The following is a 57,671-nucleotide window of genomic DNA, read 5'->3' on the forward strand; positions in this document are numbered from 1 at the left end:
GGCTTCTCAGGAGCCTTGGCTTCTACACCTAAGGACAACATTTTGTTAATCCCTGCCTGCATAAATGGATCCGCAAAAAAGTTCACAATGCTGTCGGCCACAATGCCTCCGATATCAGGCAGAGCGGTCAATTCCTCCGCCGTTGCGGACATAATAGCCTGAAGGCTGCCAAAATGCTCGGCAATCACCTTGGTTGTCGACTTGCCCGTATTGGGGATGCCAAGCGCGAAGAGAAACGCAGCGAGGTCTCGCCCTTTACTCTGCTCGATTGCCTCGAGCAGATTGGTCGCCTTTTTGGCTCCGAAACGCTCCAGCTTCACCAGATCCTCATAGGTAAGTGTATACAGATCCGCTGATTCACGTACCTCTAGCTCATCGTAAAGCTGTTCCGCAGTCTTATCGCTAAAGGTCTCAATGTCCATAGCGTCCCGTGAGGCGAAATGCGTAATCCGCGCGACAATCTGCGGCTTGCAGCCAAATCGATTATTGCAGAACAGATGGGCACCACGCTGCTCCAGCGGGAATCCGCAAGCCGGGCAGTTCTCCGGATAAATGATTTCCTCGCCGTCACTCTCCTCGGTGACTTTGCCCAGAATTTCCGGGATTACGTCATTGGAGCGGCGGATGAATACACGTGTGCCGATCGCGAACTTCAAGTTCTTGCGCTCAATGTCCCCAACATTGTTAAGCGTACAGTTCTGCACCGTAACTCCAGCCAGCTCGACAGGCTCTACCTTGGCTAACGGTGTTATTTTACCAGTCCGGCCTACATTCCAGACTACGGACTCAAGAACTGTGGTTGTCTCTTCCGCTTCAAACTTGAAAGCCACCGCCCAGCGCGGGAATTTGTCGGTATAACCAAGCACTTCCCGTGTGCGCATATCGGTGATTTTGATGACGGCCCCATCAATAAGATAATCCAGGGAGCTGCGGCGCTCCTGAATGAGATGAAGCTCATGCATAACTTGATCGAAGCTGTCGAAGTAGGAAACGAACGGATTGACTTTAAAAAAGTTATCTTTGAGGAAAGTCATCATTTCCTTATGGTTGCCGAATTTGATTCCCTCTGCATAGCCAACGTTATAGAAGAAAGCGCTCAGCTTACGCTCGGCCGTAACCTTGGGATTAAGATTCCGCAGAGCTCCGGCTGCGGCATTCCGCGCATTTTTCAGCGGATCAGCCCCGGATTCGTTATGCGCCGCCAGCACAGAAAGATTCATAATTCCCTCGCCTTGGACTTCTATCGTTCCGCCTGTGTAGGGGATTCTCAGAGGTACAGACTTGATCGTCTTCACCTGGGCAAGAATGCCTTCCCCTACAACCCCATTCCCCCGGGTAGACGCCTGAACCAGCTGTCCATCTGTATAGGTCAGATTCAGGGTAAGTCCGTCAAACTTCAACTCAACTACATAGGAAGGTGCAGGCAGAGGCGTATCCGGATTTTTCGCGTTATAGTCTCCAACCAGCTTAAGTACCCGGTTATTCCAATTCTGCAAATGCTCCTCATTCTGAGCTTTATCCAGACTCCAGAGGGGGGTTAAGTGACGATGAGGCTTAAAGCCCTTCAGCAATTCGCCTCCCACCCGCTGAGTTGGGGAATCGGGCAGTGTTATTCCGGTCTCCGCCTCAAGCGCTACCAGCTTGTCATAGAGGACGTCATACTCTTTGTCACTTACAAGTGGATTATCCAGCGTGTAGTAATGATAGTTATACTTATTAAGCTCCTCCACAAGCTGCTCCATCGAATGCATTGGATCCATGCAGGGCAACCCTCCCATAATGAATGATAAATATGTATACAACGGCTATTGGGCCTTAGTCATCAGAATCACTCGCCCAATAGCACGTCTTCCTTCCATGTTGAATCTCCAACTAAAACTTGTTGTAATGCCGTCTATTCGGCTTCTACTTTCGTAATTGGAGCAAAGCCTGCAAGCAGACGCTTCACACCAACCGGAGCTGGAAAAGCGATCTGCAGCTCCATATCATTGCCCGAGCCTTTGACAGCCACAATGGTTCCGGTGCCCCACTTGCCGTGAGCCACTTTGTCACCTGCCTTGAAATCTCCGGAGCCCGTTGCTCCAGCAGGCTTAGCTTGTACTGCACCCGGCACACCGGTTGTCACCGTTACGCGGGAAGCGTTTGGCGCTGCCTTCGCCGTGCTGCCTTCAGTCCGGCGGCCAAAGTTGCCGCCCCCACCGCTGCCGCCAAATCCACGGCCCCCGTAAGCACCGCCCACGTTGGCCCCGCGGCGATAGCGGTCGCGCGCGATATCTGTATCCTCCTTGTACTCATCCGGAATTTCATTCAGAAAGCGCGACGGCGCATTGGCCGTGGTCCGTCCGAACAAAGTCCGCATCTGGGCACAGCTGAGGAAGAGCTGCTCTTCCGCACGTGTAATCCCTACATAAGCCAGACGGCGCTCCTCCTCAAGCTCTTCCTCATCCAGGAATGCACGGCTGTGCGGGAATACGCCTTCTTCCATCCCGATAATGAACACAACAGGGAACTCAAGGCCCTTGGCGCTGTGCATGGTCATCAAGACAACGGCATCGCTCTGCTCTTCTTCCGAGTCATTCATGCTGTCGATATCTGCAATTAATGCCAGATCCGTAAGGAAGGAGACGAGGGACTTATCCTCGTTATTCTTCTCAAACTCCATCGTTACGGACAGGAACTCATCAATATTCTCCAGACGAGAGCGCGATTCGATTGTATTCTCGTTCTGCAGCTCAATCCGGTAGTGAGTCATCTCCAGCAGCTTCTCGGTAAGCTCAGTCACGGATAGATACTCCACCATCCGGTGAAGTCCAGCGATCATGTCGAAGAAGTCCACTAGGTTATTACGCGTCCGTCCCGCAAATCCCAGGTCGTCCACATACTCCAGCACACGGTAAATGGAAGTCCCCCGCTCTGCAGCAGCCGCGGCCAGCTTCGCCACGGTGGTATCCCCAAGTCCCCGCTTCGGCACATTAATAACCCGGGTCAAGCTGATATCATCGTCCGGATTGGACAGAAGACGCAGATAGGCCAAAATGTCCTTGATCTCTTTACGATCATAGAACTTGATGCCGCCCACGATTTGATATGGAATGTCCGATTTGATCAGAATTTCCTCGATCACCCGGGACTGGGCATTCGTCCGGTATAGAATCGCATGGTGTCCGTAGCTTTTGTTCTGCTTAATGTTCTTGTGAATCTCCGAAGCTACGAAATACCCTTCGTCATGCTCGGAATCCCCGCGGTATACCTTGATCTTGGCCCCGCCTTCTTTGTCTGTCCACAGTCTCTTCGGCTTCCGGCCGGTATTCAGGCCGATCACCTCATTGGCTGCATTCAGGATGTTCGAAGTTGAGCGGTAATTCTGCTCGAGCAGAATGGTTCTGGCTTCCGGATAGTCCTCTTCAAAGTTGAGGATATTGCTGATATCCGCTCCGCGCCAGCGGTAAATGGACTGGTCGCTATCCCCTACCACGCAGATGCGGTGGTGGCTGTCGGCCAGCATTTTACAGAGCATATACTGAGCCCGGTTCGTATCCTGATACTCATCCACATGAATATATTGAAATTTGCGCTGATAGAAGTCCAGCACCTCAGGTACCTCTTTGAAGAGATCAATTGTCTTCATAATCAGGTCATCGAAGTCAAGAGAGTTATTGCTTCTGAGACGCTTTTGGTACATGGTATACACTTTAGCCACAATACCCTCGAAATAATCTCCGATCTTCTGCTCATACATCTGAGGACTTACCAGCTCATTCTTAGCGTTGCTGATCATAGCCTGAACGGCTTTCGGTTCAAATTTCTTGGGATCGACGTTAAGCTCCTTCATGCAATTCCGGATGACTGACAATTGGTCGGTAGAATCCAGGATCGAGAAGTTCGATGTAAATCCGATGCGTTCAATATCCTTGCGCAAAATACGCACACACATGGAGTGGAAGGTGGATACCCAAATGTCACGGCCCTGCGGCCCGACGAGCTTGGACACCCGCTCCTGCATCTCCCTTGCGGCTTTGTTGGTAAATGTAATGGCCAAAATACTCCACGGCGCAGCCTTGCGCGTCGCAATCAAGTGGGCAATACGGTGCGTCAGCACCCGGGTCTTGCCGCTTCCCGCGCCGGCCATAATGAGAAGCGGGCCGTCTGTGGCTAGTGCGGCTTCTTTTTGCTGGGGATTAAGCTTGTTAATTGCTTGTTCTATGTCAATCATTGTGAACATCCTTTCGGTGCAAATCTACCCTCCCAAACCCTCCCTGACAGGGAGGGCCCCAAGGGCTACGCCCTCTGGACACCCGGAATGGGCGAATGAGAACGGGCACAGGGACTTGGTTAGGCTTGGATTCGGGATCGCTTGCCGTCCCTTGCGGGACCCGCTTGAATTGTGGCGGTTCTTAGTTACTGAAAGTTCTTGGGCTGTGTGAGCTGCTATATATGAAATGAGGTTATTGTGATTAGGGAGCCGCTTGTCGTCCCTGCGGGACACGCTCTACGTTAGTGCGGGGCTCGAGGGTGCTGCTTCGGCGGCGCTGGGTGCTACTGCCTGCGGGGAGCGCTCTCCCTGCGGGAATCGCTTTAGGCTTGCGCGGAGCCCGTACGCCGCTTTGGTGGTGCCGGTGCTCCTACGCGCTAGGAGCGCTCTCCCTGCGGGATTCGCTTCAGGCTTGCGCGGAGCCCGTGCGCCGCTTTGGTGGTGCCGGTGCTCCTACTTATCTTTTACAGCAGGTACGGTGGTTAGGGCTTGAAGCAGATTCATATAAATGATGTTACCCACGATGATCGTGTCGGCTGCATCAGCGGCCAGCCGCGCTGTCTCAGCGTCCGTGATTCCACCGCCGTAAAACAAACGGGACTTTGATAAAGATCTGCGGACGGTGGAGACCAGCTCCATATCCCCAAAGGTTCCACTATACTCCATATAGATAACTGGGAGGGACATCAGCTTGTCCGCCGTCTGCGCGTATGCCGCGCTTTCGGAGATAGACAGACCCCCTATGGCGTCAGTCAGCTTGGCTGCGGTAGACTCCGGATTTAGTATGATATAACCTTCTGGAACAACAAGTTCCCAAGGGATAATATACCCATAACGTTCAATGGCCTGCTGATGCCGGCCGAGGATCCACTCCGCGCGGCTAGTGTTGAGTACCATCGGGATCATATACAGATCAAACCCTGGAACTACGGCATCCAGTTCCGATATTTCCAGTACACAAGGAACCGCGTACTGACGGACACGGGACAGGAGGTCCACGGTATTGTCATAGGTAACTCCGCTGGAGCCGCCGATCATGATAGCATCGGTACCTGACATACACACGGCCTCCAGATCCTCATCAGAGATGGCCTTGTCCGGATCCAGCTTAAATACGTGTCTCCATTCATCTATCATTTGCTTCAAAAAAATTCCTCCAAAACACAGCGATGTACATCATCCACCTCAAAAAACGGAGCATCTGGTTCTGACCGCTCCGCCAACTGAGATTATGAGAGAATAGAGCCAACTGCTCCAATTTGAATCATTTTAAACAGCTTAATTCCAGTCTATGATACCCACGTGTTAGTGTCAATGTTCGTATTTTAGGGGAACACAAAAAGATACAGATTCCGGCAAATCGGCATCCGGTATCCCTTATTGATAAGCTTCTAAGCTATTGCCATTCTGCCAGCATATGCTGAATCTATCCAGCGGATTTGCTTTACGGGTTATCCAAGAAAAGAGAACCACTGCTGTGCGAGCTCCCAAGAGCTCCCATTCCATTTGAGCAGATTGGTAATATACCCGAAACGGTCGGCGTGATACAGCCCGCTGACCCCCTGTAGCGCCATGAGCTCATAGGTTCCGTCGCGCTCCAGATCAATCGGGTACAGGCCGCTAAGCGGGTCCACAAAGCCTTGAACAGGCTTTTTCAAAGTGCCATCCGGATTGTAGATCTGATTCAAATATTCTTTGCCCCGGGATGAAATATCCACCGTAAAGGTATTACCGGAATGCGGGCTGTTGACTTGTAGTCTGTAGAAGTCCAAGTAATTAACTGTGTAATTCCATTGTTGATTGTATTGGTCGGAGTCGAACAGCAGCCGCGGTTGTCCCTCTGTGAACGTGTAGACATAGTCATACGTCATAGCACCCGAACCACCAGAATCTATGCGTACCAGTACATCGTCAATGTTGTCCCCAGTAAAATCGCCCAGAAACAATGTAGGCTGATAACCTGCATTGTTACGAAGCGGGACCCGGTACGTACGCCGGTCTCCCCAGCTATGAACGACCAAGGTGATCCCTGTGATAAAAGGGCTCCCCGCCGCCCCGGCATGCCCCGTAAGGGTAACTGTATCCGGCACTTTATCCCCCGTCACGTCTCCGATCTTACGGTCAAGGACCTGCTCCGTTCCAGCAGGCCGTATGGCATATCGCGGTTGATATTTATTCATCGTCATATCTCCTTATGAACGTATTTCTAGCAGTATATGACTAGGCGCTTGCCGGGGTGAGCGAGTGGATCCGGGGTAGGGACGTAATTAGGTACGTTGAGGCGGGACGTGACGCTGGTATTTTAACAATCAGCTGCAATGGAAATAGAATAGGTGAACAGTAGTATTATCCAAGTAAAATGAAATTGGTATGGCGCATAATAATGGCAAGGGCCGTATGATATATTTCAAATAAAAGAAGGCCGCCCATTCGGGCGACCTTTCCTTCTTCCTTCTTCCTTCTTCCTTCTTCCTTCTTCTTGGATACTCGAGAATAGCTCTCTATCCGCTCAATTATAATTATTTCACCAGCTGTCCGCGGGTAACCCCGAGCTGGTTCGTCGCTTTAAGCTGCTTCCATACCTGCGTTCCGCTGATCTCTCCGCGCAGCGCCCGGGTATACAGATCAATGACTTCAAGCACCTGCTCCGGTGTCTCTTCCAGGAATTCCACTCGGTAGCTTGGCACCCCGAACTCTAGAAAATGGTTCAAATATTCCGCACCGGACTGCTCGATCGCATTGTACACGGTATTACGGCAGCCCTCGTCCACCCGTACCGGGTGAGACATGCCGATTCGGTCCTGAAGGGAAGCTCGGTGATCTTCACAAGGCCGTCCACAGTTCGTATAGTCCGTTCCCTCACTCAGGAAGGTACAGTACACACAGTGCTCCGTATGGAACATTGGCAGATGCTGATGAATAACAATCTCCATGTCCGCTGTCCGGCTCTTACCGAGCAGATCAACCATCTGCTGAATGTTCAGGTCATAAGAAGGTGTTACGGTGTCGAGTCCGGCTTCCAGGAACAATTCAACCGCTTTGTGGTTCGCGATGTTGAGCGAGAAGTCGCCGATCAGCTTTGGCTGCGGCGCCAAAGGATTCTCCAACCGGTGGCGCAGGTAGAAATACAGCGCGCCGGTGTTACGTACCAGCACCGCGTCGGGCTGAAGACGCAGGATGTTGTTATGATAGCCGTTCTCGCCAGGCATATGAATGCGCGGCGTTGCCAGCGCAATCTGCTTGCCGGCGCTCCGAGCGGCGTCTACTGCTGCCGGGAACTGCTTGATAAATTCAAAGTCGGCATAGATCATGTCGACGCCGGTCTTCAGCGCAGCCTGAACCTGCTCCAGGCTGCGGCACAGCGCGGTCAGCTTCGCCTGACCGCGGGGGATCGGCTGCGCGGACCTCGCCGCGTCGCCGTAGATCTCTACCGCCCGCTTCACATAGACGGGCGGCTTGGGACGCTCGCCCGCAAGCTGTTCCACCGCACGGCGGCGGATGCTGTTCAGCTCGCGCATAGGCACGATCACGTCGCCATGAAGCTCCGTGTCCAGCTCTTCGAGCTGGAACACCGTGCCGCCAAGGCGGCCGAACTGCTCTTCCAGCAGTTCATGGTCCATTGGACGCTTTTGTGCAACTTCAAGCTCCATCTCGGAATCCACCCGCACTGTAGTTCCCTTCTGAACATCGGTCCAGAAGGTCACAAGCGGCTGGCCGGGATGACCAATTGCCCGTACACGTACCGGGAATATACGGTATGGCTTCTCCGTCTCATAGGTCTGACGCATCCGCTTATCCAACGCCGGGTCACTCGTCTTCCAGATCCGGTCGCCCACATGGAGCTTGCGCAGATCTACGTCATTACGGCCTGGAATGATATCGATAATCCAGCCTTCGCCTGCTTCCCCTTCGATCTTAACGCCTTTGCGGCGCAAATCGTAGACGCGTCCGCCTTCTTCCTTCTTCGTAGGGTCTCCAGCATCAAATACAATCCCGTCACCACGTTTGACCGGAGCATCCAGACGGCAGACAACGCCATCCCTTAGAATCTGTTCCACACGGCCGAGATATACGCCGCGGCTCTTGGGAAAAGTCCCCTCTACAAGCTTCTTATTATTCGTACCCTCCAGGAAGCCATGAGTAAATCCACGCGAAAAGCTCTGCTGCAGCTCACGAATTTCTTCCTTGGATATACGCTCTTCATTTCCATCAAAATAAAGGTCAATCGCCTTGCGGTACTTGCTGACCACATTGGCCACATACTCAGGACTCTTCATGCGTCCTTCAATCTTGAAGGACGTTACGCCGGCCTCGATCAGCTCCGGCATGATGTCAACCGCAGCCAGATCTTTTGGAGACAGGAGATAGGCTACATCGCCCATCGGTTTCATCTCGCCATCGACCATCAGGTCATAAGGCAGACGGCAGGCCTGGGCACACTCACCGCGGTTCGCAGAGCGTCCGCCCCACATTTCCGAGGTCAGGCATTGGCCTGAATACGATACGCACAGTGCCCCGTGAACAAATACCTCCATCGGCAGCTTGGCCTGTTCGCCAATCTTCTGAATCTGCTTCAGATTGTTCTCCCGCCCAAGCACCACACGCTCCATGTTGAAGGGTTTGGTGAACTCGACGGCCTCCGGAGAGGTGATCGTCATTTGCGTAGAACCATGAATCGGGAAGTCCGGGGAGATCTCGCGGATCATTTTGACCAGACCCAAATCTTGAACGATAACCGCATCTACGCCCGCATCGATACAGGCTTCAATCAGTTCTTTGGCATCGGCTAGCTCATTCTCGAACACGAGGATATTGAAGGTAAGGAAGCCTTTCACCCCGTAGCTGTGAAGATACGCCATGATCTCCGGCAGCTCGGCCATCCGGAAATTATTTGCCCGCGCCCGCGCATTGAACTTCTCCACGCCGAAAAAGATCGCATCTGCCCCGTTCGCCACTGCGGCACGCATGCAATCCCAATCCCCTGCGGGTGCCAGCAGCTCCACGTCTTGTCTTGTTAATGCTGTACTGCTCATTTATGTCCTCCTGGATCGGCTAACCGATCAGATATATTTTAAAGGTGATCATGAATTCTAAATCAACGTCAGTGTAACTAATATAGTTTATCAGAATTTCGAGGAATGCTCTAGTGAAAAGAAATTAGCAAAAAGCAGACCCTAAAAGGTCCTCTTCAAGTTTAAAGTGAAGCCTCTCACTCTTTATGCAGATTTTCACCTCTATCTCTTTCCATAAAAAACTCCCCCTACAGCCACAGGTTCATTGATAATCACCTGTCCACCAATAGGGGGAGCATATCGCATGCAATAGTTCTATCTAATTTAGTTTAGTTTTGTGAAAACTCTGTAGGCACATTAACAGCTGTAAACGTTACGTCAATAGAATTTCCCTTTTCATCCACAACTTTAAGGACTGCATTTCTAATCGATGAGCTCTGTTCTGCTGCAACTGCAGATACTAGAGTATTCCCCTGTGCGTCTCTCCAGTTACTACCTTTTGCCAATTTACCTTCACTATCCGCTTTCCAGGTATACTCTTCATTATTGAATACTACCTTCTTTATTAGGCTAGTAGTATCGTGTCCGAATGCCCCTACGTATCTTGCGAACGTGTTCATTACATAGGAGTCAATCGCATAGGCTACGGCATCCTTTTTCTGGCCGTCTGCTCCTGTAACTTTTCCATTTTCATCTACTACCAGTTTATCATAGATACCTTTGATTCCAGCTGTAACACCGTCTTTACTGAAATCAGCAGTTACATTAGTTCCTGCTACGGTCAACTCTTTGATATCCAACCAGTTTGTTGCAGTACCACTATAACTATACTGTGTTGCTGTTGTTAAATACTCTGTAAGAGCTGCTATTGCTGCTTGATCTACTGGATTTAAGATAGCATCCATATCTGCTTTTGTAGGAAGAGCATTTGCCGTGAATGTTACGTCGATAGAATTCCCCTTCTCATCCACAACCTTAAGGTCTACTTTACTAATCGATGTATTTTGCTGAGCTACAACAGCGGATACTAACGTATTCCCCTGTGCATCTTTCCAGTTACTACCCGCAAGGTAGCCACTGCCTAATCCAGCCTTTTCTTGCCAAGTATACTCTACATTATTGAATACTACCTTCTTTACTGGGCTAGTAGTATCGTGTCCAAACGCTCCTACATATCTTGCGAACGTGTTCATTACATAGGAGTCAATCGCATAGGCTATGGCATCTTTCTTCTGACCGTCTGCCCCTGTAACTTTTCCATCTGCATCAATCCTTTGATCTACTACCAGCTTATCATAGATACCTTTGATTCCAGCTGTAACACCGTCTTTACTGAAATCAGCAGTTACATTAGTTCCTGCTACAGTCAACTCTTTGATATCCAACCAGTTTGTTGCAGTACCACTATAACTATACTGTGTTGCTGTTGTTAAATACTCTGTAAGAGCTGCTATTGCTGCTTGATCTACTGGATTTAAGATAGCATCCATATCTGCTTTTGTAGGAAGAGCATTTGCCGTGAATGTTACGTCGATAGAATTCCCCTTCTCATCCACAACCTTAAGGTCTACTTTACTAATCGATGTATTTTGCTGAGCTACAACAGCGGATACTAACGTATTCCCCTGTGCATCTTTCCAGTTACTACCCGCAAGGTAGCCACTGCCTAATCCAGCCTTTTCTTGCCAAGTATACTCTACATTATTGAATACTACCTTCTTTACTGGGCTAGTAGTATCGTGTCCAAACGCTCCTACATATCTTGCGAACGTGTTCATTACATAAGAGTCAATCGCATAGGCTACGGCATCTTTCTTCTGACCGTCTGCCCCTGTAACTTTTCCATCTGCATCAATCTTTTGATCTACTATCAGCTTATCATAGATACCTTTGATTCCAGCTGTAACACCATGTTTACTGAAATCAGCAGTTACATTAGTTCCTGCTACGGTTAACTCTTTGATATCCAACCAGTTTGTTGCGGTACCACTATAACTATACTGTGTTGCTGTTGTTAAATACTTTGTTAGAGCTGCTATTGCTGCTGCATCATCGATTGCTTTTTGCACCTTTACGAGACGTTCTTGGAGAGCACTCTTTGCTGTTCCAGCTGGCAATGCATCAACCAATTTTTTGGCTGCATCTACATCTGCTTGAACTTTGCTACCTTCAGCTTTTTCTACAGCTGTAGTTGCTAATGTTAATTGCGTAGAAGTCTCGCCACTTCCCCCACCCGTCGAAGGAGATCCGCCACCTCCTGTAGATGGGGTTGAAGGAGCAGGTGTAGAAGGTGTGGTAACAGTAACACTTCCGCTTTGTGTTCCTTCTACATTTGCTGGCTTCTTGTCAAAGGAAGCGCCTTTGGCTCCATCATTTACTACAGCAGTCTGAACTTGTCCACCGCCGAGTACTTTGACTATAGCGTCCAGAACCAGCTTAACGACTTTCGCTTCGCTGCTTAATTCAATGGACGTATTCCCCGCAGCTTTGTCTACGTTAAGGTTAGCAATAGAACCTCTTGCTACCTGTACAGACAGGGAAGCTGCAAATACTTCAACATCGTCGAACGTTCCGTTCAGAACTACCTTTGCATTTGCAGGAAGCGCTTTGGATAGTTCAACATCGGTGAAACCTTTACCTGTTGCTCCGCTTTCCTCCAATTTCACTGAAGTCTGGACGACTACGGACTCAACTTGTGTAGAACCTTCTGCTACAATACGAACAGTTCCGTCTTTCTTATCTACAACCACTTTCACGAGAACAGAGTCGACGAAGTGAATGGAGTTTTCTCCACCGCCTTGAACATTCGTAGTTCCATGGACAGTTACATTCTTAAGAGTTACATCCCCACTGCCGATACCTTGCCCGAGCGTAAGATCACCTTTGATCTCCACATTCTGCAAAATAACGCCCGGTGTAGAAATCACTACGTTGCCTTCAATGATTTGTTTCTGATCTGGCGTGCCATATGTACCTGCTTTATCATAAGTGGTTGTGGCCACTTGTCTGTTACTTAACGCGGAGTCTATCAGGGTAATCGCTTCAGCTCGTGTAAGTGAACGAGTAGGTCCGAAGGTTCCATCCGGATAGCCCTTAAGAATTTTCTTCTGAACGGCTGCAGCTACACTACCTTTGCTCCAAGCTGCGATTTGGCTAACGTCAGAGAATTGTTTCAATGCTTCAGTATCGCCTTCACTAAGCCCAAGTACTTTAAATACTACAGTCGCTGCTTCTTGGCGGGTAATTGGAGCATTTGGATGAATCGTATTGTCTGTATATCCTGTGATATAACCAGCCTTCACTGCTTTCGCCACATCTGTATACGCCCAATTGGATGCGGATAGGTCAGTAAAATTCACATCTGCTGTATCAGAAAATGCAAAAGCACGATTGATCAAAGCAATAAATTCAGCTCTTGTGATTGTTTGGTTGGGCTTAACTGAACCATCCTGAAATCCATGAAGGTTTCCATTATCAACCCATGATTGAATTTGTTTCTCTGCCCAATGTCCTGCGTAATCTTTCCCCGTTGCCGTCCCCGCAGAAGCAACTCCCAAGGAACTTAGTGCCAAGCTTAAACCTAACACACCAGTGACTGTACTACGAGTCTTCTTTCCCATTCTTCATCCTCCTGATTTAAAATCATTCTCACTAGATTAGTTCTTTAGAACTGTATACAGCGTTTCCATTGTATTCCATCCCATGTTAGTTTTACAGGTATTAAATCCCAATTTATAAACATTTCTGGTCACAAATACTCTATAGAGATACAAAGGAACCATGAATATCCAAGGATATCATGGTCCATATGGTATGATTTGGTTACTCTTTAAATTCAGCCATCCCTATCTCTCGTTAGCCAAAAGACCTAATTTATCCAAGCAAAAGACTTCACAGCTATCTCAAGCGCAGCATCTGCTCAGATGTGCAATTCGTATCATTTAAAGTGGTTGTGATTTGGTAGACTTGACCGCCACGTCACTAAATAAAATCACTTGTTTGAACTGCCCCGCGCCATTCACGGTCTGGCGGATGCAGAATACCGTAGCCGGAGCACCAGCCAGTGTCACATTATCTATTCCTTGCAGCGTAAAGTCTTTAGTAATCTTCGCAGCTGCCAGACCGTTAGATCCAGATCGCAACTGGTATTAGCTTCAAGCTTCAAGCTTGAAGCTTAGAAAATGGTTCAAATATTCCGCACCGGACTGCTCGATCGAATTGTACACAGTATTGCGGCAGGCTTCATCCACCCTTACCTGTAACCATGGATGACAATTCAAAGTCACTTGAACTAATATGGTTTATCAGAAATTAGAGGAATGCTCTAGTGAAAAGAAATTAACAAAAAAGCAGATCCTGAAAGGGATCTGCTCTTTGCACATCAATAGGCTTGCAATCTAGTTGAAGAACTGATTCTTATCAGCTCCTGTGAGGGATAAGGTTACATCCACCGTGTTCGCGACAATTTTGAAGTGAGATTCGTCCACTTTGACTGCTGTAGCGGACACCTGAGCATTAGTCAGTTGCGAGTTAAGATTAGTAACCAAACTATCCATGCTAGGAAAATTACCCTTTAGCACAATAACAGCTGACTTCACCCCATCACTCACGGTAAAAGTACGGTTCTTGCTGTTATCTAGATCCGTACCAGTATAATGAGCATTTTGGAAGAAATAGGACCAGTCATTCCCACCCAGGGTAATCGAAGCCGATGACCCTGTTGCGAAGGTGGAGATAAAGAATGTATCACTAAACCCGTAACCACTCACTGTCCGTGTCATAAGATTAATTCCGTGTGCATTACAGTAATCCTGTATGAAGCTGTCTACCGCGGAGCCAACCACCTGCCCCATGGTAAATCCATTCAATGGTATATTCCAGGTCAGATCAACAGGGATAGTAATTGTCCCATCACTTATGGTGAAATGCTTAGGGTTTGTTGCGAAATCTGTTGAGGTGATTTGTTTGCTCTCTTGTCTGGCTTGTGTTGCAGAGACGGTGGAGTAGTCAAAATTGGTTACTGCCTTACTAGAGACCGTCTCAAGTACTTTAGCCTTAACCTGAATTGTAATTTCCTTTGTATCCGATACACCGCCCGATGTAATAGTGGCAATCAGCACGACGTTCGAATTCACTGACAGACCATCTCTTACCACATCCCCAGTTGCTACATTTACAATCGAGGATTGCGATGGATCTTGTAAAGCCCAGGCTACCGTAGCGCCATCCTGAGTTCCTGGCAATGTCACCTTATTGTCGATGCCGTTATACACGACATTTAAATTAACTTTAGCTGCTGCCACTAGTTCTAAATTAGCAATTACTGCTTCGGCTTCCGTTAGCTTGGTGATATCCCCTACCAGCACCTTTTGAGCTGAAGTTAGAGTGTTATAGTGCGTACGCGCTGTAATTACAGCTGTTTTATTGGCAATGGTGATCTGTGCTTTTGCTGGTAGAGCCGCAATTTCGGCTTTCACCGGAACTGCTGCTGCTTCATCGGCAGCTGCCTGGGCTTCCAATGCTGCAATGGCATCTTCTGCATCGGTCAGCTTAGAAATGTCTCCTACCAGCGTCTTCTGAGCTGGAGTTAGAACATTAAAGTGCGTACGTGCTGTAGTTACCGCTGCTTTGTCTGCTAGAGTTACCTGTGCCTTTGCAGGCAGGATTGCGATTTCGGCTTTCACCGGCGCCGCTGCATCCTGATCTGCTTGAGCTTCCAGAGCTGCAATGGCATCTTCTGCATCAGTCAATTTCGTAATATCCCCTACCAACGCTTTCTGAGCTGGAGTTAAAGCGTTATAATGCGCACGCGCTGTAGTTACAGCTGATTTGTTTGCTAGAGTGACCTCTGCCTCAGCAGGCAAAGCGGCAATTTCAGCCTTCACTGGATTTGCCGCCGCTACATCGGCTTCCAACGCTGCAATAGCGGTCTCCGCATCGGTCAGCTTAGTGATATCCACCACCAGTATCTTCTGGGTGGCGGTTAAATCATCATAATCTGCGCGCGCCTTGGTTATTGCTGGTTTGTCTGTTAATGCAATATCTGCTTTTGCGGGCAGCGCTGCAATTTCAGCTATGACAGGGCTGGCTGCTGCTACATCGGCTTCCAACCCTGCAATAGCATCTTCCGCATCGGTCAATTGTGCAATGTCCCCTACCAGTATCTTCTGAGCGGCGGTCAAGGCATCATAATCCGTGCGCGCCTTTGTTACTGCTGGTTTATTTGTTAAGACGATATCTGCCTTTGCGGGCAGAGCTGCAATTTCAGCCTTCACTGGATTTGCTGCTGCTACATCGGCTTCCAAAGCTGCAATAGCGTCTTCCGCATCGGTCAATTGTGTTATATCTCCTACCAGCGTCTTTTGGGCGGTGGTCAAAGCATCATAGTCCGTGCGAGCCTTGGTTACTGCTAGTTTGTCCGTTAGAGCAATATCTGCTTTTGCAGGCAAACCTGCGATTTCAGCTTTTACAGGGTTCGCTGCCGCTACATCGGCTTCCAGAGCTGCAATAGCATCTTCCGCATCGGTCAATTGTGCAATATCCCCTACCAGCGTCTTCTGGGCGGCGGTCAGGGCATCATAGTCCGCGCGTGCCTTGGTTACTACTGGTTTGTCCGTTAATGCAATATTTGCTTTTGCGGGCAGAGCTGCAATCTCAGCCTTCACCGGATTTGCTGCTGCTACATCGGCTTCCAGAGCTGCAATAGCATCTTCCGCATCGGTCAATTGTGTAATATCCCCTACCAGTATCTTCTGAGCGGCGGTCAGGGCATTATAGTCCGCGCGCGCCTTGGTTACTGCGGGTTTGTCTGTTAAAGTGATAGCCGCCTTTGCAGGCAGATCTGCAATTTTCGTTTTCACTGCATTAGCTGCATCCTGATCTGCCTGTGCTTCTAAAGCTGCAATAGCTGTCTCCGCATCAGTCAATTTCGTAGTATCCCCTACCAGCGTCTTTTGAGCGGTAGTTAAGGCGTTATAGTCCGCACGTGCCTTGGTTACTGCTGGTTTGTTGGATAGGGTAACGCTTGCCTTTGATGGTAAAGCTGCAATCTCGGCTTTTACTGGATTCGCAGCTGCCTCGTCAGGGGTGATTTGAGGACTCCCACCACCGCCAGTTGATGGCGTTGATGGAACTGGGGCAGGCACACTAGGAGTTGTCACAACAATACTCCCACTCTGTGTCCCTTCCACAGTTGTCGGTTTCGTATCAAATGAAGAGCCCTTCGCCCCTTCATTAATAACGGCCTTCTGAACTTGCTCACCACCGAGCAAATCCACAACCGCATCCAGAACCAAGTCAATAACTTTCACTTCATTCTTAAGCTCTATAGATGAGTTACCAGCAGCTTTATCCACGTTAAGCTTAGAAATTGAGCCTCGATCTGCCTGTACGGACAGTGAGGTTGCAAGAATGTCAACATCGTCAAATGTACCATTCAGCACTACTTTTGCATGAGGTGGCAGTAATTTTGACAATTCCACGTCACTAAAACCACTGCTTGTTGTACCGCTCTCTTCCAGTTTGGTTGGAGTTTGGACAATGACGGACTTGACTTGTGTAGAGCCCTCGGCAACAATGCGAACCGTGCCATCCTTCTTGTTCACAATGACCTTGACGAGAATCGAATCCACAAAGTGGATAGAGTTCTCCCCCCCACCTTGTACGTTCGTAGTCCCATGTACGGTTACGCCTTTCAGGATTACATCTCCGCTGCCGATTCCTTGTCCGAGGATGAGATCACCCTTGATCTCCATGTTCTGCAAAGTTACCCCAGGCACAGAAACCACAACATTGCCGTCAATGATCTGTTTCTGATCCGAAGAACCGTAGGTTCCAGCTTTATCATAGGTTGTTGTATTAGCTTGTTTGTGTTCTAGGGCAGATTCAATAAAAGTGATCGCTTCGGCACGTGTCATGGAACGGTTTGGCCCGAGGCTTCCATTTGGATAACCTTTCAGCAATTTATTTTGCACAGCGGCCGCAAGACTACTTTGGCTCCATGCCGAAATCTCGTTCACATCGGTAAATTGCTTCAATACTTGCACTTGTCCATCACCAAGTCCAAATGCCTTGGATACAATAGACGCTGCCTCTTGTCTTGTTATCGGAGCATCCGGGTGAATAGAACGATCAGAATAACCTTGGATATAACCAGCCTTTACTGCCTTCGCTATTTCCGGGTAGGCCCAGCTTGAAGACTTAAGATCGATAAAGCTGATATCTGCTGTATCCGAATTAGCCAATGTCCGGTTAATCAAAGTAATGAATTCAGCCCGGGTAATTGTCTGGTTAGGCTTTACCGTACCATCTGAGAAGCCGTGAATTGTGCCATTATCGACCCATAACTGAATCTGTTTCTCTGCCCAGTGGCCAATATAATCCTTGCCAGCCGCTGTCTGAGCAGAGGCAACACCAATAGAGCCCAGTGCCAAGCTTAATCCTAGCGCACCGGTAATCGTACTACGAATCTTCCTTCCCATTCTTCATCCTCCATTATTAAATTTCCGCATTCTCTAATTAGTTCATATGAACTAGCTGCTGTTCCTAAGAATACTATTATTCAGGAAGCTAGAGTAGGAACAAATTACCTATAATTCGGGATTATCGAAAAAAAATCAAAAAAGCTATGAGGAAGGTCATAGCTTTTTGTGTCTTTACTTTACTTTTTTAAAAGATTGGATTGCTTTCTCAAGTGCAGCCTTCTGCTCAGATGTGCTATTCGTATCATTTAAAGTGGTTGTGATTTGGTAGACTTGGCCGCCACTGTCACTAAATAAAATCACTTGTTTGGACTGACCCGTACCATTCACGGTCTGATGGATGCGGAATACCGTAGCCGGAGCACCGGCCAGTGTCACATTATCTATTCCTTGCAGCGTGAAGTCTTTGGCGCTCTTCGTTGCTTCGTTATAATAGCTTCGCAGCTGCCAGACCGTTAGATCCAGATCGTTGCTGGAACTAGCTTCGAGCTTAAAGCTTCCACCTGGGAACTGATATTCAGTCTGGGATTGCTCGTAGCGTTCATTTACAGCTGTCCAATAGAGCGGGATGCTTACCGTATATTGATAGCTATTTGAAGCTTTAAGTACACTTCTAGTCGTATCCAGCAAGAAATGATAGTCTTCCAGATTGCCAAGAATTTCGGTATTACCCTCAAAATCAATATCCAGTGATGCCAAAATATCCTGGTAATGCTCTGCCCCAGCCTCTAGTTCTCTTGGAGCCGAGTAATCTAGAAGATAGCGGTATCCTCCGTTTATCAGCATGACCTGCTTCTCTTGATACCATCTGCTCCCGTAAGTATACTCGGCCCGCTGAAGTAATGCCTTCTCGCCTGCTGCCTCAATCTGAGTGGCACCTCCCCATTTGTAGGCATCCGGAAGAAAGGTCCGCTTATACTGTTCCTGCAGCTGCGTTGCCCAGCTATCCAGAGTTAGACCCGCAGGGGCTGAGGCTACATGAATGCTTAGTGACTCCCCGTTCTTACCTGTGAACACCCTATGCGAATTGTCCGCTGTCCACTCTGCAGGAATTTGCAGTGAAATTCCATAGTCGTCATTATAAGTCTCGGTCATCCCGTTCTTAACTTTAGATAAGTCTTTAACGGATTTGTCCGCCAGGTCGAACCCTGGCTCAAAGGTATCCAGAAGAGCGTCATACTTTCGCAAATCTTTATAAGTCTTCGCAGTTTGGGAGGCCAGGTACAGGGTGTATATTCGGCCTCCCCCATAATAAGCTCGCTCTTGCCACATGGACCCGTCTTTATCTGTAGTCACAATTCTTGCATAAGGAACCTTGGCCCGCGTCACAACCTGTTGATCCAGCACCGTCTCACCGCTGTTCTTGGCACTTGTGAGGAGCGTATCCATCAGAGTATCCGCGTCCGCTGTCTCACTCATCCTTGATCCGGCATGAACCTCCAAATAGTACGTGCCTTCACTATCAGAGAAGGTAGCCATACTCTCGTCCCCACTGTTCCCCGGAATGAGTCCGCTTGGATACTGCATCGTCCACCCATAATAGCTGTTGCCGATTCTAGTCTTTCCGGTATCACTATCTATGCTTCCATCATCAGCCGGGTCTGCTACTTCCTGCGTGTCAAGCCGGACAATAATCTGTCCGCCTTCCTCTGTGCTAACCTTAGCCCCTATGCTGCTTGCAACGATCCGCAGAGGGGCCATAAATGTATTGTGAAGCATGGCTGGAGCAGCTTCTGATCTGAGCTTGTGTCCATCTACCCAGATCACAGGACTACCGAGAGTAAGAGCTATGCTATGCTTGCCCTTCAGAATTGTAACCGTATTTCCATCTCCGAGTTTAATGTCCGCTCCAAAGGCTTTCTTAAATACACTCAGTGGAACCATAGTGACGCCATGCGTCTGATAAGGCTGAATAATGGTCTGTGTAGAACCGTTGATCTCCGCATTCTGGCTGCCCACTTTGATACGAAGCTCCTGTACCTCAGCGGCATATGCCACATTATATACTCCTGAAGCCACGAGGGTTAAAGCCAAGCTAAGAAGGATGACGCTTGTTTTCTGAACTATTTTCATATAGAGATTCAACCTCTTCTCTTGGGAATCTAAATAAGCTGAGTATGTCTTGATTGATCCTGTCATTTGAAGAGCACCTGCTATGAATCATCGTCCTCACTTCCGGCAACTGCCGAAGAACCTGTATCCTTGGATAGAACCAGCTTGCGGGTTACAATATCCCCGTCCGACTCCAGCCAAAGGGTCACGGTCTGCCCCGGGCTGAACGATTTTAGCAGCTCATTCAGATCAACTACGGAAGATATTTTCTTTCCATTCACACGGTAAAGCACATCACCCGCATGAAGGCCTGCCTTCTGCGCCTCAGAGGAATTCACCTTGGTGATAGTCATTTGCTCGTCTCCTGGCAGCCCGACAATGGAGGGCCAGCTTTCCTCCAGGCTGACACCGAGCGAAGGCCGGTTAACCTCCCCATATTTAAACAGCTGATTCACCACATACTGTACTGTTTCTGCCGGTATAGAGAAGCCCATATTTTCTACTCCCACAGCTTCAAATTTCATTGAATTAATCCCTATAACCTCACCCTTCATATTTAAAAGAGGTCCACCGCTGTTGCCTGGATTGATGGCTGTATCAGTCTGAATCAGCCGATATGCCGCATTCACCGCCCGATTGAGTCCGCTGACAATTCCTTGAGTTGCTGAATTACGCAGGGAGAAGGAGATCGGCGTACCTAAAGCAATCACCTTTTCGCCGACTAATACATTTTGCGAGGAAGCCGCAAACTTCGCAGGCACAAGGTTTTTGGCGTTTATTTTAATAATTGCAATATCACTGACTTCATCCTCATAGGACTCTGCGATACTGTACGACTTCCCATCTGAAGTAACGACGAGGGCATTCGTCAGGCCTTGTACCACATGGGTGTTCGTCACGATCCATCCATCGGATTTGATGATGACCCCTGTCCCATGAGCAAGATCGTACCTGCTGTCCCCTTGATCCTTGTTCTCGGCACTTGTTGGTCTTCCAATAATGCCCACAACTGAGGGAGAGACCCCTTTAATAATCTGAGGAATGATATCATTCTGTGAGTTCAATTCCCCAGCTGCCTTAGAGTTGGACTGCGTAGTCTTAGGCGTAGATTTCGTCTTAACCGCCGCGACTGTAGACATCGTGCCAGTTAGAGAACCTTTAGATTTACTTTCTGCTGATACGCTCAAACAACTGCTCACCCCGATTACTGTGCCTAACAGAAGTGCTGCAGCCGCTTTGCTCTCAAATCTCATCCTCTCACCGGCCCTCTCTCACTAAATAAAACTCTACTACCCATTTCTACTAAAATGGGATGTATTGGTAGATTCAATGTATCACAGTTTGATTCCCCTCACAATTTGTCTCTGAAAGGATCTTTAAGGACCTGCTTTCACGTAAAAAAGTAAAAGACACCCTATCTGCTTGTGGACAGACAAGGTGTCTTGAAATTCATACATATTAATTCAAAACTCTCTAAATTTCGATTATGCTAGCCATTAACAGCTAACCTCTAGCTACTGAACCAAGCTTTGATCATTGCAAAGTCCGATGCCAAGAAGACGAGCAAGCTTACAATCCCGAAACCGATTGCAAAAAGATTCTTGTCACGGGCCTTAATCAGGCGATACACCCCGATCAAGATGAGAACAGTGAACAGCAGCATAAAAATATCAAACATATTAAAGGTTGTTGTTGTTTCTCCTGGCTCGATTGCAAGCAACCACATGCTGGGTACCCCCTCTGAATTCACAAAATTTACACATCTTCTTATATGTTATATTCACAATAAGGCAGATGCAAGAGAAATCACGAAAAAGTTTTGAATTCCATATAAGCCGCAGTTAAATGTTCACATTTGAGGGTACAGTCGTAACTACGGGGAATGCTTGGACTTTCGGCCGCTGTTGTCTCCAGATTTCTTGATTTATACCGCAGGGCGGATGAAATCCGGAGACAAAGGCGATCGCTTTCGCTCCTACAGTTCCAAGCTTCCCCTCCGTTACGCCTTACCCTCAAGTCAATTTTTAACTGCATCTTATACAGCTATAAAATTCCCCTAAAAAGCTCCCTCATTCGGATCTCCTCTTTAGTATGAACCTACAAAGTATATTCTTCATAGGTTCTACTAAAGGGATTTCCTTCGTTAAGGGAGCACTCTTCATTTATTATCTTCAAGGAGAGCTCGGTATCAGATAGCTCTGTCTTCGAGAAGCTTATACGGTTGAAGCGGCCTGCTCCCGCAGTTCCTCGCTCCGCTTCGTATCTCGCTCGAGTATAGGCTTCAGGTACTTGCCTGTATACGATTCTTTGACTTTAATAATCTCTTCAGGAGTACCGGTAGCAATAATCGTACCGCCCCCGCTTCCGCCTTCAGGACCGAGGTCAATGAGATAATCCGCTGTCTTAATTACATCCAGATTGTGCTCAATGACCAGTACCGTCTCTCCTGAGTCTACCAGACGGTGAAGTACTTTAAGCAGACGGTCGATATCATCGACATGCAGTCCTGTAGTCGGTTCATCGAGGATGTACATGGTCTTGCCTGTGCTTCGGCGGTACAGCTCGGAGGCCAACTTCACCCGCTGAGCCTCACCACCGGAAAGCGTCGTAGCCGGCTGACCCATGGTTACATATCCGAGTCCCACATCAAGGATGGTCTGAAGCTTGCGGTGAATCTTCGGAATGTTCTGGAAGAACTCGGTCGCATCCTCTACGGTCATCTCCAGAACATCCGCGATACTCTTATCCTTGTATTTCACTTCCAGGGTCTCCCGGTTATATCGCTTACCCTTGCAGATCTCACAAGGGACATAGACATCGGGAAGGAAGTGCATCTCGATCTTGATGATTCCATCCCCGCGGCAGGCTTCACAGCGGCCGCCCTTAATGTTAAAGCTGAAGCGGCCTTTCTTATAGCCGCGGATCTTAGCCTCATTCGTCTGGGAGAACAGATCACGAATATCGTCAAAGACGCCTGTATATGTCGCCGGATTGGAACGAGGCGTACGCCCGATCGGAGATTGGTCAATATCAACGACCTTCTCCACATGCTCCAAGCCTTTCATCTCACGGTATTGGCCTGGGCGTACTTTCGCCCGATTCAGATCACGTGCCAGTGTCTTGTACAGGATCTCGTTAACCAGTGTGGATTTGCCTGAACCGGACACCCCGGTTACAGCAGAGAACACACCAATTGGAATCTTCACATTCAGATTCTTCAGATTGTTCTCCTTCGCCCCGCGAATCTCGATCCATCTTCCATCCGGCTTGCGGCGCTCGGCACTGACAGGAATAAATTTGCGTCCGCTCAAATACTGTCCCGTAAGTGAGTTCGGATCCTCCATAACTTCCTTCGGTGTACCCTGAGAGACAACACTTCCCCCATGGATCCCTGCGCCTGGACCAATATCAATAATATAGTCGGAAGCAAGCATCGTATCCTCGTCATGCTCAACCACAATCAGTGTATTTCCAAGATCGCGCATATGCTTCAGGGTCTCAATCAGACGGTCATTATCCCGCTGATGCAGACCGATACTAGGCTCATCCAGGATATAGAGCACACCCATAAGACTGGAACCAATCTGAGTTGCCAGACGAATACGCTGAGCCTCACCGCCCGATAACGTACCTGCCGCACGGCTCATCGTCAGGTAATCCAGACCGACATTGACCAGGAAGCCAAGGCGGCTGTTAATTTCCTTCAGAATCATGTTTGCAATGGTCTGTTCCTTTTCGCTCAGCTTCAGCTCATTGAAGAAATTCATGGCTTCACCGATCGACAAGGATGTAACGTAAGCCATATTCTGACCTTGTACGGTCACGGCAAGACTCTCTTTCTTCAGGCGCTGCCCTTTGCAGGTACCGCACGGCTTCGCGCCCATGAACCCTTCAATGAATTCGCGAATTCCGTCGGAGGCCGTCTCCCGGTACCGACGTTCCAGATTCGGAACAATTCCTTCAAAGGTAACATAGGCTTCCTTGCTGTGGCCAAAGTCATTCTCATAACGGAACTTAATTCGCTGAGAACCCGTTCCATACAGCAGCTTGTCCATTTGATCCTTGGTAAGCTCCGATACGGGAACATCCTGCGGGATATTGTAATGCTCCGCAACAGACTTCAAGTATTGAGGATAGTAATTGGACGTGCTGCCAGCCCAGGCCTCAAATGCTCCCCCCTCAATACTCTTGCGGTTGTCAGGAACCAGCAGCTCTGGATCAATTACCATCTTGGCTCCCAGACCATCACACTCCGGGCAAGCTCCAAACGGACTGTTGAACGAGAACATCCGCGGGGCGAGCTCTTCGATGCTGAATCCGCAGATAGGGCATGCAAAATTCGAGCTGAAGCGCAGTTCCTCCTGACCGATAATATCGACCAGGAGCTGACCGCCGGACATCTTGAGTGCGGTCTCAATCGAATCCGCGAGGCGCGACTTTACGTCTTCCTTCACCACGATCCGGTCCACAACTACCTCAATCGTATGCTTCTTGTTCTTCTCCAGTTCAATACTTTCTGATAGATCTCGCAATTCGCCATTGACCCGTACACGCACAAAGCCCTGCTTGCTGATCTCAGCGAACAAGCTCTTGTGCTCCCCTTTTCGGCCAGAGATGACAGGAGCCAGAATTTGCAGGCGGGTCTTCTCCGGATACTGCATAATCCGGTCCACCATTTGCTCTATGGTCTGGGATGTAATCTCAACGCCATGCTCCGGGCAATGCGGATGCCCAATTCGGGCAAACAAAAGCCGCAAGTAGTCGTAGATCTCCGTAACCGTACCTACCGTTGAACGCGGGTTGCGGCTTGTCGTCTTCTGATCAATGGAGATCGCTGGCGACAGTCCCTCAATCGAGTCGACATCCGGCTTCTCCATTTGGCCCAGAAATTGTCTCGCATAAGCGGACAAGGATTCCACATATCGACGTTGGCCTTCCGCATAGATGGTATCGAAAGCAAGTGAAGATTTCCCCGATCCACTCAGTCCGGTAAGCACTACGAAACGGTCACGCGGTATTGTAATATCTATATTCTTCAAATTGTGCGCTCTTGCACCCTTAATGACAATGTTCTCTATAGCCATTGTATCATCTCCTTGGAGTTCTTCCCCTTCGGACAGAACTTGCTTACGCTTAATCTGTTATTACTCAGCCTTTAATTCCAATATTGCATCGCGAAGCTCTGCGGCTCTCTCGAACTGCAGATTCTTCGCCGCTTCCTTCATCTCGGCTTCCAGACGGCCAATATAGGCTTGGCGGTCTTTCTTCGACATCTTCTGCGCACCGTCAGTCAGATAATCGGCTTTGCCTTCAGCCACCTTAGTCGCCTCAATGATTTCACGGATCTTCTTCTTGATCGTCTGCGGAGTAATTCCATGCTTCTCATTATACGCGATCTGAATAGCCCGGCGCCGCTCTGTCTCCTTGATGGCTTTATCCATGGAGTCGGTGATTTTGTCCCCGTACATTAATACACGTCCATCCGAGTTACGCGCAGCACGCCCAATGGTCTGAATCAACGAGCGTTCGGAACGAAGGAACCCTTCCTTATCCGCATCGAGAATCGCTACAAGCGAGACCTCCGGCAGATCCAGACCTTCCCTGAGCAAGTTAATCCCAATCAGAACATGGAAGGTCCCAAGCCGCAGATCCCTCAGAATCTGCAAACGCTCCAGTGTCTTGATATCTGAGTGCAGATATCTGACCTTAATGCCAATTTCCTTAAGGTAGTCCGTCAAATCTTCGGACATCTTCTTGGTAAGTGTAGTCACCAGAACCCGTTCATCCTTGGCAATCCGGTCTCTGATCTCCCCGATCAAATCATCGATTTGTCCTTTCGTAGGGCGTACCTCTATAACTGGGTCAAGAAGACCTGTCGGACGAATAATCTGCTGCACCATTGTATCCGTATGCTCAATCTCATAAGGTCCCGGCGTTGCAGATACGTAAATGATCTCCTTGATCTTCTCTTCGAACTCCTCGAACTTGAGCGGCCGGTTATCCAGTGCGGACGGAAGTCGGAACCCGTGATCCACCAGCACATTCTTACGCGCCTGGTCTCCGTTGTACATGGCCCGGATCTGCGGCAGCGTCACATGGGACTCATCAATAACAATCAGCATATCATCCGGAAAATAATCCAGCAGCGTATATGGCGTTGCCCCGCGCTCACGGAATGTCAGCGGTCCGGAGTAGTTCTCGATCCCGGAACAGAAGCCGACTTCCTTCATCATCTCGATATCGTAGCGCGTCCGCTGTTCCAGCCGCTGCGCTTCCAGCAGCTTGCCTTCTGCGTGGAACTTCGCAAGCTGCTCTTCCAGCTCGCGTTCAATATTAACCAGAGCCACACGCATGGTCTCTTCCTGGGTTACGAAGTGAGATGCCGGGAAAATGGCTATATGGTCGCGTTCCCCGATCAGTTCACCTGTCAGAACGTCAATTTCGGTAATCCGTTCAATTTCATCACCGAAGAACTCAACCCTAACCGCCTGCTCCCCCTTGGAAGCGGGAAAAATCTCGATGACATCTCCGCGTACCCGGAAGGTTCCCCGGACGAAGTTAATATCATTACGTTGATACTGGATATCGACCAGTCTCGCCAAAATCTGATTTCTCGGCTTCTCCATCCCTACACGCAATGAGAGCAGCAAATTTCTGTATTCCACCGGCGATCCGAGACCATAGATACACGATACACTTGCCACAATGATCACATCCCGCCGCTCAAACAGGGAGCTCGTAGCCGAGTGGCGAAGTTTATCAATTTCTTCATTTATGCTGGAATCTTTCTCAATATAGGTGTCGGAAGAAGGGATATAGGCTTCGGGCTGATAGTAGTCATAGTAACTCACAAAGTAATCTACGGAGTTATTGGGGAAAAATTCCTTGAATTCACTTGCCAGCTGGGCAGCGAGCGTCTTGTTATGGGCAATGACAAGCGTCGGACGTCCGAGCTTCGCAATCGTATGTGCGATGGTGAACGTCTTCCCGGTTCCCGTAGCCCCCAGCAGTGTCTGGTGCTTCTTGCCGTTTCTTATGCCCTCAACCAGCTCTCCAATGGCAGCGGGCTGATCCCCCTGCGGCGTATAGTCGGAGATAAGCTCGAATTTTTGATTACTGACAACAATATCACTCATTGTCCAACATCACCCTTATCGTCTAAAAATAGTATTCTGTACCCATTTACACTTGCTACCTTTGTGCTAAGTTCATATATAGCTGTCCGAATTATGTCGATTTCTATAGAAAAGAGGCGTACTCGCCTCATTATTTATATAACCCTTATCAATATGGAATGAACTAAACATTCATTTCTTTAGTTCATTCCATATACGATGTCTAAATAAAATCACGGAAATCCTTTGTATTCCATGAATAAGAATGCCTGTTCCCATCACATTATACCTTTTTCATGAAATGGTTGCAATGGAGAGTCCGAACTAGGAGTGAATGGACCCTATGGATGTTACTACACTTGTTGGTATCATAATTGGATTAATTGCCATTGTCGGCGGCTTTATCTGGGAAGGCGGACAATTCTCGGGGCTTATGCAACTCACCGCCGCTTTAATTGTCTTCGGAGGGACATTTGCGGCCGTACTAATCAGCTTCCCCGCTTCCAAGCTGAAGACGATTCCTTATGGCCTTGCCCTTGCATTCAAATCCCGAAGACAGGATCATGAACAAATTATTGAAGATATCGTATCCATGGCTGTCACAGCGCGGCGCTCCGGGGTTCTTGCCCTGGAGAGACAAGCTGCCCAGCACGAGGATCCTTTCCTTCAGGAAGGTATACAGCTTGTCGTCGACGGAACGGACCAGCACTTGATCAAACAGATCATGGAGTTCGAGATTGATGCCACGGAGAACCGTTACAACGGCTATGCCAAAATATTCGAAACCGCTGGTGGCTATGCCCCTACTATGGGGATTATCGGTACTGTAATGGGTCTCATCCACGTGCTGGGGAGTCTGACGGAGCCGACGATGCTCGGTCCGTCTATCGCGCTTGCTTTTACCGCAACACTCTATGGTGTTGCAAGTGCCAACCTTATTTTTCTTCCCATTGCTACCAAAATCAAAACCCGAGGCGAAGATGAAATCCTTCGTATGGAGATGCTGCTGCACGGAATTCTGGCGGTCCAGAACGGAGATCATCACTTGCTGGTCCGTAAAAAGCTGGAGTCCTTCGCCTTCAAGAAACCAGAACGCACAGCCCTGCAGCCTGAGGAGGCCTCGGAATGAGACAGCGGCTTAACCGTCGTACACGGCAGGAAGGCGGTGACTCCAAGGACCGGTGGATGATTACCTATGCGGATCTGATCACTCTGCTGCTCATTTTCTTCATCATTATGTATGCCATGAGCCGGCTTGATGTCGAGAAATATGCCATCGTTACGGAATCGCTGCAGCTCACGTTCAAAAACGGTGACTCTTTGCTTGAAAAAGGCTCGGGGATTACTGGCTCGGCCGACAAGTACCGTTCCAAGAACCCCGCCCCCACAGCACCCGGAACGAATAATAGCACGGCCAACAAAGCAGGAAACTCAGGGAGCTCCAAACCGCTTACCGACCGGGAGCAGGCTTTCCGCAAGCAGGAAGAGCAGCTGCAAAGTCTGATGAAGGTCATCCAGGAGTATATCAAGAGCAATAATCTGGAAGACCAGATCTTTGTCGCCGATTTGGCAAAAGGCATTACGATCACGCTCAGCGACCGCTTCCTCTTCGACGTCGGGAAAGCTGATCTCAAGGCAGGCTCTTCCCAGGCGCTGGACAAGCTTGCCAGCCTGTTCCGCAAGCTGAATACGGTGATCAGTATTGAAGGCCACACGGATAATCAGCCGATAGGCCGGGGTTCGCGCTATACGGATAACTGGGAGCTATCGGGTGCACGGGCACTGTCAGTGCTCCGGTATTTCGTAGGCACCGCCAAGCTGAATGCAGCTGAGTTCCAGTATGCCGGGTATGCGGATACGCGGCCAGCAGGAGATAACTCAACCGAGCAGGGCCGACAGAAGAACCGGCGCGTAGAGATTACAGTGCTAAGACAGCTGCAAAAATAGAGGGATTGGCCGGAGAGCATGCTTGCTTCTGCGGCCTTTTTTGCCGAGGGAGGAGGGTCAGAGCCGGCTGTGCTGCTGCTCAAGTGAGGGGAGGCAGATGAGGGTCATTACGGTGAGCTGCCCGGCTTACGATCGCTGTTATCCCCGGATTTCCTCATTGTATCTAACCCTGTTCAGGGTTCAAATCCGTGGATAAAGGCGAACGCTTCGCTTCTTCTGCTCGGCCATCCCCCCTCCATGACCAAATCTGCCTCTCTCTGAGTTGGAGCCTCGCTCGGAGGCGTCTCTCCCTCCTCCCTCTAGGCACCACAAGGCTGCAGAAAGATCATGCTCTGCGGCCTTGGGCGGGTAGAGGAGAAAGCGTTGCAGCGCAGGCTTCGCCACTGCTCTGGTGGGGAGGCAGATGGATGTCATTACGGTGAGCTGCCCGGCCTACGATCGCTGTTATCCCCGGATTTCTTCATTGTATCTAACCCTGATCAGGGTTCAAATCCGTGGATAAAGGCGAACGCTTCGCTTCTTCTGCTCGGCCATCTCCCCTCCATGACTCATTCTGCCTCTCCCTCTTCTCTGCTAAGCTCGGAGGCGGCTCTTCCTCCTCCCGCTGGACGCCCCAAGGCTGCAGAAAGATCATGCTCCGCGGCCTTGGAGTGGGTAGAGGAGAAAGCGTTGCAGAGCAGGCTTCGCTGCTGCTCTGGTAGGTGAGGCAGATGGATATCATTACGGTGAGCTGCCCGGCCTACGATCGCTGTTATCCCCGGATTTCCTCATTTTCTTAACCCTGTTCAGGGTTGAAATCCGTGGATAAAGGCGAACGCTTCGCTTCTTCTGCTCGGCCATCTCCCCTCCATGACCAAATCTGCCTCCCTCTGGGCGGGAGCTCTGCTCGGAGAAGTCTCTTCCTTCTCCTTCGCTAGGCAGCTAAGGCCGCAGAAAGATCATGTCTGCAGCCTTGGAAGGGTAGAAAATGGAAAAGAGAAAGAACATGCCGATTGGCATGTTCTTTCTCTTAAGATTTAGTTGACATCAAGGTGAATTGAACATTCCCCCTTGAGGCTTAACTATTAGATATTAAAGGGGCTTGCTCCGCTCTTGAGGCTCAGCCACTTGCCATCAAGATGGCCCTTAAGCGCCCTTTTAAGGCTAAACCTTTACCACCAAGCGGGCCTCACTGCTCCCTTGAGGCTTAACCACTAACCAGCAAGCCTACCTAACGGGTGGCTTGGCTACCTGTCCAAAGTCCCGCCACCGGCGGCCTTTGGACTTCCCTTCGAACTTCCCTTGCGCTCCGCCGCGCCCCGGCGCGGTGACAGCAGCTCAAGCAGCGACAGCGGCTTGACCCTTAAAGCCACCGGGGCGTCATCGTCCGGTGCAAGGATTACTCCCAGCTGGTGATGATCTCCGGCGTAGATCGCCCGCTGGAGGAACTTGCTCTCTCCCTGCTGGTTCAGCACCTCAAGCTTGCAAAAGGCTGGATTCATACGCAGCCCCGAATGAAGCTGCTCCTTCGTATTCACCGGTGTGCCGTTCACTTTAAATATAACTTCTCCTGCCTGAATTCCAAGCTCCTCGGCCGGGCTGCCTGGCAGCACAGCAAGCACCTTGAGTCCCCGCTGCGGGTGAACGAAGAACGGACTGCGGTTCTGCTCCTCAAACCGGCTGTACCATATGAGCAGCTCGTGAAGCACGAATGCAGCAAGCGCAGCCACAACAGTAAGCGGACTCCACCATCCTGCCAGCATCGCAAGCCCGAGCAGAACGATGCTGTAGATCAGCAAGCGGCTAGAGGTCAGCCGGGCTTTGTTCTTCGGCAGAGCGCTGACCGTCATCTCGCTGAAGCCGATAACAACAGGCAGGGCAATCAGGCTGAAGCCGCTCTGCCAAGCATCGCCGCCGAAGAACGGTGTCCATGGCAGCAGACTGCCTGTTGTCTGTGCCGGGATAAGCAGGAACAGTGGTACAGGCCAGAAGCTCTTCATCTGGTAGCCACCCACCACTTTTCCCCGCTTGCCCTCATAGAACAGCGGACCGGCAAATGCTGCCCCCTGCCATCTGACGAGCAGCGCCTCAGCAAGATGCAGCAGGGCAACAAGGGCAAGAAGAGATGGAATGTCCAGTTCGCGGACCGCAGTAAGGACATTTTGTCCGAAGCCATCTAAGTTAAAGTCCGGGAACCAGCTCAAGATGAACTGGATCACACCCAGCAGGCCGACCGAATAGGCAAAGCATAGATAACGCACCCGGAAGAGCAGCAATACGATAGAGACCGCCCAAATAAGTAGCACTCCATTAAAGGTGAGGGTCGTTCCCAGGAAGGCGGATATCAGCGACACCATAATACCGGCCAGCAGTCCGCCGAGCAGCGTAATCCATGTCTGGCGTCCCCAGCTGTGAAGACGAACATGGAACAGCTTGCGTTCAAGCTGAACCTGTCTCCTGTATTGAAGCATGATCAAGATAATCGAAATATAATAAAACGGCTGCGCAAGAAATTGCACAAGGGCATCCGACAGTCTCCATAACCATTCAAGCACGATTTCCAAGTAATCTGCACTCTCCTCTGCTTCATGCTGGATGTAGGTATATATTCAGAAAAAAAGAAGGCTGGAATCAGCCTCCTTATTTATTCGACGAAGGAGAGGCAATCTCCTTCCGGATTTCGGTGAAAGCCCGGCCCAGCTGCACATCATTCTTCGGATCGCGGATATGAGCGATCAAGCTTTTCTCCAAGGCATCAGCTGTCTTGGCATCAATCTCACCGTTTGCTGTAAGCTTGTTATCCTTTTGGAAGCTCTTAACAGCCGTGACGGTCTTGGCATCAAAGTAGCCGTCTTTGCGTCCCGGGGCATATCCAAGTCCGTCCAGCATGACTTGAGCACTCTTGATGTCTTCATTGTTCATATCAAATTTAAGTGTCTTCTCTTTGTTGATCGGGGCTACGGAGAAGTAGGCCGGCTGGGACACAGCAATGTCCGGTTTAATGCCTTTCTTATGAATCCATTCCCCGTTCGGCGTAAGCCATTTGGCGATAGTGATCTTCAGCAGACTACCATCTCCGAGCTCTTTGTCAAAGCTGGTCTGTACCGTCCCTTTTCCGTAAGTAGTGTCCCCAACCAGCTTGGCATTGGCCGATTCCTTCAGTGCGCCCGCCATAATCTCCGATGCGCTGGCGCTTCCTTTGTTCGTAAGCACAACAATCGGGTACGTCTTCGCTGTGCCTTTGGACAGCGTCTGCTCTCTCTGCTTCTGCTTGTTCTCCACCTGAACAATGACCTTGTCTTTGCCGATCAAGCGCTGCGCCATGTCGATAACTACAGACAAGACCCCGCCCGGGTTGTTGCGAACGTCTATGACAAGCCCTTTCATTCCTTTACTCTCCAAAGAGTTCAGCTCACTCTCGAAGCGCTTGCCTGTATTCATGGAGAACTCCGTGATCTCAATATAACCAATATTGTCTTTCTCCATATGGGCATGAACGGTCTCCACAGCAATGTCGTCGCGCTTAATGACGAACTCCAGCGGAGCTGCAGTACCGGCACGCTTGACCTTCACTTTGGCCTCTGAGCCTTTCGGCCCGCGGATCTTGCTGACTGCTTCATTCAGGCTGAGTCCTTCAAAGGATTCTCCATTTACCGATAGCAGAATGTCCTTGGCATGAATACCTGCTTTCTCGGCAGGCGACCCTTTGATGGGAGATACCACAACAACGTTCCCATTCTCCATGGATACCTCAGCTCCAATTCCGGAGAAGGAACCCTGGATCTGGGAAGTGAACTCCTGCGCGGTTGCTTTACCCATATAAGAAGAGAACGGGTCATCAAGTGCACTCATGATCCCGTTGATTGCTCCATCGACGAGCTTGTTCTGATCCACATCCTGCACATAATTTTTCTTGACCAGATTAAGCGCGGTCTCAATCTTGCTCATATCTTCCTTGCTAGCAGACTGGCCTCCAACCGAGGCGAAAATTCCACTAACCGGTGAACCACTGTTGCTTACAAAGCCCCAATTCCCTGTTAACGTCATTGTAAGCGCACTGCTTACAAGCACGGCTACCACAACGAACAGAGCCACTGTGCGTCCTTTATACACGGTTCATTCACCGCCCTTTCCTTATCCGGCTGACTAGATGGATTGAACTAAAGACTGCGTGATCGATTACTTAGCGCTGCAAGTACTTGTCGGAATCCAAACGTTCATTTCTTCAGTTCATTCCATCCAGATAATAGGCCTTTGATATCCATCATAGTATATGTTTAGCTTGTACGGAATATTTATCTAGAAAAAAGGAGAAACGGACCTGTATCCCTGAAGGAAATAAGGTACCGTTTCTTGAGTTCTACCTATTACCGCTTACAGATATGGCATCGGATCTACCGGAGTACCATTGACACGGACTTCAAAATGGAGGTGGGGACCTGTCGATGCACCGGTATTCCCGGACTCCGCAATGACTTCGCCGCGCTTCACATTGTCGCCCTTCTGCACATTGATCTTACTAAGATGACCGTATAGGGTCCATATATTATTCCCGTGATCGATGATGACGCAGTTACCATAACCATTCCACCACTCGGCCACGATTACGTTTCCGCTGTCTGCCGCATGTACATCCGTGCCCTCGGAGACAGCAAAGTCTGTTCCCGTATGAAGCTTCTTCACACCCGTGATCGGGTGAATCCGATAACCGTAAGGGGACGAGATGCGAGCACCCGTTACTGGCAGTCCCATGGAGCCGCCATTTCCTTTGAACCCTTCACCGCTTCCCGATGAACTTGAACTGCTGGAATTGCTGTGGGAACTACTGCTGGAGCTTGCGACTTTGACGGTCTTGCTCTTCTTCTTCTGGTTATAAGCATAAATTTGAGCTGCTTTAAGCTTGTTCTTCTCCTGCCCGAGCTGTGCTCTCTTGGAAGCAATCTGCACCAGCAACGCATCCTGCTTCGCACTGATATCATCGGACTCTTCGATATCAGATTGATAGTTCGCGATCAGCTTCTGCTTCTCTTTCTCCTTGGCTGCCAGAATCGCTTTGCGCGACTCGGCTTCGTTGTACAAATCCTTAGCCTTGGCATATGCAGTCTTGAGGTTGGCCTGCTCCTCTAGAATCAACTGCTTGTCTCTCTTATGATCCGCAAGGATAGTCTGATCCTGCTGGGCAATAGCTTGGAGCGAATCCGCCCGATCCAGGAAATCCGTAAAGCTTGTCGAAGACAGCAGCACATCCAGATAGGATACAGCTCCATCGGTATACATGAGCCGAACCCGGGAATCCAGCAGCTTCTCCCGCTCATCGATTCGCTTCTGGGTCTGGTCAATCTTCTCCGCGGTAACACGCAGCTGATCTTCGGTCTTATCGATCTCACTGGTGATACCGGAAAGCTCGTTACTTACAGTATCGATCTGATCCATAACCTGCTGAAGGAAATTGGTAGCTTTATTCTTGTAATGCATAGCTTCCTGCTTATCCACTTCAGCTTGCTGCTGCTGATTCTTGGCGGCCTTGGCCTGCTGCTGCAGCAGTCTAAGCTCGTGATCGATCTGATCGATCGTTCTTTTCTTGGCGTATCCTTCAGTAGGCTGAAAGACAACAGCGGCTAGAGCCATAACGACGACGACAGATAACCATTTTTTCAATTCTATTTTCCCCGTCCTTCTTTGAAAATCTATAGTATGGAGTGTTCATCCATATCGCTACACTTTTAAGAATTTGCGGATGGATACAGTGCTTCCCCAGATGCCGATAACCAGTCCAATCCCTATAATTAATACGGCGAGCGGAAGTCCAACCGACTGAATCGACACCAGATGAATCGGGATCGTAATATCCTGACTCACGGACTGGACCAGCTGATGATATCCGGCATACAGCACAATTACGGTAATGACCGATCCTATTAGACCAATGAGTCCGCCTTCAACAAAGAAAGGCCATCTAATGAAATAATTAGTCGCTCCTACGAGCTTCATAATACCAATCTCCCGGCGGCGGGCTAGGATCGTAACCCGAATTGTATTGGAGATCAGGAACATCGCCATAACGCCGAGCCCAATGACAAATACAAATCCGATATTGCGGATGGCCCGTGTTACTTTGAATAACTTCTCAATCGTACCCTTACCATAATTGACTTTATAAATGGGAGGCGCTTTGTACTTATTGTTAAGAGCGCTTATCTTGCTGGCAACAAAAGGAACCGTAGACGGCTCAACCACTTCTACTTTGAGCGTATCCGGAATCGGGTTGGTTGCTTCCGTATACCCTTCTAGAAGATCCTTGCCGTTCTCTCCCAGCTTCTGCTTGAAATCCTTCAGTCCCTGAGATCTTGATACAAAGGTCACCCGGCTTACCTCAGGCATATTACCGATGTCAGTCTGAATATCCTGGATCGACTTCTGATCCACCTTTGAATTCAGGAACGCACTAATCTGAACCTGACTGTCAGCTTCATCGGCGAATTGATTGACATTCAGCACAAGTAAGATAAATACGCCGAGTATAAAAAGAGAAACGATAATTGAAGTAATTGATGCGACAGACATCCAACCGTTACGGAATACGTTCTTCGTACCTTCCCGTAAATGCCGCAAGAAGGTTCTAAAAGTCATATCCGTACTCTCCTCTCAGCTGGTCGCGGACAATGTTACCCTGTTCAATGGCAATGACCCGCTTACGCATCGTGTTCACGATATCCTTGTTGTGCGTCGCCATGACAATGGTTGTTCCTCGAAAATTAATCTCATCCAGCAGCTGCATAATCCCCCAGGACGTCTCGGGGTCAAGGTTCCCGGTAGGCTCGTCCGCAATAATCACGGACGGATTATTCACGATCGCTCTCGCAATCGCCACACGCTGCTGCTCACCGCCTGACAGCTGGGACGGTTCACGGTTCGCCTTGCTCTTCAGTCCTACAAGATCAAGCACCTCAAGCGTCCGCTTCTTGATGATCTTCTTCGGCGCTTCGATAACTTCAAGCGCAAAGGCTACATTCTCGTATGCCGTCAGCTTCGGCAGCAATCTGAAATCCTGAAAAATAACGCCGATATTCCGGCGGACATAAGGGATCTTGCGCGGCTTCAGCTTGCCGATGTTAAAACCATTTACTGAAATCTGACCTTTGGTAGGCATTTCTTCTCTATAAATTAGCTTCATAAAAGTAGACTTCCCTGCTCCTGAGGGACCGACGAGATACACAAACTCATTGCGGTCAATCTTTACCGAAACGCCTTGAAGGGCGTGTGTTCCGTTCGCATAAGTCTTCCAGACATCCTGCATTTCTATCACAGCATCACTTCCTAAACATTTATGTCTCTACAGAAATTAATCCAAGTAGGCTGTCTATATGAATTGAACAAAAGCTCCGTGCTCATTTCTTTAGTTCATCCAAATATATTAACAAGAATGGTATGTTCCAAGCTTATAAAACTTCGACATGTTCCAGCCAAATCCTTTAAAAGATGAGTAATTTCATCAGTCCGTTAACCATTGTAACAAATTTGTTACCATTTGAGTACCCGCAAGTTTCCATTCTTTTGACATATACATAGCTTAAGTCCCTTTGTTCACACGAATGTAACGGTGCTCAGTAAGCAGCCATTTCCAGGCTTGAGGCTCTATATAAAACGCCGTTAATAAAATAACATCCGTGGAGAAGTAACGAAAGGGAAGCTTGGAACTGTAGGAGCGTAAGCGACCGCCTACAAGCTTTCTGAAAGAAAGCTACATCGGAAGCATATACTTTGGCTTTCTGAAAGAAAGCTACATCGGAAGCATATACTTTGGGCTTTCTGAAAGAAAGCTACATCGGAAGCATATGCTTTTTGTCTCCCGATTTCATCCGCCCGAGTTTCAAATCAGGAAATCTGGGGGCGGGCAGCGGCCGGAAGTTCAAGCATTCGCTGTAGTTACGACCGGACCCAAAATGTGAATTTTTCTCTGAGCCTTAGATAGCTCCTCCTAATATATCGGACGCCATGCTGCTTAAGCTTAACTGTTCCACAACAATCATAAAGGGTGATACGAATGAAAAAGCTTCATATTCTTTTGATTATCCTGATCTCCCTTCTGCTGACTACGGCCGTTGTCTATGGGCTTCTGCAGCTGTACGCCGCGAGAACTACCGTGCCTTCAGGAGTGCAGGTGGGCGGAGTGAATATCGGAGGATTACCCTTCCAAGCGGCTGAGAAGAAACTAAGTGAGGATATATCCAGACTGGAGCGTACCCCCGTTCTGTTCACCGTCCCCGAGTCAGGGAATAGCCCCAAGCTGGAAGTTGTGTCCGACTGGAAACGGGCGGGAGTTCACTATACAGCCGAGAATTGGATAGATGCAGTGAAGCAGCTTACCCAGGGTTCTGTGTGGAGCCGCGCATCAGCCAGATGGCATCTGGCCAAGCAGTGGAATCTAACGGCTCATTGGGATAAAAGCAGCCTCCGTAGGACATTCAGTCCTTCCTGGGAGGCCAAGCAGTTCGGGGAGGCCATCAACGCCCAGCGGATCATCGGACCGGATGACCGCATTAGCTATGAGCCCGGGAGATCTGTTACACGAATTGACTGGACGGTATTCGAAGAGACCTTCAAGCAGTCTATTCCCCTATCTGCGAAAGATATAGCGGGTAAGGGATCACCCAGCCTCATTCCGGTCGCTCTAACCGAACAAAGCCCTGCCGTAACCTTGGACACGCTTAAGAGCCAAGGGATCCAGCGCAAAATATCCGAATTCACCACTGCACTTGCATCCAGTAAGGCGGGCAGGCTGCATAACATAGAAGCTGCCGCCCAGGTAATCGACGGCATGCTGCTCGCTCCCGGGGATGTATTCGATTATGCCAAAGTGATTGATCAAGCTGAAGCGGAGTACGGCTTCCAGCCTGCGCCGGTGATTGTGCAAGGCAAGCTCGTCCCCGGAATTGGCGGGGGAATCTGTCAAGTCTCCAGCACGCTGTACAATGCAGCGATCCAAGCTGGGCTTGGCATTGTGGAGCGGCGCAATCACTCCCTTCCGGTCAGCTATTTACCTAAGGGGCAGGACGCTACTTTTGCCAAGGGATTCATTAATTTCCGCTTCAAGAATACAACCTCCCATTATATTCTGATTAAGGCTACCCTCAATTCGAACAATCTGAACATCAAGCTATTCGGGGATATTCCCGGCAATATCACCTACAGACTGGACTCCCGGACTGTGAAGGTCCTGCCCATCCCGCAGAAGTTCATCAAGAACAATACGCTTGCGCTAGGGGAGCAAGAGGTTATTCAGCAGGGCAAGATTGGCTATATCGTCGAGACTTATCGAATTAAGTATGTAAACGGGAAGATCGCGGAGACTCGTAAAATATCCAGGGACACCTACAGCCCTCAGCCGACTATTATCGCGATCAACATGCCTGCTAAGAACATGACTCCTTCTGAACCCAAAGGTTCACAAGCCCCTCTGATCGAAGATGGCGTAAAGGGTCCGATATTCCCCGGATCATGACAAAAAGGACTCTACGCAAGACCAAGGTCTGTGCGTAGAGTCCTCTTAACTTCTTGTGTTAATGTCCCGCCTGATACTCTCCTTCAAGCTCGGCCCGCGGGTCCATCTTATCCCGGCCCATGAAGAATGCCGCAAGTAGGGCCAGGGCAGCCGGAATGATAGCCCATACGAAAGTCTGCACGATGGAGGACGACATGGCTGTCGAGATGTTCTCCAGAATTTGCGGAGGTATCAATTTACGAGCCTCTGGAGACAGCAGCGCGTGCGGATCTTTCAGATCCAGCTCTTTAGGAAGTTCGCCTGCCGCTCCACCTGCTGCGCTCATCGATTCGGCAAGCTTTTTCGTGAACATATGACTCTGGATGATACCAAATACCGTGATGCCAAGCGTCATCCCAAGGGAACGCAGGAAGTTCAGCGTTGAGCTCGCAGAGCCGCGTTCCTGCGGCTTCACTGAGTGGATTGCTGCGTTACTGAGCACGGAGAACGAAGCCCCGATTCCAAGGCCCACAAGAATCATGAAGAAGCGCAGGGTCCACAGGGTTGTGGACTCATTCAATGTAGTGAGCAAGCCAATTCCAACAATAAGCAGAGCTAGGGTAGGAATCATGATGGTGCGGTATTTGAGCTTAGTCATCAGGAAACCGCCCATCGTTGCTGTCACAACCGAACCCAGCATCATTGGCAGGAGCACAAGTCCGGAGTTCGTTGGTTTGCCTCCGAGTACTCCTTGGATGAAGATCGGGATGTACACCGACGCGGTGATAAAGGCAGCGCCGCTAAGAATACCAATTACGTTACTTGACCAGTAAATCTGGCTTTTGAACATTTTGAATGAGATAATCGGCTCTTTCGCCTTACTCTCTGCAATGAGGAACAAGATAGCGAGAACCGCGAAGCCTGCGAACAAGCCAAGAATTTGCCACGAATCCCAAGCATACTTCTTACCGCCAAGTTCAAGAGCGAACATAAGACAGACGACAGCCGCAATCAGGGTAATCGCCCCGGCCCAGTCGATCTGCTGCTTGGCATGCTGACGTGATTCGTGATAGAAGAATGCGATAAATACGAAGGCAATCAAGCCCAGCGGCAGATTAATATAGAAAATCCACTCCCACTGCGCATACTCTGTCAAATAAGCACCCAGGAGAGGCCCAAAGATACTTGAAAGGCCGAACACGGCACCGAACAGGCCGCCCAGCTTACCTCTGGACTCCATCGGAACAGCATCGAACATGATGGTGAAAGCGATTGGAACAAGCGCTCCGCCCCCAATACCCTGAATCGCACGGTAAATACTTAGCTCAACGATAGACGTTGCCGTTCCGCACAGCACGGAGCCGAGCATGAACACGAGGATACCGAATATAAAGAACCTTTTCCTTCCGTACATATCTGACAGCTTACCGAAAATCGGCATTCCCGCCATCTCTGCAACCATGTAAGCCGAGGTCACCCAGACGAATTTGTCCAGTCCGCCCAGCTTGCCGACGATATCTCCCATGGCCGTAGCTACAATGGTATTATCCATCGATGCCATCAGAATACCGAGCAGCAGACCCGCTAGAACCAGGCCCATATTTTTCTTTTTCACTTCCATTGTTTATTAATTTCTCCTTTTCCCTATCCTATTTGGTTACACTGCTCTATCTTAGAGGTTGTATCCTGATGAAATGACTCTATATATTCAACCAAGCCTATCTTACAGCCCGGACCGATTGTAACTTTACTTCCCCGCACAAATCTAGCTTCGGTATTCTCCAGTTCTATAATATCGCCCTCTATGGAATCAACACTAAGCCGCTTCAATCCGCCGTTATTGAACATGCCTAGAACGGCCCAAACGCCGCCAGAAGGCTTAATTCGAATCTGACCTCCGCCGATTTCCTTGATCCGGCTGTCTCCAAGCAGCTTCATCTCAATAGTCTCCGCATTCAGCATCCCATCCATATGCACGGAGCCATGGAGCTTGAACTCTTCTGCCTGACAGCCTCCTCTAACGGTATTATAACCGGACAATTCAATTTGTTCACCGTTTATTTGTCCTTGGGCAATAGTCTCACCGCTTAGCTTAGAAGCCTTGGCATATAGATCCCCGCCCACTTGCAGTTTGCCTGTAGTTCGCAGCTTTTCTCCCTCAAGAGAGCCATGGATAACCAGTTCCCCTGTAAGCTTTAAGGATCCCGTCTTCAGCTTTCCGTAGACGACCGCATTCCCCGTACACTTGAAGCTTAGAGCATCAATGTCCCCATTCAGTTCTCCATCACCTACAATACTCAGCTTCCCGACTAATCCTCCGGCCGATCCGCCGCTGCCTACGATCCTCACATCCGGTCGTTCCTGTAACGTATTCTTTCCTTCCATGACTTATCGCTCCTTTGTGCCGAAGTGTCTCTTTCTTCATACATGTTTAGCTTTGGATACATCTGACTTCGGGTCAGCCTCATAGGTTTCTTTATATTCAACATAATCAATCTCGCAGCCAGGACCTATGCGCACCCGGCTACCGCGCACCACGCGGGCCTTTGTATACTCAAGCTCAATCTCATCGCCCTCAATCACATCCGCCGTAAGTCTGGAACCGAGCAGCTTGCCAGAGAACATTTCGAGCAGCCCAGGGGCCTTGTTAAGCTTACGAACCATGATGTGCTCCCCACCTATTTCCCGCACATTGCATTTACCGATCATCTCAATCTTAATCGTATCTGCGTTCAAAAGCCCTTCCACCTGAAGATTCCCTCTAACCTCAAGAGTCTCACACTGCAGGTCCTCTTTAAGCTTTAGGGTGCCATAGATCTCTGCCTGCTCACCGCTCGCCCCCGCACCACACTTGAGTATGCCATTCAGCACCAGCTTGTTGAAGCGAACCTCTTGCTCCACATCCAGCATCCCATCCGTACGAAAATCCCCACTTTGCACAGGTCCCGTAATCTTGCCGGTTCCGTTAATGGTGATTCTCTCGGCTGTAAGCTGCGCATTCAGCTTCATCTGGCCATTACACTGCAGCTCTTCACACTGAACTTCACCGTTAATTGTCCCAATCCCATCAAGCAGGACGCGGTTGTAGCGGCCTCCCGAGGCTTTCCCCACACCATTAATCTTCATATCGCGTATAGATTGCTCCACAGTTATTCCCCGCCTTCTCCAATTTTCAGCTTAAGTTCTTCCGTAGTCTGAGCCATTGATAGCCGGACAACTTCCTTCACACCCTGGTCAAAATAAATCTCGCTATTTCTGGACAATAAAATAAATGCCGCTACCCCCATCTTGCGAATAAGCATCAGCTCACAGTCCCTGCCCGCAAAGGCCGGGTAGTGCTCTGTAAGAGTCTGAATCAGCAGCTTCCCTTCATCCAGTGAAATATCTCCGCTTCTCAGCAGCCGCTCCAGAACGAATACGGACAGAATCTTCTCGAACATGAAGGGACCTTCATGCCCGGTCGTCTTTAGATACACATCCAGCGCAATGGAAGTAACAATGTTACGTTCCAATAGTTGTTCAGCTGTCAGAGAGATTTCTTTCAGGCTGGGTGAGAAGACGTCAGCTAGCTCATCGAGGGAGAGCCCGTCTTTCATGTTGATTATTTTATCAATCCGGGAGAGGATCTTCTCTTTAGGGAAAAAGGTCTCCTGTCCCGTAAAAGAAGACTTTCGAATAAACCATTCCTCTGGAATCAGGCTTTTACGCTTCCAGCGGTACAGCTGCCCATAGGAGATCCCGGTAAGGTCCAACAGTTCTTTTTTGGAGATCAAATCATCATTCATAAGTACGATTCCTCCTTTTAGCAAAATCAGTGTAACATAACATTGTTACGTTATGCAATACACTTATTTGCAAATCAGTTTTTCTCAGAAAAACAATAAAAAACGGCAATCCAGAACATCCTGCTCTGGATTGCCGCTTATATGATAGGGTCGACTATGGCTTGCTTTCCATACTTATTTGAATAGAATAAAGCTCCTCTACGTTACTTAATTACCTCTTCAAGCTTGCTCATCATTTCATTTAATTGTTTGATATAGTCGACAATATCCACGACATGCTGCTGCTGAGCATGCGAGCTTGCCAGCACCTCTTCAACCGAAGCCGCTGATTCCTCCGTAAATGCAGCCACGGTGGTCACCTCTTGAAGAACCGTCTGAGAGGACTGCTGCAATTGGGTATTCATATCACGAATTTGTTCAGCCTGCCGGAGCACCTCGGCCGTGTTGGCATGGATTCCGTCAAATAGCTGTTCCACACGCTGGACTGACTCCTTCCCTTCTGTCACAACGTGGAGACCATCTCCTACCAAACTGGAAGCCTGCGCGATTCGGCTCTGTATGGTTGCCAGGATATTTGCAATCTCGGCTGAGGCCTCGTGCGCATGCTGAGCCAGCTTGCGGATCTCGGTTGCAACGACTGAGAACCCTTGCCCGTGCTCGCCTGCCCGGGCCGCTTCGATGGAAGCATTGAGAGAGAGCAGATTCGTCTGGTTCGCAATTTCTCCGATCATTTCTACGATACTACCAATCTTCTGATTCTCTTGATTGACCTCTTCCATGACCTCCGAGGTATCCGAGACGATATGATCAATCTGATTGATTTTACTAGCCAGATCCTTCATTTGACCTTGGCCTTGAGTTGTGAATTCAGCGGTAACCCTGGATTTATCACTCAGATTAACAGAAGCCTCTGTGGCGGCACTTACATTCTGATTCACCTGCTCCATAGCTTCCGAAATATCCGAGACACTGACGGACTGCGTAGCAATGCCACTGGCGATCTCATTGAAAGCCAGAACAACCTGACCCGATATTTCCCCTGTGTCTGCTGCATTCTTCTGAAGGTTGGTAATCGACGACCCAAGCACATGGACCGAATCCTTCACCTCTACCAACACCTTCTCCGTTCTTTCCTTGGCGGAAGCCGATTCGGCTGCGCTGGCTTCCTGCTGGCCTTTCATTTTCGCCCCGATAAGACTCTGGGCTATTAACGCACCCAGGATGACGAAGATATATGCATTCATATAAAATACACTTTCACCCTTGAAGGTTTCTTTTGTCAGGACGAAATAGGTCGTCATCCCCATGGCTATGAGGCCATTCAGGAGAAGGGGACGATAGTTATGATAGATCGAGATGATCGCAAATGACAGGAAGACCAAAAAATAGCCGCTGAATGCCTCGCTAGCCTCGATAAAGAAGAACGTGATCAAGCTAAGCCCTATAGACACCAGATACATTACATAGCGGACTGCGGTCCTTTTCCATATCAAAAGTACACATAGAATACAGATAGGTAATCCGCTTATAGCCAGTGTTACCCTGAAATGGTTAGAAGCGGAGACCCCGATACCGAGTAATAACGCTCCGCACAGGAGCCATACCATCAGTTTGTTGCGTTGATGAAGTGCCAGTAATTTGTCAGACATAAGGTTCATACTCCCCACGTTTTTTAATTTATATATCGGCATATTCCATTAAAAACATTATGTATTCCCTTCTCGCCCTGCTCGCTGCCTAACTCCAACTGCCTATGAATATAAAAAAGGACCCCCGCTGAACCTAAGGTCCTGCGAGAATCCTGTATATTCACGTTCTATTTACTCTTCTCAATATACTCAGTCACCCATTGCTCGGTAGCCGTTAGCTTCTCTCCAGCTCTGGAAATAGCCTCGGCAACCTGACTCGATGCCGTTCCTCCGTATACATTACGGGCGTTAACTACCGTCTCTGGCTGAAGGACACCGTAAATGCTGTCATCGAACAGCGGAGAGAAGGTCTTGAACTCATCCAGCGTCAGATCAAGCAAATACTTGTTGTTCTGAATGCAGTAGAGCACCGTCTTTCCAATAACCTCGTGAGCCTGACGGAAAGGGAGGCCTTTGCCGACAAGGAAGTCCGCAATATCGGTCGCATTCGAGAAGTCCTGGTTCACAGCTTCACGCATGCGCTGCTTGTTGACCTTCATCGTAGCAATCATGCCTGCGAACAGCTGCAGTGCGCCTTCAAGGGTAGCCACGGTATCGAACATGCCTTCTTTATCTTCCTGCATGTCTTTGTTGTAAGCCAGAGGAAGGGATTTCAGCACGGTGAGCAGTCCAACCAGATTGCCGTATACACGGCCGGTCTTCCCGCGTACAAGCTCGGCCACATCCGGGTTCTTCTTCTGCGGCATGATGCTGCTGCCTGTACAGTAAGCATCGTCAAGTTCTACAAAGCGGAATTCCGTGCTGCTCCAGAGAACCAGTTCCTCACACAAGCGGGACAGATGCATCATTAGAATAGAGGAATTCGACAGGAATTCCAGAATGAAGTCCCGGTCACTGACCGCATCCAGGCTGTTCTCATATACCGCATCAAAATTGAGCTGCTCAGCCACAAAATGACGGTCAATCGGGAAAGTTGTTCCTGCCAGCGCGCCAGCGCCCAGAGGAAGTACATTCACCCGCTTGTAGCTGTCCTGGAAACGCTCAATATCGCGCTGGAACATGGAGACATAAGCCATCAAATGGTGGGCGAACAGAATCGGCTGTGCCCGCTGCAGATGCGTATATCCTGGAACGATCGTATCCAGATTAGCTTTAGCCTGTCCAATCAAGGCCTCCTGCACGGCATGAAGAAGTCCGGTTACTTCAACTACGCGCTTACGCAAATACAAGTGCATGTCAGTAGCCACCTGATCGTTACGGCTGCGTCCCGTATGCAGCTTCCCGCCTACTGAGCCAATCTCCTCGATCAGATTCTTCTCAATATTCATATGGATGTCTTCATCTCCGACGGAGAATTCAATTTCACCGCGGCGGATCTTGTTCAGAACGAGATGAAGACCTTCCTTGATCCGGTCAACGTCTTCAGACGGCAGGATGCCGCATTTCCCCAGCATGCTCACGTGCGCCAGACTTCCTTGAACATCCTCCTCAGCCAGCGCTTTATCAAAACCGATCGAAGCAGTGTACTCTTCTACCAGACGATTCGTCTGCTTCGTAAAACGGCCTCCCCACAGCTTGCTCACTAAATCCACTCCTTCTTCTGAATGCAGACCACGGGCCGCTCCCGATGATGAGAACGGCCTCATGGTTATGCTGTATTTATAATTATTTTCTAAGTTCTAAATAAGTTGAATTATCGATTTACACTTAGGGCGGCCGTGTGAAATGTTCTTCCGATCGCTGTTGTTCCCAGATTTCTTAATTAAATTTATTAGGTAGAAATCCGGTCACAAAGGATATGCTTCCGATGTAGCTTTCTTTCAGAAAGCTTGTAGGCGAATGCTTCGCTTCTCCAGAATCATTTCACACTCTTGCCAATGGTAAATCATAAGTTCAACTTATTTAGTAATATAATTACTTATTCTGCTCAACGCCGGAGCTTACTTTAAGCCGCAGGGCATTCAAGCGGATGAATCCGGTAGCGTCACCTTGGTCATAAGCTTGAGTTGGATCAGCTTCCATGGTAGCAATATCCGGGTTATACAAGCTGACCGGGCTCTTCACACCCGCACCAATGACATTGCCTTTGTACAGCTTCAGACGTACGGTTCCCGATACGTTCTTCTGGCTTTCGTTAACCAGCGCTTGCAGAGCAAGACGTTCAGGAGCGAACCAGAAGCCATTGTATACGAGCGTGCTATACCGTGTAATCAGACTGTCACGAAGGTTCATGACTTCGCGGTCCATCGTGAGGGACTCCATCTTCCGGTGTGCCGTGAAGAGGATGGTTCCGCCCGGAGTCTCATACACGCCTCGGCTCTTCATACCGACAAAACGGTTCTCAACCATATCAACACGTCCGATGCCGTGCTTGCCGCCGAGCTCATTGAGGGTCTCCATCACGCCCAGCGGGCTGAGCTTCTCGCCATTCACGGCAACCACGTTGCCTTGAACAAATTCAAGCTCTACATATTCCGCTTCATTCGGCGCGTCTTCCGGGGATACACTCAGCAGGTACATGTCCTTGCTGTCCTCTGCACTCGCATCGAACCAAGGGTCCTCAAGCACTCCGCTCTCATAGCTGATGTGCAGCAGGTTACGGTCGGTCGAATAAGGCTTGGCTGCCGAAGCCGTTACCGGAATGCCATGCTCTTCCGCATAAGCAATCATCTCTGCGCGGCCCGGGAAGCGGTCGCGGAACTCACTTAGGCGCCAAGGCGCGATTACATTAATCTCTGGAGCAAGGGCCGCTGCCGCAAGCTCAAAGCGCACTTGGTCGTTCCCTTTGCCTGTCGCTCCGTGGGCAATAGCTGTTGCACCTTCCGCACGGGCGATATCGACCATACGCTTCGCAATCAGCGGACGGGCGATACTTGTACCGAGCAGATATTGGCCCTCATATTGGGCACCCGCCTGGAACATCGGATAGATGAAATCCTGTGCGAATTCATCACGCAGATCATCGATGTACACTTTGGAAGCGCCGGTAGCCAGTGCTTTTGCCTCCAGCCCGTCCAATTCTTCCTTCTGACCGATATCTGCCGTGAACGCGATAATCTCGGCATCATAGGTCTCTTTCAGCCACTTTAGAATGACCGACGTATCCAGTCCGCCTGAGTACGCCAGTACGATTTTTTCTTTTGCCATGATATTCAGTGTCCTCCCTTAATAACCCAACTGCATACTATCTAGTCCTAAGTCTATCACAAAAACTATCCGATGAGAGCCGCCATCAGCGCTTTCTGCGCATGAAGCCGATTCTCGGCCTGATCAAATATAATAGAGTTCGCTCCGTCAATGACATCCTCGCTGACTTCTTCCCCGCGGTGAGCAGGCAGACAGTGCAGGAACAAGTAGTCCGGCTTCGCATGTTTGACCAGCTCGGCATTAACTTGATAGTTCTGGAAAGCCACCTCACGGGCTTTCTGCTCCTCTTCAAATCCCATGCTGGCCCATACGTCTGTGTAAATCACGTCTGCATCCTTCACCGCTTCTTCCGGGCTGCGCAGCACTTCGATCTTCGCCCCAGTCGACTCAGCGATCTCTTTGGCCTGAGCGAGCACCTGCTGATCCGGCTCGTAGCCTTCCGGGCTTGCAACGGAGACATGAACTCCCAGCTTCGCCCCGCCGATCATCAAGGAATGAGCCATGTTATTGCCGTCGCCGACATAAGCCAGCTTCAGTCCCTTAAGAGTGCCCTTATGCTCAAGCACCGTCTGGAAATCCGCAAGCACCTGACATGGATGGGCCAGATCGCTCAGACCGTTAATGACAGGTACCGTAGCGTGCCGGGCCAGATCCACCACGTTGTTGTGGCCGAATGTGCGAATCATGATGCCGTCCAGATAACGGGACATGACCTTGGCCGTATCGCTGATCGTCTCCCCGCGTCCAAGCTGGATATCGTTCTTGCTCAGGAAGAGGGCGTGACCGCCCAGCTGATATGTACCCACCTCGAAAGAGACCCGGGTTCTGGTTGAGGATTTCTCAAAAATAAGTCCCACCGTCTTGCCCTTCAACGGCTGGTATTCTTCCCCGTTCTTATGCTTCTTCTTGATCTCGATAGCGAGATCAAGAAGATATTGAATTTCCTCTGTTGTGAAGTCCGTCAATTCCACGCAGTCCCGGCCTTTAAGGTCGAATGCGGCATTTGCTTCCGTAAGACTCATCTCCATCTACTCCTTCTTGGCCTGGTGGCGCTGGATAACTCCACCGATAATGTCCACAGCCTGGTCGATTTCTTCATGCGTTACTAACAAACTTGGCAGCAGGCGGATCACATTCGGTCCGGCCGTGATGAACAGCAGGCCGTTCTTTTGTCCTTCCACTACAAGCTCAGCGACCGGTCCGTCGCATTCAATCCCAACAATAAGGCCTTTACCCCGTACATCCAGCACGAATGGAAGGTCGGCAAGCTTCTCTTTGAGCTTACTCTGTAAATATTCACCCATCTCCGCAGCTCTCTGCGGTACCTGATCTTCCTGCATCGCTTCTACCGTTGCGATAATAGCTGTCGTTGCAATAGGATTTCCCCCGAATGTAGAACCATGACTGCCGGCGGAGAACGCCTCGCGCAAATAGCCTTTGGCCAGCATAGCGCCAGCGGCGATCCCGCTTGCTACCCCTTTGGCCAACGTGAAAATATCCGGCTCCACACCGTAGTGCTGGTGAGCGAACCATTTACCTGTACGGCCCATCCCGGTCTGTATCTCATCGATAATGAGCAAAATACCGTGTTCCTTGCACAGTGCTGCTACTTCGTTCAAGAACTCAGGCTGCACCAGATGAATACCGCCTTCAGCCTGAATCATTTCGAGCATAATGCCAGCTGTGTTCGGCCCAATCGCGGCTTTCAATGCTTCGATATCATTGAGTTCCACCGTCTTGAAGCCTTCAGGGAGAGGAAGGAAGCCTTCCTTTACTTTATCTTGTCCGGTTGCGGTAAGTGTGGCGAGCGTACGTCCATGGAACGATTTCTTGAACGTAATAAGCTCATAGCGCTGCTCGCCTTTGATCTTCTGGTGATAACGGCGGGCCAGCTTGATTGCCGCCTCATTCGCTTCGGCGCCGCTGTTGCAGAAGAAGGCAAGATCTGCGGAGCCGAGTCCGGTCAGCAGACGAGCCGCGGTCTCCTGCTGCGGGATCTGGAACAGGTTAGATACTTGCCACAGCTGATCCAGCTGATCCTTGATCTTATTCTTAACCTTCTCGGGCGCATGGCCAAGATTAGTGACGGCAATGCCGCTGTAAAAATCCAAATAACGGTTACCCTGATCATCCCAGAGCCAGCTTCCCTGCCCTTTTACCAAAGAGATCGGGAACCGCACGCCATAATTCGGAAACAGCGCGCTTACCGCCTCGCTGCGGTTGTCCTTGGCCTCTTGCTCTTTACTTTCTGCCTGACCCAGTTCCTGCAAATTGGTTTTTGCCATCGTTGTCGTTGCCTCCTTAAATTGAAAAATTGTAAAAGCAAGTACCCGCTTCAATTCCGTAAATTCCCGGCCTCTCATACTAAGAGCGGCTGGTCTTCATTCGGACAATGCGGGTCCCGATGGCTTCTCCGGACAGCACGCGGCTGAGCACATTCGGCTCACTGCCGTTCACAATAACAACCTCTTTCACTTGACCATGGATACAGGCTACAGCGGCGCGAACCTTTGGAATCATCCCGCCATAGATTTCACCAGTCAGGATCATATCTTCAATCTGCTGTACTGTCACCGTAGGAAGAACCCGTTTCTCTGTGCCTACAGTGCTCAGAATCCCCGGCACATCCGTTACGACGATCATCTGCTGCACCCCCAGCTTGGAAGCCACCGCTCCAGCCGCAGTGTCAGCATTGATATTATACCGTTGCCCGTTCTCGCCCACTCCAACCGGAGCAATGATCGGCATATACCCCAGGGATGTCAGGCCTTCAATGATCGAAGCCTTGACTTCGGTTACATCTCCGACCAAGCCCACTTCAGCGCTTGCGGCTACAGGTTTGGCCTGGATCAGGAAGCCGTCTACTCCGGACAGTCCCAGCGCCTGCCCTCCGAGTGTCTGAATCCGGCGAACAATCTGCTTGTTGATGCTGCCTGACAACACCATCTCGACCACATCCAGCACCTCTTCGGACGTATAACGCAGCCCGCCAACGAACTTGGTCTCAATGCCAAGCTTCGCGAGATTCTCCGAGATTGCAGGGCCTCCGCCGTGAACAATCACAGGCTGTATTCCCTTACGCTGAAGTGCGATCAAATCCTCAAAAAAAGAATCCGGCAGCTCGTTCAGCGTACTGCCTCCGCATTTCATGACAAATGTCTTGTAGGCCTGTTCTCCGGCCACTTCCTTTTGCTCACCTTGCAATGCTGAATTCATGATCCTGCTCCCTTCTCCTCTGGGTATTTCTGTTTCTATATTGAGATACTAGTGCGTACGTTGAGCCGCCGATGCCGCTGCGCTGTCGGATCATTCTTACGATCGCTGTTGTCTCCCGATTTCCTGATCTTACTACCCCAAGGGTAGAAATCTGGAGACAAAGGCGAACGCTTCGCTTCTTCAGAACGATTCCGCCCTCTCCGCTGAGTTCGGCGCTTAACCATCCAACACTGTAAGTAACCTGACTTACATAATGTCCGATATACCGCTTCAGAACTGCCAGTGCGTACGTTAAGCCGCTGCGCTGTCGGATCATTCTTACGATCGCTGTTGTCTCCTGATTTCCTGATCTTACTAACCCCAAAGGGTAGAAATCTGGAGACAAAGGCGAGCGCTTCGCTTCTTCAGAACGATTCCGCCCTCTCCGCTGAGTTCGGCGCTTAACCATCCAACACTGTAAGTAACCTGACTTACATAATGTCCGATATACCGCTTCAGAACTGCCAGTGCGTACGTTAAGCCGCTGCGCTGTCGGATCATTCTTACGATCGCTGTTGTCTCCCGATTTCCTGATCTTACTAACCCCAAAGGGTAGAGATCTGGAGACAAAGGCGAGCGCTTCGCTTCTTCAGAACGATTCCGCCCTCTCCGCTGAGTTCGTGCTTATGCCTCAATCCGGCACAATTAAGTCCGATAAGCGGCGTTAATCCGCACGTAATCATAAGTCAGGTCGCAGCCCCAAGCGGTGGCTGTTCCTTCGCCATTCTTCAAATCTACCACAATGCGGACCGTATCGCCTTTGAGATAGGCCAGCGCTTCGTCTTCGTCAAATGCAACTGGCTTTGATCCGGTTAGTACGGCAATCTCTCCGAGGTGGATATCTACCGTCTCCGGGTTCACCGGCTCGCCTGCGCGTCCAAGAGCGGCAATAATACGGCCCCAGTTCGCGTCTGCTCCGAATACAGCCGATTTCACCAGGCTGGACCCCACAATTGTCTTCGCAATTGCACGGGCGGACAAGTCACTTACCGCACCGGTAACCTCTACCTCGACCAGGCGTGTCGCGCCCTCGCCATCACGGGCAATAGCCTGGGCCAACACTTGGCATACATGCCTGAATGCTGCAGCGAAGCCGTCCCAATCTGGATGCTTCTCAGTCAACTCCTGATTGCCGGCAAGCCCGCTAGCCATAGCCAGCAGCATGTCATTTGTACTTGTATCTCCATCCACTGTAATCATATTGAAGGTTACATCGGTCGTTTCTTTAATCAAGGACTGAAGAGCATCCGGGTGGATCGCCGCGTCGGTAGTAACGAATCCGAGCATAGTTGCCATGTTCGGATGGATCATTCCCGATCCTTTTGCAGCTCCGGCGATCTTCACTTCACGATCATCAATGACCAGGGAGACACAGACTTCCTTTTTGACCAAATCCGTAGTCAGGATCGCTTGGCAGAACTGCTCTGCTCCATCCTCATCAGTCGACATAACTGCTGGAAGCTGCGCTATACCGCTGGTGACCCGGTCCATTTTCATTAATTCACCGATCACGCCCGTAGAAGCTACGGCCACATCCGAAGGTGCAACGCCCAGTACCTTGGCTGCTTCTTCGCGCATCGTATATGCATCATCTTCGCCCTGCTTGCCTGTGCAGGCATTCGCATTGCCGCTGTTCACAACCACTGCACGAAGGGTACGGCTTGCCGCAAGGCTATCTTGAGTCACTTTGATCGGCGCCGCCTGAAATACATTTGTGGTGTATACGGCAGCTGCAACCGCCGGTACTTCACATAGAATTGCAGCCAGATCGTTGCGGGTTGTTTTCTTCAGACCGCAGTGCAGTCCACCTGCCTTAAACCCTTTTGGGGCGGTTACAGAACCGCCCTCAACCACTTTATACAAACTCGCTACTCCCATCATGTCCTCCGTTCTATGGATATACCGGGGCATTCTTCAGCCCGAGGGTTTCGTCCCAGCCCATCATCAAGTTCAAATTCTGGATCGCCTGACCAGCGGCCCCTTTGACCACATTATCGATTACCGAGATAATGGTTACTCTGTTCGTGCGTGCATCTACTGCAAAGCCGATATCACAATAGTTCGAGCCGTAGACTTCCTTCGTTGCCGGCCATTGCCCAGCTGGGCGAATACGTACGAACCTGCGGCCTTCATAGAAGTGTTTATATAATTCTACTAGTTCTTCATTAGTATGAGAACCCGTTAATGTAGCGTACATCGTGCTCATAATTCCCCGTGTCATCGGTACCAGTTGAGTGGTGAATGTTACCGTAACCGGCGAGCCGGATATATCGGTTAATACCTGCTCGATCTCAGGGATGTGCTGATGTTTGTTAACCTTGTAGGCTTTGAAGTTCTCATTAATCTCCGCATAGTGGGCCGTGAGGCTCGTGCCTCTGCCCGCTCCGGATACACCGGACTTCGCATCGATAATAATAGTTGCCGGATCAATCCAGCCTGCCTTCACCGCAGGAATCAGACCGAGCAGCGTTGCGGTCGGATAACAGCCCGGGTTGGATATGAGCTGTTCACCCTTGACGTTCTCTCCATAAATTTCACTAAGTCCATATACTGCCTGCTCCAGCAGTGCACCATCAGGCGCATCATGTTTATACCACTCTTCATATACAGCACCGTCTTTGATCCTGAAATCTCCCGAGAGATCAATGACCTTCAGGCCAGCTTCAACGAGCTGCGGTACCAGCTTGCCGCTGACTCCAGATGGAGTTGCTGTGAAGACAACGTCCGCCTTTCCTGCAATCTCCTGCACATCAACGCCGTCAAGGTTCTGCACAACCAGATTCGTTAAATGAGGAAAACCGTCTGTAATCGGCGCCCCACTGCTCGATGCCGAAATAACCGATACAATATCCACCTTTGGATGTTCCAATAAAAAACGAATCAGCTCCACCCCTCCGTACCCGGTGGAACCGACTATAGCCACTTTTACAATTTCTCCGCTCACATGTATCCCCGCTTTCTCTATTTCACTCATTTTATATTTATGCATATCCGAATTGAATTTATGTATTATTATACGTCCGGATTCATATAAATACAACCGTTATCTGGCCTATAGACTATTTTTATATGCAAAAAGACGCCGATTGGCGTCTTAGATTGCAGCATTAATTTAATGCTTTTTTATTTGGAGGCTGAGGAGGTTGAATTCGAATCTTTCTTATCTTTACCCCAGCCGCGGCTGCCCTTGAATTCACGCTTCTTGGGCTGGGTGCTATTCACTTCTTTGGTCACCGACTCACTCAAGCTTGATTTGAGCTTATTGTATTCGGACTGGGTGATTTTGCCACTCGCAAGTTCCTCGTCCAGCTTGGCGGTACGCTCCTTAACCAGAAGATCGATGACTTGCTGTGCAGTTACGTTATGCGCCGAAGCTACAGCTGCCAGGGTCTTGCCAGCTTGTAATTCAGTACGGAGCGCATCCTCAGTAATCCCGAGCAGCTTGGCCACCTCGTCAAAATTACCGAAGGGTCCGCCTCCGTGCCCTCTTTCCTCACCCAGAGCTGGAATTTGGCCGTTCACGATTTGGGTCGCCACTTCTGTAAGCTTTGCCTTCTGAGTATCATATTCAGCCTGTGTAATCTCGCCTGCATCAAGTCTGCTCTGCAGATGGGTATTCAGGTCTGCGACCTCCAGATCGATAACCGCTTGTACAGTTACGTTACGTTCACCTGCGATTGTCGCCAGAGTTTTGCCTGATTTCAACTGGGTGGTCAGTTCATCTGTTGTGATGCCAAGCAGCTTCGCAAGCTCGTCATTATTCTTCACAAATCCGAGCGGACCATGTCCCTTGCCTCCGAATCCATCGCCCAGCTTGGAGTCAAGCAGCTTGTCCGCAAAAGCAGTTGCATCAAAGGTCTTCCCATTCTTGTCTGCCGAGGTGGATGTGGTTTCAGACTTGCGTTCCGCTTCAATCCAGCTTACCAGCTTCGCCTTCAGATCCGCGCGGGCAATCCCTTGAGCGCTTGCGATTTCAGCAAGAGTCTGGGTCTTCTGCTTCTCTCTAAAGGTAGTCTCATCCAATTTCAAGTAAGTAAGCAGCTGAGCTTCGATTTTACCAAAACCAATATGTCTGTCTCCCCGGTCATGTCCCGCTTTCTGAGCTTGCGCCGTTGAAGATGAAGTATTGGCTGAAGCCGCGCTTGTCTGCTGTACTGCAAGGACTCCTCCTCCAAGAGTTAAAGAGAGAGCCAATACACCGGCTGCTAATGTCTTTGTTGATTTTTTTGTAGTTTTCATTGAATTACCACCTTTCGCTTGAATAGGTTTTGTGTGCCTTACAATTGCATCTTATCCCACCTAACTGAATTCACGCTGAATGAAAGCTTAACGTAGGCTAAAAATTTCCTATGTAAGAAAAGCCCGCCTTATCCGAAATTGCTTCCGGGCAAGACAGGCCTCACATCAATCGTATATTAACAATTACAGCTTCTTATCATCAACCTGACCCAGCCAATGCTCAATTTCATTGATGACCGAAGACACGCTCCCTTGCTCAAATGGAGAAATAAGGCCCGCCACCTTTACAAGCTCCGTGAACGACTGGCTTCCGCCCTGCCTGCAGAGTTCGAGATAAGCCGTCCAGGCCGCTTCAGGGTCTTCCTGTGATTTCTTCCAGAACTGGAAGGCGCAGAGCTGAGCCAGCGTATAATCAATATAATAGAATGGCGAACTGAAGATATGTCCTTGCTTCTGCCAGAAACCGCCTTGTTCCAGATAAGCATTACCCGCATAATTGCGGTGAGGCAGGTATTTCTTCTCAATTTCCCGCCAAGCCAGCTTGCGTTCCTGCGGAGTGGCTTCCGGATTGCCATAGACGTAATGTTGGAATTCATCCACAGCGACACCATAAGGGATGAAGATGAGACCAGAGGACAGGTGATTGAATTTGTACTTCTCGGTATCCTCCTTGAAGAACAACTCCATCCATGGCCATGTGAGAAACTCCATGCTCATGGAATGAATCTCAGCGGCTTCCAGTGTCGGAAAGCTGTACTCAGGCACTTTGTACTGACGGCTCTGGAACACCTGGAAAGCGTGACCTACTTCATGAGTCAATACATCAATATCATCGGATGTTCCATTGAAATTCGAGAAGATAAAAGGAGCTTCGTATTCACTGAGATAAGTGCAGTAGCCGCCGCCCTGCTTGCCTTTCTTGGCAACAAGGTCCATCAGCCCATTTTCCTGCATGAAAGTGAAGAATTCATTCGTCTCCGGAGACAGCTCCGCGTACATCTTGGCTCCGTTCTGGACGATCCAGTCCGGATCTCCCTTAGGTGTAGCATTTCCAGAAGCGAAACTGAAATCTTCATCATAATAAGTAAGCTTATCTACACCAATTCTAGCCCGCTGGCGCTCCTTCAGCCTCTGAGTCGCAGGCACAATGAACTCCTTCACCTGGTCTCTGAAATTAGCAACCATCTCTGCATTGTAGTCGGTGCGGTTCAGCCGGTCATAGGCCAGCTGGATGAAATTCTCATAGCCAAGCGTCTGTGCGATCCGTGTCCGTACCTTGACTAATTCATCATAGATCCGATCAAGTTCTTCCTCATGCTCACTCATAAAAGTATAACGTGCCTCGGCCGCACGCTGTCTTAGACCACGGTCTGTGGACAGTTCGAATGGACGCAGCTGCGGAAGGGTTCTCTCTTCTCCCTCAAAAGGAATCTTCGCGGACGCGATCAGCTGACTATACTGGGTCACCAGCTTGTTCTCCTGCTGAAGGTCCTGAATAATCTCTGGCTTGAATGTCTTCAGGGACACATCCATGAGACTGAACAGCTGACGTCCCCATTTCTCTTCGAGCTGAGCCCGGAATTTAGACTGTACAACAGCTTTATAGTAGTCGGTCACGTATTCTTGATACAGCGGTCCGACTTCGTCCATATAATCCTGCTCGGCCTTGTAAAATTCATCGGTTGTATCAATCGAATGACGTACACTTACAATCGTCCCCAGGGTTTCAAATTCACTCCGCAGCTTGTTGATTCTCTCAAAAGCAAGATCCTGCTCCTCAAAGCTTGCAGCCTCGTTGAATTGATTCAGTAAATCCTTGAACTGACTCTCGACATCTTGAATGTCGGGTCTTGAATACGGGTATTCATTGAATTTCATCATTAATCACCCTTTGGTCAATTATTTATAAATCCTATTATACAGGGTAATTTTGGGATAACAAACATCTATATTAGACATAGCTAAAATACTCGCATTTCTGGGGCAAGGTCGGAACTACGTGTAATGCTTGGACTTTCGGCCGCTGTTGTCCCCTGATTTCTTGATCTATACTACTGCATTGCTGTTTGAAATCATGAGACAAAGTATATGCTTCCGATGCAGCTTTCTGAAAGAAAGCTTTAAAGCGGTCGCTTTCGCTCCTACAGTTCGAAGCTTCCCCTCCGCCCACGCCTCCTCTGCATGTCATTGTTCTAAGTTCGCTTTATATATATGTGCTATCATCAGCAAAGCAAAAGAGACGCACATGGCGTCTCTCTAATGTTAACTTTATTTATTTCTTCTTACCATGACTCATCATCGATTGGGACTCATCAAAGTTCCAACCATGACCCTTGCTGCCTTCCTCCGGCTTCGATCCTTTGGAAGAAGGGACTCTATTCACCTGTGCAGTCACATAATCCGTCAGGCTCTTCTTGAACTTGTCGTACTCTTCCTGCGTTATTCCGCCGGCTGCCAGCTTCTTATCCAGCTTCGCGAGGCGGTCTTTGACCAGAAGATCAACCACCTGCTGCGCCGTAATATTATGAGATACGGCGATGTCCGCAAGACTCTTGCCGGACTTCATGGCTGACTTAAGCTCTGATTCTGTAATTCCCAGCAGCTTAGCCAGGGCGCCAAACTTTCCTGAGCCCTCAACATCTTCAATACCCTGAACAACACCAGGGAACTTGCTATTTACTAGTTGCGCAGCTGCCTCAGTCTTGGCTGTCTTCTGGGCATCGTATTCATCCTGAGTTATCTCACCAGCTGCCAGCTTGGCAACCAGGTCTTTAACATCAGCAGCAATCAGCAGATCAATAACCGACTGAACTTCAACTTTATGTTCACCAGCGATTTCGGCAAGCGTCTTGCCTGCCTTAAGCTGCTCTTCCAATTCAGTCTTGGTTATGTTGAACAGCTTTGCAATTTCATCGGCATTCTGCAGATCCGCAGGGGAAATCTCCTGTGTACTTTCAACCTTATCCGCAGTTGTGAACGAGAGAAGCTTATCTGCTGTGTTGGCAGCTTCAAGCTTTAGAGCCTGTTCCTTCTTTTGATCCAGCTTCTTTTGCTGTTCCTGCTCCTGCTTGAGCTGTTGCTCCAGCTTTTGTCTCGCTTTCGGACTTAACTTTTTGTTCTTCAGCTGCTTCGCAAGTTCCTGCTGTTTCTTCTTCTCGGCTTGCTTCTGCTTCTCTTTATCCTTGGCCAACCGGGCATTTTGCTCAGCGGTAATCCAGCTTATGATCTTGGCTTTAAGATCCTCTTTGGATACTCCCTGCGTCGCAGCGATCTCAGCC

The 57,671-nt window shown here is 49.5% G+C and carries 40 protein-coding genes (2 of these 40 cut by a window edge); 4 read left to right on the top strand and 36 right to left on the bottom strand.

Annotation, left to right across the window (positions count from 1 at the left end; genetic code table 11):
- From ligA to uvrB, 13 genes are all read right to left on the bottom strand, one after another.
- Nucleotides 1-1,760, bottom strand: the 5' portion of a protein-coding gene (gene ligA, locus ACRRNK_RS19550; protein ID WP_433944269.1) for an NAD-dependent DNA ligase LigA. 253 nt of this gene lie to the left of the window's left edge; the window shows 1,760 of its 2,013 coding nt (coding positions 1-1,760); the start codon lies at nt 1,758-1,760; the stop codon falls past the left edge of the window.
- A 134-nt stretch (nt 1,761-1,894) separates the two neighbouring features.
- Nucleotides 1,895-4,222, bottom strand: a complete 2,328-nt coding sequence (gene pcrA / locus ACRRNK_RS19555) for a DNA helicase PcrA (protein ID WP_433944270.1) — start codon at nt 4,220-4,222, stop codon at nt 1,895-1,897.
- Between the two features lie 483 nt (nt 4,223-4,705).
- Nucleotides 4,706-5,398, bottom strand: coding sequence for a heptaprenylglyceryl phosphate synthase (locus ACRRNK_RS19560; protein WP_433944271.1), 693 nt, complete (start codon nt 5,396-5,398; stop codon nt 4,706-4,708).
- A gap of 305 nt (nt 5,399-5,703) precedes the next feature.
- A complete protein-coding gene (locus ACRRNK_RS19565; RefSeq protein ID WP_433944272.1) occupies nt 5,704-6,432 on the bottom strand; it encodes a VCBS repeat-containing protein in 729 nt (242 codons plus the stop codon).
- A gap of 339 nt (nt 6,433-6,771) precedes the next feature.
- On the bottom strand, nt 6,772-9,285 hold the full coding sequence (locus tag ACRRNK_RS19570) for a DUF3656 domain-containing U32 family peptidase (RefSeq protein ID WP_433944273.1): 2,514 nt from the start codon (nt 9,283-9,285) through the stop codon (nt 6,772-6,774).
- Between the two features lie 308 nt (nt 9,286-9,593).
- Nucleotides 9,594-12,884, bottom strand: coding sequence for an S-layer homology domain-containing protein (locus ACRRNK_RS19575; RefSeq protein ID WP_433944274.1), 3,291 nt, complete (start codon nt 12,882-12,884; stop codon nt 9,594-9,596).
- Between the two features lie 321 nt (nt 12,885-13,205).
- A complete protein-coding gene (locus tag ACRRNK_RS19580; RefSeq protein ID WP_433944275.1) occupies nt 13,206-13,406 on the bottom strand; it encodes a hypothetical protein in 201 nt (66 codons plus the stop codon).
- A 255-nt stretch (nt 13,407-13,661) separates the two neighbouring features.
- Nucleotides 13,662-17,744 (bottom strand): S-layer homology domain-containing protein, encoded by a 4,083-nt coding sequence (locus tag ACRRNK_RS19585; protein WP_433944276.1) that lies wholly within the window; start codon nt 17,742-17,744, stop codon nt 13,662-13,664.
- Between the two features lie 174 nt (nt 17,745-17,918).
- A complete protein-coding gene (locus tag ACRRNK_RS19590; protein ID WP_433944277.1) occupies nt 17,919-19,817 on the bottom strand; it encodes a stalk domain-containing protein in 1,899 nt (632 codons plus the stop codon).
- A gap of 80 nt (nt 19,818-19,897) precedes the next feature.
- Complete coding sequence (locus ACRRNK_RS19595) at nt 19,898-21,049, bottom strand: S1C family serine protease (RefSeq protein WP_433944278.1); 1,152 nt, start codon at nt 21,047-21,049, stop codon at nt 19,898-19,900.
- A gap of 257 nt (nt 21,050-21,306) precedes the next feature.
- The gene (locus ACRRNK_RS19600; RefSeq protein WP_127198347.1) at nt 21,307-21,522 is read right to left on the bottom strand and encodes a DUF2759 family protein; all 216 of its coding nucleotides are present in this window, start codon (nt 21,520-21,522) and stop codon (nt 21,307-21,309) included.
- Nucleotides 21,523-22,009: 487 nt separating this feature from the next.
- Entirely contained in the window at nt 22,010-24,880 is a 2,871-nt protein-coding gene (gene uvrA, locus ACRRNK_RS19605) for an excinuclease ABC subunit UvrA (protein ID WP_433944279.1), read from the bottom strand.
- Nucleotides 24,881-24,940: 60 nt separating this feature from the next.
- On the bottom strand, nt 24,941-26,932 hold the full coding sequence (gene uvrB, locus ACRRNK_RS19610; protein WP_433944280.1) for an excinuclease ABC subunit UvrB: 1,992 nt from the start codon (nt 26,930-26,932) through the stop codon (nt 24,941-24,943).
- 322 nt (nt 26,933-27,254) lie between these two features.
- On the opposite strand from uvrB, the gene ACRRNK_RS19615 reads away from it, so the two are divergent.
- Together ACRRNK_RS19615 and ACRRNK_RS19620 are read left to right on the top strand one after the other, a co-directional pair.
- On the top strand, nt 27,255-28,040 hold the full coding sequence (locus tag ACRRNK_RS19615) for a flagellar motor protein (RefSeq protein ID WP_433944281.1): 786 nt from the start codon (nt 27,255-27,257) through the stop codon (nt 28,038-28,040).
- Nucleotides 28,037-28,858 carry a flagellar motor protein MotB gene (locus ACRRNK_RS19620; RefSeq protein ID WP_433944282.1) on the top strand — a complete coding sequence of 274 codons (822 nt, stop codon included), beginning with the start codon at nt 28,037-28,039 and terminating at the stop codon, nt 28,856-28,858. The genes ACRRNK_RS19615 and ACRRNK_RS19620 overlap by 4 nt, the downstream gene beginning before the upstream one ends.
- Before the next feature lie 469 nt (nt 28,859-29,327).
- On the opposite strand, the gene ACRRNK_RS19625 is transcribed toward ACRRNK_RS19620, so the two are convergent.
- Complete coding sequence (locus tag ACRRNK_RS19625) at nt 29,328-29,579, bottom strand: hypothetical protein (RefSeq protein WP_433944283.1); 252 nt, start codon at nt 29,577-29,579, stop codon at nt 29,328-29,330.
- A gap of 128 nt (nt 29,580-29,707) precedes the next feature.
- Between ACRRNK_RS19625 and ACRRNK_RS19630 the strand changes: the two genes are divergently transcribed.
- Nucleotides 29,708-29,878, top strand: a complete 171-nt coding sequence (locus tag ACRRNK_RS19630) for a hypothetical protein (protein ID WP_433944284.1) — start codon at nt 29,708-29,710, stop codon at nt 29,876-29,878.
- A gap of 206 nt (nt 29,879-30,084) precedes the next feature.
- Here ACRRNK_RS19630 and ACRRNK_RS19635 read toward each other — a convergent pair whose 3' ends face one another.
- The 5 genes from ACRRNK_RS19635 to ftsE form a co-directional block, all read right to left on the bottom strand.
- Nucleotides 30,085-31,401, bottom strand: a complete 1,317-nt coding sequence (locus ACRRNK_RS19635) for a PDZ domain-containing protein (RefSeq protein ID WP_433944285.1) — start codon at nt 31,399-31,401, stop codon at nt 30,085-30,087.
- A gap of 76 nt (nt 31,402-31,477) precedes the next feature.
- Complete coding sequence (locus tag ACRRNK_RS19640; RefSeq protein WP_433944286.1) at nt 31,478-32,950, bottom strand: S41 family peptidase; 1,473 nt, start codon at nt 32,948-32,950, stop codon at nt 31,478-31,480.
- 261 nt (nt 32,951-33,211) lie between these two features.
- Complete coding sequence (locus ACRRNK_RS19645; protein ID WP_433944287.1) at nt 33,212-34,495, bottom strand: murein hydrolase activator EnvC family protein; 1,284 nt, start codon at nt 34,493-34,495, stop codon at nt 33,212-33,214.
- Nucleotides 34,496-34,552: 57 nt separating this feature from the next.
- Entirely contained in the window at nt 34,553-35,467 is a 915-nt protein-coding gene (gene ftsX / locus ACRRNK_RS19650; protein WP_433944288.1) for a permease-like cell division protein FtsX, read from the bottom strand.
- Complete coding sequence (ftsE, locus tag ACRRNK_RS19655) at nt 35,457-36,143, bottom strand: cell division ATP-binding protein FtsE (RefSeq protein ID WP_433944289.1); 687 nt, start codon at nt 36,141-36,143, stop codon at nt 35,457-35,459. Before ftsE ends, ftsX begins: the two co-directional genes overlap by 11 nt.
- A gap of 738 nt (nt 36,144-36,881) precedes the next feature.
- Here ftsE and ACRRNK_RS19660 point away from each other — a divergent pair.
- Nucleotides 36,882-38,339, top strand: coding sequence for a VanW family protein (locus ACRRNK_RS19660; protein WP_433944290.1), 1,458 nt, complete (start codon nt 36,882-36,884; stop codon nt 38,337-38,339).
- A 58-nt stretch (nt 38,340-38,397) separates the two neighbouring features.
- Here the strand turns inward: ACRRNK_RS19660 and ACRRNK_RS19665 are convergent, their stop codons facing one another.
- The 17 genes from ACRRNK_RS19665 to ACRRNK_RS19745 all read right to left on the bottom strand — a co-directional run.
- Nucleotides 38,398-39,939 carry a DHA2 family efflux MFS transporter permease subunit gene (locus tag ACRRNK_RS19665; protein ID WP_433944291.1) on the bottom strand — a complete coding sequence of 514 codons (1,542 nt, stop codon included), beginning with the start codon at nt 39,937-39,939 and terminating at the stop codon, nt 38,398-38,400.
- 23 nt (nt 39,940-39,962) lie between these two features.
- On the bottom strand, nt 39,963-40,703 hold the full coding sequence (locus ACRRNK_RS19670) for a hypothetical protein (RefSeq protein WP_433944292.1): 741 nt from the start codon (nt 40,701-40,703) through the stop codon (nt 39,963-39,965).
- A 36-nt stretch (nt 40,704-40,739) separates the two neighbouring features.
- Complete coding sequence (locus ACRRNK_RS19675; RefSeq protein ID WP_433944293.1) at nt 40,740-41,465, bottom strand: hypothetical protein; 726 nt, start codon at nt 41,463-41,465, stop codon at nt 40,740-40,742.
- A gap of 2 nt (nt 41,466-41,467) precedes the next feature.
- Nucleotides 41,468-42,103, bottom strand: coding sequence for a YhbD family protein (locus tag ACRRNK_RS19680; protein WP_433944294.1), 636 nt, complete (start codon nt 42,101-42,103; stop codon nt 41,468-41,470).
- 203 nt (nt 42,104-42,306) lie between these two features.
- On the bottom strand, nt 42,307-43,752 hold the full coding sequence (locus ACRRNK_RS19685; RefSeq protein WP_433944295.1) for a methyl-accepting chemotaxis protein: 1,446 nt from the start codon (nt 43,750-43,752) through the stop codon (nt 42,307-42,309).
- Nucleotides 43,753-43,919: 167 nt separating this feature from the next.
- A complete protein-coding gene (gene argH / locus ACRRNK_RS19690; RefSeq protein WP_433944296.1) occupies nt 43,920-45,335 on the bottom strand; it encodes an argininosuccinate lyase in 1,416 nt (471 codons plus the stop codon).
- 331 nt (nt 45,336-45,666) lie between these two features.
- Nucleotides 45,667-46,899: an argininosuccinate synthase gene (locus ACRRNK_RS19695; protein ID WP_433944297.1), complete on the bottom strand. Its 1,233-nt coding sequence runs from the start codon at nt 46,897-46,899 to the stop codon at nt 45,667-45,669.
- A gap of 65 nt (nt 46,900-46,964) precedes the next feature.
- Nucleotides 46,965-47,921 carry an ornithine carbamoyltransferase gene (gene argF, locus ACRRNK_RS19700; protein WP_433944298.1) on the bottom strand — a complete coding sequence of 319 codons (957 nt, stop codon included), beginning with the start codon at nt 47,919-47,921 and terminating at the stop codon, nt 46,965-46,967.
- Between the two features lie 6 nt (nt 47,922-47,927).
- Nucleotides 47,928-49,184, bottom strand: a complete 1,257-nt coding sequence (locus ACRRNK_RS19705) for an aspartate aminotransferase family protein (RefSeq protein ID WP_433944299.1) — start codon at nt 49,182-49,184, stop codon at nt 47,928-47,930.
- 79 nt (nt 49,185-49,263) lie between these two features.
- Nucleotides 49,264-50,115 (bottom strand): acetylglutamate kinase, encoded by an 852-nt coding sequence (argB, locus tag ACRRNK_RS19710; RefSeq protein WP_433944300.1) that lies wholly within the window; start codon nt 50,113-50,115, stop codon nt 49,264-49,266.
- Nucleotides 50,093-50,479: a hypothetical protein gene (locus ACRRNK_RS19715; RefSeq protein WP_433944301.1), complete on the bottom strand. Its 387-nt coding sequence runs from the start codon at nt 50,477-50,479 to the stop codon at nt 50,093-50,095. Before ACRRNK_RS19715 ends, argB begins: the two co-directional genes overlap by 23 nt.
- A complete protein-coding gene (locus ACRRNK_RS19720) occupies nt 50,470-50,703 on the bottom strand; it encodes a hypothetical protein (protein ID WP_433944302.1) in 234 nt (77 codons plus the stop codon). Before ACRRNK_RS19720 ends, ACRRNK_RS19715 begins: the two co-directional genes overlap by 10 nt.
- 96 nt (nt 50,704-50,799) lie before the next feature.
- Entirely contained in the window at nt 50,800-52,032 is a 1,233-nt protein-coding gene (argJ, locus tag ACRRNK_RS19725) for a bifunctional ornithine acetyltransferase/N-acetylglutamate synthase (RefSeq protein WP_433946954.1), read from the bottom strand.
- Between the two features lie 13 nt (nt 52,033-52,045).
- Nucleotides 52,046-53,143: an N-acetyl-gamma-glutamyl-phosphate reductase gene (argC, locus tag ACRRNK_RS19730; protein ID WP_433944303.1), complete on the bottom strand. Its 1,098-nt coding sequence runs from the start codon at nt 53,141-53,143 to the stop codon at nt 52,046-52,048.
- Between the two features lie 134 nt (nt 53,144-53,277).
- On the bottom strand, nt 53,278-54,393 hold the full coding sequence (locus ACRRNK_RS19735) for an SHOCT domain-containing protein (protein ID WP_433944304.1): 1,116 nt from the start codon (nt 54,391-54,393) through the stop codon (nt 53,278-53,280).
- A gap of 183 nt (nt 54,394-54,576) precedes the next feature.
- A complete protein-coding gene (locus ACRRNK_RS19740; RefSeq protein ID WP_433946955.1) occupies nt 54,577-56,271 on the bottom strand; it encodes a M3 family oligoendopeptidase in 1,695 nt (564 codons plus the stop codon).
- 394 nt (nt 56,272-56,665) lie between these two features.
- Nucleotides 56,666-57,671 carry the 3' portion of an SHOCT domain-containing protein gene (locus ACRRNK_RS19745; RefSeq protein ID WP_433944305.1) on the bottom strand. Its footprint extends 248 nt past the window's final position, so 1,006 of the gene's 1,254 nt are visible here — the last part of the coding sequence; its start codon lies beyond the right edge, outside the window; it ends in the stop codon at nt 56,666-56,668.

The sequence above is a fragment of the Paenibacillus sp. SN-8-1 genome (genome assembly GCF_050995535.1).
GTDB lineage: Bacteria > Bacillota > Bacilli > Paenibacillales > Paenibacillaceae > Fontibacillus.

Bases quoted from the DNA above. Each gene is read 5' to 3' on its own strand.
- pcrA (WP_433944270.1), bottom strand. From the start codon at position 4,222: ATGTTCACAATGATTGACATAGAACAAGCAATTAACAAGCTTAATCCC.
- ACRRNK_RS19565 (WP_433944272.1), bottom strand. From the start codon at position 6,432: ATGAATAAATATCAACCGCGATATGCCATACGGCCTGCTGGAACGGAG.
- ACRRNK_RS19570 (WP_433944273.1), bottom strand. From the start codon at position 9,285: ATGAGCAGTACAGCATTAACAAGACAAGACGTGGAGCTGCTGGCACCC.
- ACRRNK_RS19575 (WP_433944274.1), bottom strand. From the start codon at position 12,884: ATGGGAAAGAAGACTCGTAGTACAGTCACTGGTGTGTTAGGTTTAAGC.
- ACRRNK_RS19585 (WP_433944276.1), bottom strand. From the start codon at position 17,744: ATGGGAAGGAAGATTCGTAGTACGATTACCGGTGCGCTAGGATTAAGC.
- ACRRNK_RS19590 (WP_433944277.1), bottom strand. From the start codon at position 19,817: ATGAAAATAGTTCAGAAAACAAGCGTCATCCTTCTTAGCTTGGCTTTA.
- ACRRNK_RS19595 (WP_433944278.1), bottom strand. From the start codon at position 21,049: ATGAGATTTGAGAGCAAAGCGGCTGCAGCACTTCTGTTAGGCACAGTA.
- ACRRNK_RS19600 (WP_127198347.1), bottom strand. From the start codon at position 21,522: ATGTGGTTGCTTGCAATCGAGCCAGGAGAAACAACAACAACCTTTAAT.
- uvrA (WP_433944279.1), bottom strand. From the start codon at position 24,880: ATGGCTATAGAGAACATTGTCATTAAGGGTGCAAGAGCGCACAATTTG.
- uvrB (WP_433944280.1), bottom strand. From the start codon at position 26,932: ATGAGTGATATTGTTGTCAGTAATCAAAAATTCGAGCTTATCTCCGAC.
- ACRRNK_RS19615 (WP_433944281.1), top strand. From the start codon at position 27,255: ATGGATGTTACTACACTTGTTGGTATCATAATTGGATTAATTGCCATT.
- ACRRNK_RS19620 (WP_433944282.1), top strand. From the start codon at position 28,037: ATGAGACAGCGGCTTAACCGTCGTACACGGCAGGAAGGCGGTGACTCC.
- ACRRNK_RS19625 (WP_433944283.1), bottom strand. From the start codon at position 29,579: ATGATATCCATCTGCCTCACCTACCAGAGCAGCAGCGAAGCCTGCTCT.
- ACRRNK_RS19630 (WP_433944284.1), top strand. From the start codon at position 29,708: ATGACCAAATCTGCCTCCCTCTGGGCGGGAGCTCTGCTCGGAGAAGTC.
- ftsX (WP_433944288.1), bottom strand. From the start codon at position 35,467: ATGACTTTTAGAACCTTCTTGCGGCATTTACGGGAAGGTACGAAGAAC.
- ACRRNK_RS19660 (WP_433944290.1), top strand. From the start codon at position 36,882: ATGAAAAAGCTTCATATTCTTTTGATTATCCTGATCTCCCTTCTGCTG.
- ACRRNK_RS19665 (WP_433944291.1), bottom strand. From the start codon at position 39,939: ATGGAAGTGAAAAAGAAAAATATGGGCCTGGTTCTAGCGGGTCTGCTG.
- ACRRNK_RS19670 (WP_433944292.1), bottom strand. From the start codon at position 40,703: ATGGAAGGAAAGAATACGTTACAGGAACGACCGGATGTGAGGATCGTA.
- ACRRNK_RS19680 (WP_433944294.1), bottom strand. From the start codon at position 42,103: ATGAATGATGATTTGATCTCCAAAAAAGAACTGTTGGACCTTACCGGG.
- ACRRNK_RS19685 (WP_433944295.1), bottom strand. From the start codon at position 43,752: ATGTCTGACAAATTACTGGCACTTCATCAACGCAACAAACTGATGGTA.
- ACRRNK_RS19695 (WP_433944297.1), bottom strand. From the start codon at position 46,899: ATGGCAAAAGAAAAAATCGTACTGGCGTACTCAGGCGGACTGGATACG.
- argF (WP_433944298.1), bottom strand. From the start codon at position 47,921: ATGAGTCTTACGGAAGCAAATGCCGCATTCGACCTTAAAGGCCGGGAC.
- ACRRNK_RS19705 (WP_433944299.1), bottom strand. From the start codon at position 49,184: ATGGCAAAAACCAATTTGCAGGAACTGGGTCAGGCAGAAAGTAAAGAG.
- argB (WP_433944300.1), bottom strand. From the start codon at position 50,115: ATGAATTCAGCATTGCAAGGTGAGCAAAAGGAAGTGGCCGGAGAACAG.
- argJ (WP_433946954.1), bottom strand. From the start codon at position 52,032: ATGGGAGTAGCGAGTTTGTATAAAGTGGTTGAGGGCGGTTCTGTAACC.
- argC (WP_433944303.1), bottom strand. From the start codon at position 53,143: ATGCATAAATATAAAATGAGTGAAATAGAGAAAGCGGGGATACATGTG.
- ACRRNK_RS19735 (WP_433944304.1), bottom strand. From the start codon at position 54,393: ATGAAAACTACAAAAAAATCAACAAAGACATTAGCAGCCGGTGTATTG.
- ACRRNK_RS19740 (WP_433946955.1), bottom strand. From the start codon at position 56,271: ATGAAATTCAATGAATACCCGTATTCAAGACCCGACATTCAAGATGTC.